Annotated in this window: 41 protein-coding genes, 8 tRNA genes and 1 other RNA gene (2 of these 50 only partly in view); 15 read left to right on the top strand and 35 right to left on the bottom strand. The window is 66.8% G+C overall.

Features of this window, described 5'->3' with window-relative positions; all coding sequences use genetic code 11:
* The 6 genes from VSR71_RS00515 to VSR71_RS00540 form a co-directional block, all read right to left on the bottom strand.
* A protein-coding gene (locus VSR71_RS00515; RefSeq protein WP_209771769.1) for a CaiB/BaiF CoA transferase family protein crosses the window boundary here: on the bottom strand, window positions 1-993 show its 5' portion. The gene continues 204 nt to the left of window position 1, outside the view; 993 of the gene's 1197 nt are visible here — the first part of the coding sequence; the start codon lies at window positions 991-993; its stop codon lies beyond the left edge, outside the window.
* A gap of 183 nt (window positions 994-1176) precedes the next feature.
* Window positions 1177-2082, bottom strand: a complete 906-nt coding sequence (locus tag VSR71_RS00520) for a LysR substrate-binding domain-containing protein (protein ID WP_209753781.1) — start codon at window positions 2080-2082, stop codon at window positions 1177-1179.
* A 67-nt stretch (window positions 2083-2149) separates the two neighbouring features.
* On the bottom strand, window positions 2150-2764 hold the full coding sequence (gene recR / locus VSR71_RS00525) for a recombination mediator RecR (protein WP_342912658.1): 615 nt from the start codon (window positions 2762-2764) through the stop codon (window positions 2150-2152).
* A 20-nt stretch (window positions 2765-2784) separates the two neighbouring features.
* Window positions 2785-3117 (bottom strand): YbaB/EbfC family nucleoid-associated protein, encoded by a 333-nt coding sequence (locus VSR71_RS00530; RefSeq protein ID WP_062800650.1) that lies wholly within the window; start codon window positions 3115-3117, stop codon window positions 2785-2787.
* Between the two features lie 63 nt (window positions 3118-3180).
* The gene (locus VSR71_RS00535; RefSeq protein WP_342912045.1) at window positions 3181-5571 is read right to left on the bottom strand and encodes a DNA polymerase III subunit gamma/tau; all 2391 of its coding nucleotides are present in this window, start codon (window positions 5569-5571) and stop codon (window positions 3181-3183) included.
* Between the two features lie 120 nt (window positions 5572-5691).
* Complete coding sequence (locus tag VSR71_RS00540) at window positions 5692-8178, bottom strand: adenosylcobalamin-dependent ribonucleoside-diphosphate reductase (protein WP_342912046.1); 2487 nt, start codon at window positions 8176-8178, stop codon at window positions 5692-5694.
* A gap of 218 nt (window positions 8179-8396) precedes the next feature.
* Here VSR71_RS00540 and ffs point away from each other — a divergent pair.
* Window positions 8397-8495, top strand: an RNA gene (ffs, locus tag VSR71_RS00545) — signal recognition particle sRNA small type.
* A gap of 244 nt (window positions 8496-8739) precedes the next feature.
* On the opposite strand, the gene VSR71_RS00550 is transcribed toward ffs, so the two are convergent.
* From VSR71_RS00550 to VSR71_RS00560, 3 genes are all read right to left on the bottom strand, one after another.
* Window positions 8740-12384 carry a UvrD-helicase domain-containing protein gene (locus VSR71_RS00550; protein WP_342912047.1) on the bottom strand — a complete coding sequence of 1215 codons (3645 nt, stop codon included), beginning with the start codon at window positions 12382-12384 and terminating at the stop codon, window positions 8740-8742.
* Window positions 12381-15314, bottom strand: coding sequence for a PD-(D/E)XK nuclease family protein (locus VSR71_RS00555; RefSeq protein WP_342912048.1), 2934 nt, complete (start codon window positions 15312-15314; stop codon window positions 12381-12383). Before VSR71_RS00555 ends, VSR71_RS00550 begins: the two co-directional genes overlap by 4 nt.
* Before the next feature lie 169 nt (window positions 15315-15483).
* The gene (locus tag VSR71_RS00560; RefSeq protein WP_029046119.1) at window positions 15484-15756 is read right to left on the bottom strand and encodes a hypothetical protein; all 273 of its coding nucleotides are present in this window, start codon (window positions 15754-15756) and stop codon (window positions 15484-15486) included.
* Between the two features lie 451 nt (window positions 15757-16207).
* Between VSR71_RS00560 and trxA the strand changes: the two genes are divergently transcribed.
* The 6 genes from trxA (at window position 16208) to VSR71_RS00590 (ending at window position 22915) form a co-directional block, all read left to right on the top strand.
* Window positions 16208-16534, top strand: coding sequence for a thioredoxin TrxA (gene trxA / locus VSR71_RS00565; protein WP_342912049.1), 327 nt, complete (start codon window positions 16208-16210; stop codon window positions 16532-16534).
* 180 nt (window positions 16535-16714) lie between these two features.
* On the top strand, window positions 16715-17977 hold the full coding sequence (gene rho, locus VSR71_RS00570; RefSeq protein ID WP_042886485.1) for a transcription termination factor Rho: 1263 nt from the start codon (window positions 16715-16717) through the stop codon (window positions 17975-17977).
* 91 nt (window positions 17978-18068) lie between these two features.
* Window positions 18069-18920, top strand: a complete 852-nt coding sequence (locus tag VSR71_RS00575) for a M90 family metallopeptidase (RefSeq protein ID WP_342912050.1) — start codon at window positions 18069-18071, stop codon at window positions 18918-18920.
* 215 nt (window positions 18921-19135) lie between these two features.
* Complete coding sequence (locus VSR71_RS00580; protein ID WP_010814268.1) at window positions 19136-19396, top strand: type B 50S ribosomal protein L31; 261 nt, start codon at window positions 19136-19138, stop codon at window positions 19394-19396.
* Window positions 19397-19659: 263 nt separating this feature from the next.
* Entirely contained in the window at window positions 19660-21447 is a 1788-nt protein-coding gene (locus tag VSR71_RS00585) for a glycosyltransferase family 39 protein (protein ID WP_342912051.1), read from the top strand.
* 115 nt (window positions 21448-21562) lie between these two features.
* The gene (locus VSR71_RS00590; RefSeq protein WP_342912052.1) at window positions 21563-22915 is read left to right on the top strand and encodes an MATE family efflux transporter; all 1353 of its coding nucleotides are present in this window, start codon (window positions 21563-21565) and stop codon (window positions 22913-22915) included.
* A gap of 116 nt (window positions 22916-23031) precedes the next feature.
* Here the strand turns inward: VSR71_RS00590 and VSR71_RS00595 are convergent.
* The 7 genes from VSR71_RS00595 to gltX all read right to left on the bottom strand — a co-directional run bounded on the left by VSR71_RS00595 (window position 23032) and on the right by gltX (window position 25663).
* Window positions 23032-23108: transfer RNA gene (locus VSR71_RS00595), tRNA-Asp, on the bottom strand.
* Between the two features lie 68 nt (window positions 23109-23176).
* A tRNA-Glu gene (locus tag VSR71_RS00600) sits at window positions 23177-23252 on the bottom strand.
* 106 nt (window positions 23253-23358) lie between these two features.
* Window positions 23359-23434, bottom strand: a tRNA-Ala gene (locus VSR71_RS00605).
* A gap of 187 nt (window positions 23435-23621) precedes the next feature.
* A tRNA-Asp gene (locus VSR71_RS00610) sits at window positions 23622-23698 on the bottom strand.
* Between the two features lie 68 nt (window positions 23699-23766).
* Window positions 23767-23842 (bottom strand) — tRNA-Glu (locus VSR71_RS00615).
* Window positions 23843-23908: 66 nt separating this feature from the next.
* Window positions 23909-23984: transfer RNA gene (locus VSR71_RS00620), tRNA-Ala, on the bottom strand.
* A 272-nt stretch (window positions 23985-24256) separates the two neighbouring features.
* The gene (gltX, locus tag VSR71_RS00625; protein ID WP_342912053.1) at window positions 24257-25663 is read right to left on the bottom strand and encodes a glutamate--tRNA ligase; all 1407 of its coding nucleotides are present in this window, start codon (window positions 25661-25663) and stop codon (window positions 24257-24259) included.
* A 257-nt stretch (window positions 25664-25920) separates the two neighbouring features.
* Between gltX and VSR71_RS00630 the strand changes: the two genes are divergently transcribed.
* Window positions 25921-26850, top strand: coding sequence for a patatin-like phospholipase family protein (locus VSR71_RS00630; protein WP_342912054.1), 930 nt, complete (start codon window positions 25921-25923; stop codon window positions 26848-26850).
* A gap of 65 nt (window positions 26851-26915) precedes the next feature.
* Here the strand turns inward: VSR71_RS00630 and VSR71_RS00635 are convergent, their stop codons facing one another.
* The 5 genes from VSR71_RS00635 to VSR71_RS00655 form a co-directional block, all read right to left on the bottom strand.
* Entirely contained in the window at window positions 26916-27596 is a 681-nt protein-coding gene (locus tag VSR71_RS00635) for a C40 family peptidase (protein ID WP_342912055.1), read from the bottom strand.
* Between the two features lie 396 nt (window positions 27597-27992).
* Complete coding sequence (locus VSR71_RS00640) at window positions 27993-29582, bottom strand: ABC transporter ATP-binding protein (RefSeq protein WP_342912659.1); 1590 nt, start codon at window positions 29580-29582, stop codon at window positions 27993-27995.
* A gap of 83 nt (window positions 29583-29665) precedes the next feature.
* Window positions 29666-30802 carry an ABC transporter permease gene (locus VSR71_RS00645; protein ID WP_342912056.1) on the bottom strand — a complete coding sequence of 379 codons (1137 nt, stop codon included), beginning with the start codon at window positions 30800-30802 and terminating at the stop codon, window positions 29666-29668.
* Complete coding sequence (locus tag VSR71_RS00650) at window positions 30799-31848, bottom strand: microcin C ABC transporter permease YejB (protein WP_133096116.1); 1050 nt, start codon at window positions 31846-31848, stop codon at window positions 30799-30801. The genes VSR71_RS00645 and VSR71_RS00650 overlap by 4 nt, the downstream gene beginning before the upstream one ends.
* 41 nt (window positions 31849-31889) lie before the next feature.
* Complete coding sequence (locus tag VSR71_RS00655; RefSeq protein WP_342912057.1) at window positions 31890-33788, bottom strand: extracellular solute-binding protein; 1899 nt, start codon at window positions 33786-33788, stop codon at window positions 31890-31892.
* A 211-nt stretch (window positions 33789-33999) separates the two neighbouring features.
* Between VSR71_RS00655 and fabI the strand changes: the two genes are divergently transcribed.
* Window positions 34000-34785 (top strand): enoyl-ACP reductase FabI, encoded by a 786-nt coding sequence (gene fabI / locus VSR71_RS00660; protein WP_133096114.1) that lies wholly within the window; start codon window positions 34000-34002, stop codon window positions 34783-34785.
* Between the two features lie 133 nt (window positions 34786-34918).
* Here fabI and VSR71_RS00665 read toward each other — a convergent pair whose 3' ends face one another.
* Together VSR71_RS00665 and VSR71_RS00670 are read right to left on the bottom strand one after the other, a co-directional pair.
* Window positions 34919-36226 (bottom strand): MFS transporter, encoded by a 1308-nt coding sequence (locus VSR71_RS00665; protein ID WP_342912058.1) that lies wholly within the window; start codon window positions 36224-36226, stop codon window positions 34919-34921.
* A gap of 158 nt (window positions 36227-36384) precedes the next feature.
* On the bottom strand, window positions 36385-37485 hold the full coding sequence (locus VSR71_RS00670) for an NADH:flavin oxidoreductase/NADH oxidase (protein WP_342912059.1): 1101 nt from the start codon (window positions 37483-37485) through the stop codon (window positions 36385-36387).
* 99 nt (window positions 37486-37584) lie between these two features.
* On the opposite strand from VSR71_RS00670, the gene VSR71_RS00675 reads away from it, so the two are divergent.
* The gene (locus tag VSR71_RS00675; protein WP_342912060.1) at window positions 37585-38457 is read left to right on the top strand and encodes a LysR family transcriptional regulator; all 873 of its coding nucleotides are present in this window, start codon (window positions 37585-37587) and stop codon (window positions 38455-38457) included.
* Window positions 38458-38508: 51 nt separating this feature from the next.
* Here VSR71_RS00675 and VSR71_RS00680 read toward each other — a convergent pair whose 3' ends face one another.
* The 8 genes from VSR71_RS00680 to VSR71_RS00715 all read right to left on the bottom strand — a co-directional run bounded on the left by VSR71_RS00680 (window position 38509) and on the right by VSR71_RS00715 (window position 47678).
* Window positions 38509-38976 (bottom strand): nucleoside deaminase, encoded by a 468-nt coding sequence (locus VSR71_RS00680; RefSeq protein WP_342912061.1) that lies wholly within the window; start codon window positions 38974-38976, stop codon window positions 38509-38511.
* A gap of 179 nt (window positions 38977-39155) precedes the next feature.
* A complete protein-coding gene (locus tag VSR71_RS00685) occupies window positions 39156-39503 on the bottom strand; it encodes a copper-binding protein (protein ID WP_428979329.1) in 348 nt (115 codons plus the stop codon).
* Window positions 39500-42670 (bottom strand): efflux RND transporter permease subunit, encoded by a 3171-nt coding sequence (locus VSR71_RS00690; protein ID WP_342912661.1) that lies wholly within the window; start codon window positions 42668-42670, stop codon window positions 39500-39502. Before VSR71_RS00690 ends, VSR71_RS00685 begins: the two co-directional genes overlap by 4 nt.
* On the bottom strand, window positions 42667-44187 hold the full coding sequence (locus VSR71_RS00695; RefSeq protein ID WP_342912062.1) for an efflux RND transporter periplasmic adaptor subunit: 1521 nt from the start codon (window positions 44185-44187) through the stop codon (window positions 42667-42669). Before VSR71_RS00695 ends, VSR71_RS00690 begins: the two co-directional genes overlap by 4 nt.
* On the bottom strand, window positions 44184-45431 hold the full coding sequence (locus VSR71_RS00700) for a TolC family protein (RefSeq protein ID WP_342912063.1): 1248 nt from the start codon (window positions 45429-45431) through the stop codon (window positions 44184-44186). The genes VSR71_RS00695 and VSR71_RS00700 overlap by 4 nt, the downstream gene beginning before the upstream one ends.
* A 126-nt stretch (window positions 45432-45557) precedes the next feature.
* Window positions 45558-45986, bottom strand: coding sequence for a copper resistance protein (locus VSR71_RS00705; protein WP_428979330.1), 429 nt, complete (start codon window positions 45984-45986; stop codon window positions 45558-45560).
* Between the two features lie 314 nt (window positions 45987-46300).
* Window positions 46301-46377: transfer RNA gene (locus VSR71_RS00710), tRNA-Arg, on the bottom strand.
* A 53-nt stretch (window positions 46378-46430) separates the two neighbouring features.
* Window positions 46431-47678 carry a GGDEF domain-containing protein gene (locus tag VSR71_RS00715; protein WP_342912065.1) on the bottom strand — a complete coding sequence of 416 codons (1248 nt, stop codon included), beginning with the start codon at window positions 47676-47678 and terminating at the stop codon, window positions 46431-46433.
* 406 nt (window positions 47679-48084) lie between these two features.
* Here VSR71_RS00715 and VSR71_RS00720 point away from each other — a divergent pair.
* Window positions 48085-48161, top strand: a tRNA-Pro gene (locus VSR71_RS00720).
* A gap of 93 nt (window positions 48162-48254) precedes the next feature.
* On the opposite strand, the gene VSR71_RS00725 is transcribed toward VSR71_RS00720, so the two are convergent.
* Both VSR71_RS00725 and VSR71_RS00730 read right to left on the bottom strand, forming a co-directional pair.
* On the bottom strand, window positions 48255-49013 hold the full coding sequence (locus VSR71_RS00725) for an exonuclease domain-containing protein (RefSeq protein WP_342912066.1): 759 nt from the start codon (window positions 49011-49013) through the stop codon (window positions 48255-48257).
* Between the two features lie 163 nt (window positions 49014-49176).
* Window positions 49177-49698, bottom strand: coding sequence for a hypothetical protein (locus VSR71_RS00730; RefSeq protein ID WP_342912067.1), 522 nt, complete (start codon window positions 49696-49698; stop codon window positions 49177-49179).
* Window positions 49699-50347: 649 nt separating this feature from the next.
* Between VSR71_RS00730 and infA the strand changes: the two genes are divergently transcribed.
* The 3 genes from infA (at window position 50348) to VSR71_RS00745 (ending at window position 52546) form a co-directional block, all read left to right on the top strand.
* Window positions 50348-50569 (top strand): translation initiation factor IF-1, encoded by a 222-nt coding sequence (gene infA, locus VSR71_RS00735; protein ID WP_008641674.1) that lies wholly within the window; start codon window positions 50348-50350, stop codon window positions 50567-50569.
* Between the two features lie 219 nt (window positions 50570-50788).
* The gene (locus VSR71_RS00740) at window positions 50789-51265 is read left to right on the top strand and encodes a SixA phosphatase family protein (RefSeq protein WP_342912068.1); all 477 of its coding nucleotides are present in this window, start codon (window positions 50789-50791) and stop codon (window positions 51263-51265) included.
* 441 nt (window positions 51266-51706) lie between these two features.
* Window positions 51707-52546 (top strand): GNAT family N-acetyltransferase, encoded by an 840-nt coding sequence (locus VSR71_RS00745; RefSeq protein ID WP_342912069.1) that lies wholly within the window; start codon window positions 51707-51709, stop codon window positions 52544-52546.
* A gap of 47 nt (window positions 52547-52593) precedes the next feature.
* Here the strand turns inward: VSR71_RS00745 and ppx are convergent, their stop codons facing one another.
* Window positions 52594-54126, bottom strand: a complete 1533-nt coding sequence (gene ppx / locus VSR71_RS00750) for an exopolyphosphatase (protein ID WP_342912070.1) — start codon at window positions 54124-54126, stop codon at window positions 52594-52596.
* A gap of 146 nt (window positions 54127-54272) precedes the next feature.
* On the opposite strand from ppx, the gene ppk1 reads away from it, so the two are divergent.
* Window positions 54273-56399 carry a polyphosphate kinase 1 gene (gene ppk1, locus VSR71_RS00755; protein ID WP_342912071.1) on the top strand — a complete coding sequence of 709 codons (2127 nt, stop codon included), beginning with the start codon at window positions 54273-54275 and terminating at the stop codon, window positions 56397-56399.
* Window positions 56400-56471: 72 nt separating this feature from the next.
* Here the strand turns inward: ppk1 and phoR are convergent, their stop codons facing one another.
* Window positions 56472-57671, bottom strand: partial view of a phosphate regulon sensor histidine kinase PhoR gene (gene phoR, locus VSR71_RS00760; protein WP_342912072.1) — the 3' portion only. Its footprint extends 165 nt past the window's final position; the window shows 1200 of its 1365 coding nt (coding positions 166-1365); its start codon lies beyond the right edge, outside the window — the gene reads right to left on this strand; the stop codon is at window positions 56472-56474.

A 57671-nucleotide genomic window follows, 5' to 3' on the forward strand; every position in this document is an offset into this window, starting at 1 on the left:
GCGGTAATGCGGGTCTTCGGCAATGTCCTTGACGGTATAGATGCGGCCCGACGGCACCTGCGCCTCGCGCAGCACGGCAAGCACCGATTCCACCGTCTGCGTGCGGGTCCAGTCGGCAATGGCGGCATCGATCTCGTCGACGCGTTTGACGCGGCCGTCGTTCTGGGCCAGCGCCGGGTCATCGGCCAGGTCGGGCCGGCCGATTGCCAGCATCATGCGCTTGAAAATGGCATCGCCGTTGGCCGCCACCAGCACGTATTCGCCACTGCTGCAGGGATAGGCGTTGGACGGGGCGATGCCGGGCAGCGCGCCGCCGGCGGGCTGGCGCACCGCGCCGAAGGCGGAGTATTCAGGCAGCAGGCTTTCGCTCAGGTTGAACAGCGATTCGTACAGCGCCACGTCGATCACCTGCCCTTCGCCGCCGCGCGCATCGCGCTGGTACAGCGCCAGCAGCACGCCCATGGCGCCGTGCAGCCCGGCGATGGTATCGCCCAGCGACAACCCGGCGCGCACCGGCGCGCGGCCCGGCTCGCCGGTCAGGTGACGCAGTCCCGCCATGGCCTCGGCCACCGCGGCAAAGCCCGGCTCGTCCTTCTTCGGGCCGGTCTGGCCGTAGCCCGACACGCGCAGCATGATCAGGCGCGGGTTGTCGGCATGCAGCACGTCCCAGCCCAGGCCCCACTTTTCCATGGTGCCGGGGCGGAAGTTCTCGATCAGCACATCGGCCTCGGCGGCCAGCTTGCGCACCAGCGCCTGCCCTTCCGGCTGGCGCAGGTCGATGCAGATCGACTCCTTGTTGCGCGACTGTGCCTCCCACCACACCGACGTGCCCTCATGCAGCATGCGCCATTTGCGCAGCGGATCGCCCTGCCCGGGCGGCTCTACCTTGATGATGTGGGCGCCGAAATCGGCCAGGGTCTTCGCGGCAAAAGGGCCGGCGATAAGTTGTCCGAGTTCGAGGACGCGGATGCCCTCGAGGATCTGTTGCGCCATGGCGTGTCTCCGTGCAATGCGGGGGATTTGTTGCGCTGCGAAAATTCGATCCGTGGGACCGATACCGCCGCGTCTGTCATTGGCACGGAGTGTGCCCCAGCCAGGGGCAAGCCAGGAATCGGCAATCGGAGAAGCGGGTTTTCTCGGAACGCGAAAGGCCCCGGGGGCCTGGCGCCCAGGGCGTCAGAACGGCGCCCTGTCCCCGCACAGATGGGTGATCAGCAGCCGCGCCGACACCGTCAGGCCCGCCGGGTCACGCAGGCCGATCAGCAGCGAGCGGCGCGCCCAGGCATCCTGCAGCGACACCAGCGACAAACCCATCGACTTGACGTGCGGCTCGGCGGCGATGCGCGGCAGCACGCCCACGCCGAGTCCGGCCATCACCATGCGGCACATGGCGTCGAAACTGCGCACCTGGATGCGCAGCCGGAACGGCCGGTCGAGCCGGCTGCTTTCTTCCAGCAGACGCGCCGCCAGCGAGGTTTCCTGCGGCAGGCTGACGAAGTCGAATTCGAGCGTATCGGCGTAGCGCACCGGGCCGCGCGCAGCCAGCGGGTGGTTGGGCGGCGTGATGATGACCAGCTCGTCCTGGCGGTACTCGACCGTCATCAGCCCCGCCGCCGGCGTGCGGTCGGCAAAGATGCCGACGTCGGCGCGGTTCTCCACCAGCGCGGCGACGATGTCGCGGCTGTTCTGCTCCTCCAGCTCGATGCGGATGGTGGGATGGCGCTGCATGAACGACGCCAGGTCGTCCGGCAGGAACTGCGTGATCGCCGAGGTGTTGGCACAGACGCGCACCTGCCCACGCACGCCGGACGCATAGTCGGACATCACGCCGGCCATGCGCTCCACATCCTGCAGGATGGTCAGCGCATGGTGGAAGCAGGCCTGCCCGGCTTCGGTCAGCTGCACGCCGGCGGCATGGCGGAAAAACAGCGGCGCGCCGACCGCGGTCTCAAGGTCCGAAATGCGCTTGCTGGCCGCGGCCACGGCGAGGTGCGACTGGCGCGCGCCGGCGGAGATGCTGCCCTGCCGTGCCACGGCGACGAACAAGCCAAGCGTGACGAGATCGAAGCGGGCCAGGTTCATGGGGCAGGCAGGGACGCGGAAGGATCCGGGACGCGGGGCGCGGGCATGCCGCCCCGCTCGGCCGGGATCAGAGGTTGCGGCGGTCCATCACCGCACGCGCGATGGTGCCGGCGTCGACGTATTCGAGCTCGCCGCCGACCGGCACGCCGCGCGCGAGGCGCGACACCTTGAGGCCGCGCGCCTTCAGCATTTCGCCGATGTAGTGGGCGGTGGCCTCGCCTTCGCTGGTGAAGTTGGTGGCGACGATGACCTCGCCGACCGGGCCGCCCAGATCCGGCTCGGTGGCGCGCGCCAGCAGCCGGTCCAGGTGGATTTCGCGCGGGCCGATACCGTCCAGCGGCGACAGCCGGCCCATCAGCACGAAGTACTTGCCGCGGTAAGTCAGCGTCTGCTCGATCATGACCTGGTCGGCCGGCGTTTCCACCACGCACAGCAGCGCGGCGTCGCGGCGGTCATCCAGGCAGGTCTCGCAGATCTCCTGCTCGGTGAAGGTGTTGCAGCGCTGGCAGTGGCGGATATGGTCCGCCGCGCCGCGCAGCGCGTCGCCCAGCTTGCGCGCGCCCTCGCGGTCATGCTGCAGCAGGTGGTACGCCATGCGCTGGGCCGACTTGGGCCCGACGCCGGGCAGCACCCGCAGCGCCTCGACCAGTGCCTGCAGCGATGTCGGCGCGGAACCCTTCACACCCGCTTTCACGCTTGCCTTCAGAACGGCAGCTTGAAGCCCGGGGGCAGCGGCAGGCCCGAGGTCATCGAGCCCATTTTTTCCTGCGTGGTGGCCTCGGCCTTGCGCACGGCGTCATTGAAGGCGGCGGCGACCAGGTCTTCCAGCAGGTCCTTGTCCTCGCCCTCGGCCAGCAGGCTGGGGTCGATGGTGACGCGCTTGACGTCGTTCTTGCAGGTCATGACCACCTTGACGAGACCGGCGCCGGACTGGCCCTCGACCTCGATCAGGGCCAGCTGCTCCTGCATCTTCTTCATGTTTTCCTGCATCTGCTGGGCTTGCTTCATCAGCCCGGCGAGTTGACCTTTCATCATGATGGAACGCTCCTGGATTCGGTAAGAAATTCGGTGGTGGAAATTCGTGGCTGGCCGTTGCCGTCAGGCCGCGCGCGGCTGGATCGAGCCCGGCACGATCTGGCCGCCAAAGTCGCGCAGCAGCCCTTGCACAAAGGGGTCGGCCTCGATCGCGGCCTCGGCTTCGCGCTGGCGCTCGGCACGTGCCTGGGCGTCGGCCGCCGCGGCGGTGACCGCGACCGCGCCGACTTCGCACAGCACGCGCACGGGCTGGCCGAAGTGGTCGCACAGCACTTGCTGCAGGCGTTCGGCGACGCCGTTCTCGCCGAGGGCGGCCACCGGGATGCGCAGGTTGAAGGTCTTGCCGACCACCTGCGTCAGTTCGCTCTGGTAGGCCAGCTGTTGCGCCAGGCCCTTTAGCGGCAGGCCGGCAGCCAGTGCCGGCCAGTCGCCGGTGAAGACCGGCGGCGAGCCGTCTTCACCCGCTGCGGGAGGACGCGGGGCGACGTACCTCGCGCCCTCGGGCGGCGCAGCCGGCGCGGCGGCCTCGCGCGCGGGCTCCGCTTCGCGCACCGGCGCGCTGGCTGGCCTGGGCGCAGCGTTGCGCGTGCCGTTGCTTGCGCGGTTGCCGGAATTGGCACGCGGCGGCTCGCCGAAACCGTTGTCGCTGAAGCCGTTGTCACGCTCGTCCGCACCGAAACCCGGGTCGCTGTCATAGGGGCCGATGACCGGCAAGTCCGGCGGCAGGTCTTCCCATGGCGGCACATCGCTGCCGCCGGAGATCTCCCATGGCGGCACCGATTCCGGTTCAGGCTGGCGCGCGGCCGGGGCCGGCCTGGCGGACGCTGCCTGGGGCTGCGGCACAGCGCGCTGCGCCGGTGCCTGGGCTTGCGCGGGCGGCTGCGGGACCGGCCGGGCCGGCGCCGCGGCGGGACGGCTAGCGGCAGCCGCAGCGGGCGCGCGCAATGGCTGTGCCGGCGGGCGCTGCGCGGGAGCCGCGGCAGCGGCGGGCGCTGCAGGCGGCGGAGCATTGCGCGCGCCGCCGCGCGCGGAGGCGGCACGTGCGGCCGCCAGCGCGGCACGCGCCGGCGACATGGCAGCATCCGGCGCCGGCCGCGCGGGGGCGGCGGCCGCCGGCGCTGTCGGCGCAGCAGGCTCGGCCACGGATTCGGATACGGATACGGGTGCCGCCGCCGGCATCGGCGCCGCGACGGTGGCGGGTGCAGCCGGTGCTGCCGCCGGCGCGGGCACAGTCGCCACGGCGGCATGCCGGGGCGTGGCCGGATCGGCCGCCAGCGCCGCACTGCGCGGCCGCGATGGCGCGACGCCGCCGCCCTGCCCTTGCGCCACGGTCGGGGGCGCGGGCTCCGGCGACGCCGACGGGCGGAACGCCAGCATGCGCAGCAGCGTCATGGTGAAGCCGGCGTACTCGTCCGGCGCCAGCGCCAGCTCATTGCGGCCGAGATTGGCGATCTGGTAGAACAGCTGCACTTCCTGCGCGTCGAACACGCCGGCGAGACGGCGCACATCGTCCGCCTCCGGCCATTCGTCCTGCACCGCAGCCGGCACGGCCTGCGCCAGCGCCACCTTGTGCAGCAGCGAAGCCAGGTCCTGCAGCGCGCCGGCAAACGACAGGCTGCGGTCGGCCATGGCATCGGCGATGCCCAGCATGGCGGCGCCATCCTCGGCGGCGAGCGCATCGAGCAGCTGCACCAGGTAACCCTGGTCGATCGCGCCCAGCATGCCGCGCACCGCTTCCTCGGAGACCTGCCCCGCGCTGTAGGCGATAGCCTGGTCGGTCAGCGACAGCGCGTCGCGCATCGAGCCGTGCGCGGCCTGCGCCAGCAGCCGCAGCGCGTTGCCGTCGTGGGCAATGCCTTCCTGCGCCAGGATATGGTCCAGGTGCGAGACGATATGCCCCGGCGGCATCTGCTTGAGGTTGAACTGCAGGCAGCGTGACAGCACCGTGACCGGGATCTTCTGCGGATCGGTGGTGGCGAGGATGAACTTGACGTGCCCGGGCGGCTCTTCCAGCGTCTTCAGCATGGCGTTGAAGGCGTGGTTGGTGAGCATGTGCACTTCGTCGATCATGTAGACCTTGAAGCGCCCGGTGCCCGGCGCGTAGACCGCCTTGTCGAGCAGCTGCGCCATCTCGTCGACGCCGCGGTTGGAGGCGGCGTCCATCTCGATGTAGTCGACGAAGCGGCCGCTGTCGATCTCGGTGCAGGCCTTGCACACCCCGCATGGCTGGGCGGTGATGCCGCCGTTGCCGTCAGCACCGGTGCAGTTCAGGGCCTTGGCCAGGATCCGCGACAGCGTGGTCTTGCCGACCCCGCGCGTGCCGGTGAACAGGTAGGCGTGGTGCAGCCGCTGCTGTTCCAGCGCGTGCGTGAGCGCGCGGACCACGTGCTCCTGGCCGACCAGCGTGGTGAAATCCCTGGGGCGCCATTTGCGCGCTAGAACTTGATAACTCATGGCGGCGATTGTAGCAAATGGCGACCGCCCGCAACCCGCGGCGGGGCCGGAGTTTGCGGCCTGGAGCGCCGGCCTGCCAGCGGCGCCGCGCCGCTGGCGGGTTTCAGGCGCGGGACGGCTTCAGCCGCATTCGCCCACGTAGCCGCAATTGGCGCATTTCGCACAGCCATCGACCTTGTGCAGGGCGTGCGCGCCACACTCCGGGCAAGGCTTGCCGGTGCCCACGCCGGGGGTTGCCACGCCAGCTCCGGCCTGGACGGCGGACCCGGCATCCGCGGCCATCGCGGCCCCGCCGCTTTCGCGCTGAGCCAGCCGGGCCGCCAGCGCCGCCACCGGCACCTGTCCGCCTTCCGCATCGAGGAACCCGCGCTTGATCAGTATGCGCTGCAGCGCGTAGCCAAGCGCCGCGACCTCCGAGTCATGGAAACGCGGCACCTCGGTGCCATCCTGCCGCACCAGCGAGCCATAGCGCACGGTGCCCTTGTCCCACACCACGTTACGCATGTCGGCCAGCGCCTTGGCGACCGAACCACCCGAGCGCGCCACCATCGACAGCAGCCGCATGGTGGAGGTGATCCACTGCTGGCCCTCGCTGCGCTGCCCCGCCGGCATGAAGAACTCCACCGGCCGCTCGATCGCCACAGGCTTGCCGTCGGCGACGCCTGCCACGCGCATGAAGTTGACGGTCAGGTAGACCGTCTTGTGACCTTCGTAGGTCAGGTATTCGACCTTGGAAGTGACGCCCTCCAGGTCGCCGACCGGCCGGCTGTTGAACGGGCGCGCCAGCGGGTTGTCGTCGGCCACCGCCGCGGGCGCTGCCGCCGGGGCATCGACCGACAGCACCGCGCCAAGCACCGAATTGGGACGATAGGTCGCCAGGCCCTTCAGCCCCGCCTGCCAGGCCTCCAGGTACAGGTGGCGGAAGGCCTCGTACGGATAGTCCTCCGGCACGTTGACGGTCTTGCTGATGCTGGTGTCTATGTACGGCTGCACCGCTTCCAGCATGCGCATATGGTCCAGCGCCGACATCTGCAGCGCCGTGACAAAGCTGTCCGGCAGCTGTGTCATGTCGGCACCCATGTGACGGTAGAGGCGCCAAGCGTGGTCCGCCACCTCGAACGAGCGGTAGCTGTTGTCCGGCATCCGCTTGCGGCGGTTGTAGGTCCAGGAGAAGGCCGGCTCGATGCCGTTGGAGGCATTGTCGGAAAAGGCCAGCGTGATCGTGCCGGTCGGCGCGATCGACAGCAGGTGCGAATTGCGCAGGCCATTGCGCGCAATGGCATCGCGCACCACCTGCGGCAACCGGCTGGCAAAGCCGCTCCGCAGGTAGGCGTCGACATCCAGCAGCGGAAAGGCACCCTTCTGCGCCGCCAGTTCGGTCGAGGCCAGGTAGGCCTCGTCGCGCATGCGTTCGGCAATTCGCGCCGCCAGTTGCCGCGCCGGCTCGGTGTCGTAGCGCAGGCCCAGCATCACCAGCGCGCTGCCCAGTCCCAGGAAACCCAGGCCGACGCGGCGCTTGGCGTGGGCCTCGGCCTGCTGCTCGGGCAACGGCCAGAAAGTCACGTCGAGCACGTTGTCGAGCATGCGCGTGGCCACGCGCACCACTTCGGCAAAGGCATCGAAGTCGAACTCAGCCTGCGGCGAGAACGGCTGGCGCACGAAGCGCGTCAGGTTGATCGAACCCAGGCAGCAGCAGCCATACGGCGGCAGAGGCTGTTCGGCACAGGGATTGGTGGCCTCGATGCGCTCGCAGTAATAGAGATTGTTGTCGGCGTTGATGCGCGACAGGAACAGGATGCCGGGCTCGGCGTGGTCGTAGGTGGCCTGCATGACCTGGTCCCACAGCTGCCGCGCCGGCAGGCGGCGATACACCCATTGGTCGTCGTCGCGGCGGTAGGCGCCGGCGGCGATCATGTCGGCGCCGGGCTCGGCCTCATGGATCAGCTCGACCTCGCCATCGGCCTGCACCGCCCGCATGAATTCGTCGGTGACGCCGATCGAGATATTGAAGTTGGTGAGGTCGCCCTTGTCCTTGGCGTGGATAAAGCTTTCGATGTCCGGATGGTCGCAGCGCAACACGCCCATCTGCGCACCGCGGCGCGCGCCCGCAGATTCAACCGTCGCGCACGAGGCATCGAACACCTTCATGAAGGACACCGGCCCCGACGCGCGCGAATGCGTCGCGCGCACCAGCGCGCCCGCCGGCCGGATCGCCGAGAAGTCATAGCCGACGCCGCCGCCACGGCGCATGGTCTCGGCCGCCTGCGCCACCGCGGTATAGATGCTGGGCCGCTCGTCGCGCGCTTCCGACACCGAGTCGCCCACCGGCTGCACGAAGCAGTTGATCAGCGTGGCCTGGATACCGGTGCCGGCGGCGGAATTGATGCGCCCGGCCGGCACGAAGCCGTTTTCCTGCGCCCACAGGAAGCGCGCGCTCCAGGCTTCGCGCTCGTGCTCCGGCTCGGCCTGCGCCAGCGCCAGCGCCACGCGCTGCCTGACGTCGGCAATGCTGCCTTCTTCGCCCTTGGCGTATTTTTCGATCAGGACTTCGGTGGAGATTTCCTGCGGCGCCATGGCGCCGTGAATGATCTGGTCGTTTGCGTTCATGTCTGGGCTCACCACGCTCCGTGTTGGGTGAATCGGTGGATCCGGGACGCGCATCGCCGGCGCGCCGCGCCGCTGGTAGTGCGGCGGCCTGTCATGGTCGGGCCGGCGCGGCCCACACTGCCTGCGCCAGATCAAGCCGGCGCTTTGCCGCATGCAATGACCCGTGTCCGGCAAGGCAATTCGACGCGATGCCCCGGACTGGGTTACAATGCCGCTCGGACGGGCCTCCTCGCATGGTGGCGCGGTCAACCTGGTCAGGTCGGGAACGAAGCAGCCACAGCCGTTTTCCACCAGTGCCGAGGGTCAGGCTCGTCCACCTCTACGCCCGCTTTACCTACGTCCCGCCTTACCGCTCCCTTCTCCCTCCTGCTTCACCGTTCCACCGCTTCGCCCCACGCTCCCGCGATCAGCATCCGCATCGGCATGCGCGCGCCGCTTGCAGCGCCGTACCTGCCACTTTAGGCCACTTTAGTACAGCGGGTCGACTGGCGTGCGCCGGACACGGCGCACGCACGGACCATTCTGCGCCGATTTGCCGAAGCTGTCCGGCGCGCTCGCCACTCAGAACAGCGAACCCTGCTGCGTCAGCATCGGCGGCGCCAGCCGCTCGGCGGGAATCCACTCGCCGTCCGCGGTGGCCACGCCGGCCTCGATGCGCTTGCCCGGGAACAGCGGCGCAACCGCCGCCACATAGCGCCCCAGCTGCGCGCGATAGGCCGCGTGCTCCTGCGGCAGCAACCGCAGCTTGTAGTCGACGATGACGATGCGGTCGTCGAATTCCACCAGCCGGTCGATGCGCAGCAGCCGGCCGCGCGCGTCATACAGCTCGACTTCGTTGCGCGCGCTGCCGGCCTCGTTTGGCGACAGCAGCTGCGCCAGCGCCGGCGCAGCCAGCATCGCGCGCACCGCCGCAAGCGCTTCATCGACCTGGTCTCGCCAGGCTTGCCGCGCCTCGGGCGTATGCGCGCCGGTGAGCGGGAACCAGCGCAGCACCGTGTCGATGTCCGGAATGCCGGCGAAGGCTTCCGGATAGCGCGTCAGCCGCTCCAGCAGGGCGTGCACCAGTTCGCCGTGGCGGGCCGCCGCGGCGTTGAAGACGATGCCGTCGTCTTCCGACGCATCCTCGCCGGCCTGCGCGTCGTCCTCGAACGATGGCAGCGCCCCGGCGTCGCGGTAGCGCAGGCGGAAGTCGGTGAAGCGCACCGGCTCGCTCAGGCGCGCCAGCATGGGCGCATCGCTGTCGCCCGCCTGCGCCGGTTGCGCGGGGTACGCGGGCAGCATCTCGCCCACGCCTGCGCCCTGCAGCCGCACGTACCAGCTGCCGGCGATCTCCGCGTTGTTCTCGCCGGCGCCGGCGCGGCTGGTGCGGCCCTTCACGCCGCTGACCAGCAGGCCTTGCTGCGCCCGCGTCATGGCGACGTACAGCAGGTTCCAGTTCTCCCGCTCGCCCAGTGCCGACTCGGCCTCGAACATCGGCGCGCGCGCCAGGCCGCGCTCGCAGCGCTTGCCATACGCCGAGAAATGCCGCGGCACCGGCGACGACGGCGGCCAGTCGACCAGGATCCCGCCCTTGTCCGCGGCGGGATCGCTGTGGTTGGCATCGAGCAACACCACGAACGGTGCCTCCAGGCCCTTGGCTGCATGCACGGTCAGGATGTGAACCGCGTCGAGGCCGGCAAAGGCGGCATCGTCCTCGGCCGGCTCCGTGTCTTCAGCGTTGTCGCCCATGCCACCTTCGTCGGGGCTCTCGCCCTCGTCGCCCCGGCGGATTTCCTGCAGCTCGTCGATAAACTTGGGCAGGCTTGGGTAACGCCCGCCGTCCAGATCCAGCGACAGCTTCAGGAAGGCATCGAGGTTGGCCAGCACCTGCTCGCGGATATCCGGCGGCGCGGCTTCGGCATAACGGCGCCGGACTTCGCCGCCGTGGAAGATCTGGTCGATCAGGTCGTGCACCGGCTGGTGCGGCGCGACGCGCAGCCACTGGCGCAGCCGCGGCACGCCTTCGCGCAATGCGTCCGAGACGTGCCCGGGCAGGCCGTTGGCTTCGATGCGCGCCCACCAGCCGCCCTCGCCTTCCAGCTGCGCCAGCGCCAGCAGGTCATCGTCGGTCGCGCCGACCAGCGGACTCTTGAGCACATGGGCGAGATCGAGATCGGACTCCGGTGTCATCAGGAAGGCCAGCAAGGCCGACAGGTCCAGCGCTTCCAGCGTGGCCAGGAGGCCGCCGCGGCGCGGGCTCAGGCACGGGATGCCCGCCTCGCGCAGCGCGCGCTCGTAGTCCGCGAGATGGGTCTTGCGGCGCACCAGCAGGTGCATGTCGCTCCAGCGCGCGGGGCGCGTGCCGCCGTTCTCGTGGACCGGCACGGTGTCGCGCACATGGCGAAGCCACGCGGCCACGCGCCGGCCTTCCTCCAGGCGTAGCGAATCGCCAGCGTGCCGGCGCGGCTGCAGCAGCGTGTCGCGGTGCGTGGCGTCGTCGCCGGCCTGCGCTTGCGGCTCGCTCGCTTCGCTGTCGCCTGTCTTGTCATCGGCCTCGTCCTTGGCCTTGTCCTCGGCCTCTACCAGCGGCAGCAGCCACACCGGACCGCCGCCTTCGGCCAGCGCCGAGGTCTGCGTCTCGTACAGCGGGTAGCGCCCTTCGGCGCGCGCCGCGTCGAACACGGCATTGACCCAGTCCAGCACCTCGGCGCGATTGCGCCGCGTGCGATTGGTGCGCAGCACCGTTGCCCCGAACGCATCGCGCAGCATCTCGCCGGCAGCGCCGAACAGCCGCGCGTCGGCGCGGCGGAAGCGGTAGATCGACTGCTTGGGGTCGCCCACCAGGAACACGGTCGGGCGCTCGCCCAGGCCCGCGTAACCAGCCAGCCAGCCCTGCAGGATGCGCCACTGCAGCGGGTTGGTATCCTGAAACTCATCGAGCAGCAGGTGGCGGTAGCGCGCGTCCAGGCGCACCTGAAGGTAGGTCGCGGTCTCTTCGTCGGACATCAGCTGCGCGGCCTGCCACTCCAGGTCGGCGAAGTCCATCGCGCGCTGTTCCTGCTTGTGCTGCTGGTAGCGCGTCAGCAAGGCGTCGCCGATGCAGAACAGCGCCTGGTTGATGGCGAGCACCGCGGCCTCGCAGCAGCGGGCGCTGATTTCGTCGAGCATCGCGCAGATGGACGCATGCTGGTCGAGCAGCGTATCGACCATGCCCTCGCCTCCCGCGGCCTTGACGAGGGCGTTGGTCCGGCGCAGCGAGCGCGGCTCGCCCGTGGTGGTGAAGAACGCCGCGCGCAGTTGCGCGAACACGCGTTCGGCGGCCTTGCCCGGCGCCGCGCCGGCTTCGCGCCAGGCGGTGATGGCCATCAGCGCGTCGGTGATGCGCGTGGCATGGGTCTGTTCGGTCTTGCCGCCGGCGCCCAGGCGCAGCGCCAGCGTCTCGCAGGCATCGCGCCAGCCTTCGTCGGCCAGCGCCTGCAGCAGGACATCGCCCTGGGCGTCTTCGCCAAGGCAGTCGCACAATGCCTGCCGCGGGTCGCCGCCTTCCTGCATTGCCCACCATTCGCTGCGGGCATGGAACATGGCGTCGAGCAGCGCGCGCGCCTGGAAGTCGCCCATGGTATCGACCAGCGTTTCCCATGCGGCGCGCAGGTCTTCGTACTGCGGCGTGGCCAGCGCGCGCCAGACCGGCGCCCAAGCTTCACGCTTCATGCGCAAGGCATCTTCGCGCAGCGACGCGCCGGGCACGATGCCCGACGCCAGCGGCGCGCCGCGCAGCAGCGTGCCGAACCAGCCGTGGAAGGTGTCGATGGCCATGCGCCCGGGCGCGGCCAGCACCTGCGCATGCAGGCGCCGCGCGCGCGGCAGCGCGTCACGGGCGGCCTCCGTGCTCAGGCCGCGTTGCATCAGCGCGGCGATGACGTCGTCGTCGGGATCGCGCGACAGTTGTGCCAGCACTTCCAGCAGGCGATCGCGCATTTCTTCGGCGGCCTTGCGCGTGAACGTGATCGCGAGGATCTCGTGCGGCGCGGCGCCGGCCAGCAGCAGGCGCACCAGGCGCGCCACCAGCAGCCAGGTCTTGCCGCTGCCGGCGCAGGCCTCGACCACGACCGAGCGCGCGGGATCGCAGGCCGCGCGGGTGAACTCGGCCTCCGACACGGGCTGGCCATCGCGCTGGTAGGGCTGGCCCTGGGTATCCTGGGGATTGAGCAGATCGTGGACCATCATGTTTTCAGCACCGGCACGGCGGTGGATTCCCAGAAGCCCTTGCGGCACAGGCCGCGGGCGGTGCAATACATGCAGGCCGAGGCATCGCCGAACGCGGGCAGCCGCGCGCCCTGGCGCAGCCGCATTACGTCATGGCGCATCTGCCGTTCGAGCCAGGTGACCGCGGCCTGGAAGTCGGGCAGGCCGATCTCGCGTTGCGCCGACGGCGAGTTGTCGCGCGCGCTCTCCTTCGCGCCTTCGAGCGACACCCAGCTGCCGTCTACCGCATCGGCCCGCAACAGCCCGTAGAACGGCAGCTGGCAATCTTCCTCGACCTCGGCCAGCTTGCGCTTGAGCCGTGTGGCACTCTGCGTCTTGTAGTCGAGCACCGCATGCGCGCCGTGCGGCCCCTGGTCGAGCCGGTCGATGCGTCCGGTCAGCCGCAGCGGCTGGCCGTCGGGCATGGGCAGGTCGATGCCGGCATCGAGCTCGCCGCCACGCCAGAACCAGCCCTCCGCCTCCCGACCCGACTGCCACGCGACATACGAGGGCAGCACCTCGCGCCAGCGCCGGTAATAGGCGATGGCGTTGCCGTCCTCGGCCATCAGAGCGCCGAACACATCGTCCGAGATCTCGCGCAGCCGCGCCAGGCGCTGGTCTTGCGACAGCGTTTCGCCGCGCTCGCGGCGCGCGTGCAGGTCCTTGTGGTAGCGCAGCAGCACGCGATGCAGGTGCTCGCCGATCTCGCGCTTTTCCAGTTCGTCGCTGACGGTCTCAAGCCCGGCCAGGCCGAGCATGCGGCCGGCGAAGAACTGGTACGGGCAGCGGCGCAGCATGTTGTACGCCTGCGCGCTCCAGCGCTGCGGCACCAGCTCCGGCAACGCGGACGGCGCGGGCATGCCTTGCGGTTCGGCGAAGGTCTCGAAGGCCTGCGGCATGGCGTTGCCATCGATGATGACGCCGCTGCGCGCACAGCATGCCGCCAGCCGCTCGATCCAGCCCGATACATGATGCGGCTCGCCGCGGCCACCGAAGCGCTGCCAGGTCATCACCACGTCGGCGTTGTTCAGCAGCACCTCCGCCAGGTCACGCGCCTGCTGGGCGAAGCGCGCCTCGCGGTCTTCGAGGTCCAGCTCGCGGCGCATCTGGTTGGAGAAGAACATCAGCTCGGCCGCGCTCGAAGGCAATTGCGCATCGTCGCAACCCACGATCACCACGCCCTCGAATCGGCGCATGCGCGCGCCGTTCAGCGGCAGGATGGTAATGCGCGCCGGGCCGCTGGCGGATGGCTCCTTGTAGGCCACGGATTCGAGCAGCGCCGACAGCATGGCGCGGAACTCGCCCTGCGACAGCGTGGCGTGGCCGCCGGTCTCGTCCTGCGGCAGCTCATGCAGCCGCGCCAGCGCGTCGAGCAACTGGCTGCCGGCCTCGTCGGCTGCAAGCGCAGCGCGCATTCCAAAGCCGTCAAGCATGCCCTCGAGCCGCTCCAGCCACGTTGCCAGCGGATGCTGCGCAAGGCCGCGCGGCCAGCGTGCCGCTTCGTCGGCCAGCACGGCAATCAGCGCCCGCGCGGCGCGGCGTGGCGCTTCGGTGGCCTCGTCCTCGTCGCTGCCAGGCTCGGGCGCGCTTGTCGGGGCGCTGCCGAACAACTGCCGCAGGCGCGGCCAGCCGCCGGTAATGCCCTCGCGCCGCACCTGGCGCTCCAGCAGCGCGATGGCCGCGCCGCGCTCGGCGAAATCGGGCAGGCAGAACGGGCTTTTCAACAGGTCGAGCAGCGCCGCGGTATCGCCGTCGCGCACCAGCAGGTCGAACCAGCGCATCAGCGCCGCGGCCGCGCGCGTGGTCGACAGCTTCCAGCCGGTCTCGTCGCGCACGGGTGCGCCGGCACGCGCCAGCAGCGCGCGCGCGCGCCGCGCCACCACGCGGTCATGGGCCACCAGCGCGACCTGGCGGCGGCCTTCGTTGAGCCATTGCACCAGTTGCGCCGCGGCGGCCGCGGCTTCGTCCTCGAAGCGCGCGCTGCCGATCACGCGGATGGCCGGCCGTTGCTCGGGCAGTGCCGGCATGGCGGGTGTCGGCGCAATGGCGTCGCCCTCCCCGGCAATACGTGCTTCGGGCCACAGCGACAGCAGCGTCCGGTACCAGTCGGCATCGGCGTCGGCATTGGAGTCCTCATTGGAGTCCGCATCGGAGTCCGCATTGGTGTCCATGCCGCCCTGCCCCGCCCAGTCGTACCCGACCTGCAGCACCGGCGCCAGTTCCGCGGCATCGCGCAGGAACGCGGCTTCGAGCGGCGCAGGGGGTGTCGGCGCGATCCACACCACCGGGCCGCGCAGTTGCTGCGACAGTTCGCGCAACGCGCGGCGCCGCGCCGGCAGCGGATCGTCGGGCCCGGACAGCGCCTGCCAGAACGCCAGCACGATGCGGGCCTCTTCCCCCAGGAAGCGTTCGGACAGGTGCGAGTAGGTGCGTTCCAGCGCGCCCTGCAGCAGCGCGGCGCGGTCGTCGCCGTCGATGTCGTCGTCATCGCGGATGGCGGCGTCCTCGAGCCAGCGCGCATTCAGTTCGTCGCAAATCGCAAGCAGGGTCTGCGACAGGCCCCACGCCGCGGTCTCGTTCTGCGCGCCGAAGGCGCGGCGCAGCCACTCTTGCCCGCGCACGGCCTGCTGCACCGCCAGCAGCCGCGCCGCATGGCTGCGTACCGGCGTGCCGTCGGGCGGCAGGTCGAGCAGCCAGTGGCCCAGCGTCAGCACGCGCGGCAACAGGCGCGGCCGCCCGGCCGCGCGCGCGGCGGCGTCGAGCGCCTCGCGCACGCCGGGAATCTGCGCGGCGGTCGGCACCACCACGTGCGCGCCGGCTTCGGGCGCGCCACAGCGGTCCAGGAAAAACCAGGCTGCAGTGGCCGCCTGCTCGAGGAAATCAGGGCCAGGGCGAAAGCTCAGCGACGTCATGGGCTCGTGGGCCGCAGCGCGGCATGGCTGCGGAAACTGCGTCGGTCGGGGAAGACGTCAGGAAACAAGGCAAAGAGAATACCGGACGCCGCCGGCCAACACGGCGGGCGGCGATTCATGGAAGCGCCCCGGTGCGCGGAACCGGAGCGTGTGCGTTCGGGCAGGCCGCTCAGTGCGTGCCGCCCTCCAGCCGGGCGCGGATCTCGCGCGCGGTTTCGAGCAGGCCCTCGTAGCCGGAGCGCGCATGCTCGGGAAGGTCCGGGTCGCCCACCAGCGTACCCAGCGTCTCGATGATGCTGTAGACCAGGCCCTTGGCGGCGCCGCTGGCAATGCTGTTGGTCTCGACCGCGCTGCTGATGTGGTCCAGCGCATCGCTCAGGTGGTCCACGTCCGGCGTCTGGCCGGACTCGGGCTGGGTAGGCTTGCGGGGATCGGTGTTCATATCGATGACCTTGTCGATGGCCTTCTCGGGAGAGCAGGGTTCGTGAGGGTCGGCCGGCCGGTGCGCGGCCCGCGGACCGCTTTCTATTCTACGCGCACGCAACGCGGATCCGGCACTATGCCCAGCCCGCATGTGCACGCCATGGCACCCAGGCCGATTGGCTGAATCTCTTGGCGCCATTGAAAATAAGCATTTCTACTAATCACCCGATTGCAGCAGAATCATTACCGTTGCCGACGACGTTTTCGGCCCCACACCGGTGCCGGTCTTGAAAATCGGCAAACTGGTAACATATCGGCAGCAACGGGCGCGGCTGCGGCCGCCAGAGCCAGCCGGCAGGCGGCAAAGGCGTCTTCGGCGGGTCCGCGCATTCTCGTGTAAGGTTACGGTTCTGTCCTATCCAGTTTCCCGGCCTTCAACATAAACAGAGCGAAACCAGAGGTTTTCCGCCATGAGCGAACAAATCAAGTATGTGAGCGACGCCTCCTTCGACACCGACGTCCTCCAGTCCGACAAGCCCGTCCTGCTCGACTTCTGGGCGGAATGGTGCGGCCCCTGCAAGATGATCGCCCCGATTCTTGACGAAGTTGCCAAGGACTATGGCGACAAGCTGCAGGTCGCCAAGATCAACGTCGATGAAAACCAGCAGGTCCCGGCCAAGTTCGGCATCCGCGGCATCCCGACACTGATCCTGTTCAAGAACGGCGCGGTCGCGGCCCAGAAGGTCGGCGCGCTGTCCAAGTCGCAACTGACTGCCTTCCTCGACGGCAACCTGTAAGCTGCGCGCCGGAGCGAGACCAGCCGCTCCGGTTTTGTCACGATCCGACGTGCGTGCGCCACACCCTGGCGCACCGGTCGGATTGTGCTAAGATGCCACCAACAACTCCCCGAGCGTTCGCTCATTTTTCCCCCTTCTCTTTCAGTCTCGCCCGTCCGGGCAAATCTGTACCCCTCGTCTATGCACCTGACAGAACTCAAATCGCTTCACGTGTCTGCGCTTCTCGAAATGGCGGCAACGCTCGAGATCGACAACGCACAGCGGATGCGCAAACAGGAACTGATGTTTGCGATCCTGAAGAAGCGCGCCAAGATGGGCGAAACCATCTTCGGAGACGGCACGCTGGAAGTTCTGCCCGACGGCTTCGGCTTCCTGCGCTCGCCGGAGACTTCGTACCTGGCCAGCACGGACGATATCTACATCAGCCCGTCGCAGATCCGCCGCTTCAACCTGCATACCGGCGACTCGATCGAAGGTGAAGTGCGCACGCCCAAGGACGGCGAGCGCTACTTTGCGCTGGTGAAGGTGGACAAGGTCAACGGGCAGCCTCCCGAAGCGGTCAAGAACCGCATCATGTTCGAGAACCTGACGCCGCTGCACCCGAACCGGCCGCTCACGCTCGAACGCGACATCAAGGCGGAAGAGAACATCACCGGCCGCATCATCGACATGATCGCGCCGATCGGCCGCGGCCAGCGCGCGCTGCTGGTGGCCTCGCCCAAGTCCGGCAAGACCGTGATGCTGCAGCACATTGCACACGCGATCGCGAACAATCATCCGGAAGCCGATCTGTTCGTGCTGCTGATCGACGAGCGTCCGGAAGAAGTGACCGAGATGCAGCGTTCGGTGCGCGGCGAAGTGGTGGCGTCCACCTTCGACGAACCGGCCATCCGCCACGTGCAGGTCGCCGAAATGGTGATCGAGAAGGCCAAGCGCCTGGTCGAGCTGAAGCGCGACGTGGTGATCCTGCTGGACTCGATCACCCGCCTGGCGCGTGCCTACAACACGGTGGTGCCGGCCTCGGGCAAGGTGCTGACCGGCGGTGTCGACGCCAACGCGCTGCAGCGTCCGAAGCGCTTCTTCGGCGCCGCGCGCAACCTGGAAGAAGGCGGTTCGCTGACCATCATCGCCACCGCGCTGATCGAAACCGGCAGCCGCATGGACGACGTGATCTATGAAGAGTTCAAGGGCACCGGCAACATGGAAGTGCACCTGGAACGCCGCCTGGCCGAGAAGCGCGTCTACCCGTCGATCAACCTGAACAAGTCCGGCACGCGCCGCGAAGAACTGCTGATCAAGCCGGAAATCCTGCAGAAGATCTGGGTGCTGCGCAAGTTCATCTCCGACATGGATGAAGTGCAGGCCATGGAGTTCATCATGGACAAGATGAAGGCCACGAAGAACAACGCAGAGTTTTTCGATATGATGCGCAGAGGCGGCTAAGCCTCGCTGCGGCGCACCGCTCAGGGACGCGCCGCAAGACGAACAGAAAGGCGTGCCACGGCACGCTTTTTTGTTGTCCGATTGGTTTCCTATGCTCGGCAAACTGACTGCATTCCTGCGCACCCGCTCCAGGGCCCGCAAGCTGGAGCACTACGCGATCCCCGACGACCTGTGGGAGCGCACCATCGCCACGCTGCCGTTCGTGCAGCGCTATGGCAGCGAAGACCTGGCCGCGCTGCGCGAGCTGGCCACGCTGTTCATTGCGGAGAAGGAATACTCCACCGCGCACGAGTTGCCGCTGGCCGACGACATGGTCGTCAGCGTTGCCGTGCAAGCGTGCGTGCCGATTCTGAAGCTGGGGCTGGCGTGGTACCGCGGCTGGCACGGCATCGTGCTGTACCCCGGTGAATTCATCATCCGCCGGACCGTGCAGGACGAGATCGGCCTGGTGCACGGCGTGGTAGAGGAAGCCAGCGGCGAAGCCTGGGAACATGGCCCCGTGATCCTGTCCTGGGCGGACGTGTATGCACCGGGGGCCGGCATCGACAGCGACCATGAGCTGCCGGCTGACACTTACAACGTGGTCATCCATGAATTTGCCCACAAGCTGGACATGCTCGACGGCGAGCCGGACGGCGTGCCGCCCTTCTCGCGCGTGCTGCATCCGGATATCGATGCTGAAGCGTGGGCGGAAACCTTCCTCACCGAGTACGACCGCTTTGCCGAGGCATGGGAGGCACGCAAGGAATCGGACTGGGAGCATCCCGAACGGCTGCCGCCGGCCCTGCGCATCATCGACCCGTACGGTAGCGAGACCCCCGGCGAATTCTTTGCGGTGACGTCGGAAGCTTTTTTTGTCGAGCCAGGCGGCCTGGCCCGGTATTGGCCGGTTGTCTACCAGTCGCTAGCCTCTTTTTACCGCCAGGATCCCGCCGCAATGTGAGCAGAAAGGCATATCCAGGCTTCCAGCCCAGGCAGCGCGCGACATGCCTCTTCCTCTTCCCCAAGTCATTGTTTTTCTGCCATAATTCCGGTTTGCCCGTTACCGGCAAGTGGTTCGTTCGTCGACGCGTCGTGTTTTCAGCGAATACAGCAGTAAAGCGCAGCAGCAAAGCGCGGATCGCAACGGACTGGCTACCCAACCAGAAAGGACTCATCATGAAAGAAGGCATTCACCCGAATTACCGCGAAGTCGTGTTCCAGGACATGTCCAGCGACTTCAGCTTCATCACCCGCTCGACCATCCAGACCAAGGACAAGATCGTGAAGGACGGCAAGGAATACCCGCTGGCCAAGATCGAAGTCTCGTCGGAATCGCACCCGTTCTACACCGGCACCCAGAAGATCATGGACACGGCCGGCCGCGTCGAGAAGTTCCGCCAGAAGTTCGGCAACAAGCTGGGCAAGGCTGCGAAGTAATCGCTTTCGGCGAACCCCGCTTCGCGCGGCCCGCGGACAGATGCTCCGGGCCGGCGCGAACCAGCAAAGAGGCAGCATCGGCTGCCTCTTTTCTTTTGTGCCCGCCGTTTGTGCAGCCCCGCTTATCCGGCGCCGGCACTGTTGTATCCACCGGAATCCCTCACCTGCGTGAGGCTTCCACGGCATGTCACGGCCCTCGCGGCCGCCGCATGCGCGATACTGTGGCCTTCGCGCCATTGCGCCACGGCCCGACCTGAGCATCGATGCGTCAAGCCAATACCTCACCCGTCCAGTTGACCGCTGCCGCGACCGGCGCCCTGCCGCGCGCCCTGCTGCTGGCGATCTGCATCATCTATGGCCTGGTCGGCCTGTTCGGCCGCGATCCGTGGAAAAACGAGGACGCCGCCGGCTTCGGCGTGATGTGGCAACTGGCCACCGGCGGCCTGCATGACTGGCTGATGCCGAACATCGTCGGCCGGCCGTTCACGGAGGACGGTCCGCTGGTGTTCTGGATCGGCGCGCTGATGATCCGCGGCTTCGGCGGCTGGCTGGGACCCACCGACGCCGCGCGCCTTGCCACCGCCCTGTTCTTCTTCTCGACCTGCGCCTGCATCTGGTACAGCACCTACCTGCTGGGCCGGCGCGACGAGGTCCAGCCGTTCGCCTATGCGTTCGGCGGCCAGCCCAATGCGCGCGACTATGGCCGCACGCTGGCCGACGGCGCGCTGCTGATCTTCCTGGCCTGCGTCGGCCTGGCCATGCGCGGGCACGAGACCACGCCGCAGGTCGGCCAGGTGGCCTTTATCGCGCTGGCGCTGTACGCGCTGGTGCGCAGCCTCGACAAGCCGCTGATGGGCAGCTTGGTCTATGGTGCCGCGCTCGGCGGGCTGGCGCTGGCCAGCGGCCCCATCCTGCCGCTGGCGCTGCTGTTCGGCACCGTGGTCTGCGCGCTGGTGTGCAAACCGCTGCCTTGGCAGCGGCTCGCCGCCATCGGCATCCCGCTGGCGTTGCTGATCGTCGCGGCGTGGCTGGCCGCGGCGTATTTCGGCGCGACGGACCGAACCGAGGCGGTCACCTTTATCCGCGAATGGGCGCGCTACGACCGGCGCAACTATGGTTCGCCGAACATGCAGACGTTCGGCTTCAACATGCGCAACCTGTTCCTGTACACGTGGCCGGTCTGGCCGATCGCGGCATGGGCATGGGTTGCATGGGCCGGCATGCGCCGCGCCGCCCACGTTGCAATGCCGCTGGCGGTGCTGCTGCCCGTGGTGGTGCTGCTGTTCCTGCAACGCAGCGGCGGCGACGTGCAGTTCATCCTGCTGCTGCCGCCGATGGCGGTACTGGCGGCCTTCGCGCTACCCACGCTGGCGCGTGGCGTGATCAACGCGATCGACTGGTTCGCGCTGCTGTTCTTCACCATCTTTGGCGGCACGGTCTGGTTCATGTGGATCGCCAAGACCACCGGCTGGCCGCCGCGCATCGCGCGCAACGTGTTCCGCCAGCTCCCCGGCTACCAGCATGAGTTCACGATCACCGCGGTGCTGATCGCGCTGGCTGCGACCATTGCCTGGGTGCTGATCGTGCGCTGGCGCCTGTCGCGCGCGCCCAAGCAGATCTGGCGGCCGGTGGTGATCTCGGCTGCCGGCACCACGCTGATGTGGGTGATGGCGATGACGCTGTGGCTGCCGTCGATCAACTACGGCAAGACCTACCGTGACGTGGCCCAGGCCGCGGCGATGGCGCTGCCGCCCGCATACCGGTGCGTGCAGCCGATCCGCATGGGCGATGCACAGCTGGCATCGTTCGCCTACTTCGGCCATATCCGCTTTGGCGGCCCCGGCGACGGTTGCGACGTGCTGCTGCGCCACGATTCGGTGGACTATGGCGAGCCCGGCAATATCTCGCATTTCGAATGGCGGCTGATCTGGGAAGGCCGCCGCCCCGCGGACCGCGACGAGCGCTTCCGCATGTACCGGCTGGTCGATACCGCGCGCGCCGTGCATCCGCGCCCCGACCTGCCGCGCCGCCGCCTGCCGCGGCAGCCCTGATCCCACCGGCGCGAGCCCTTCGCAGCGCACCGCAGCGCCATCGATCCATTCCGGCCGCAGGCGGCTGCGGGCATCGTGCCCGGCCAACGCCCCTGACATCGCCCCTGAGGCCTGAATGACCCTGTTCCAAGACCTTCGCCGCATCTTCAGCCTGGCCGCGCCGGTACTCGCCGGCCAGCTGGCCGTGATCGCCTTCGGCGTCATCGACACCGTGATGGCCGGCCGCGCCTCCGCCACCGACCTCGCCGCTGTCGGCCTGGGCGGTTCGATCTACGTCACCGTCTATATCAGCCTGATGGGTGTGCTGCAGGCGCTGGCGCCTGTCGCCGGCCAGCTCTATGGCGCCGGCCGCGTCGAGGCGATCGGTGCGGAAGTGCGGCAGGCCGCGTGGCTGGGTGCCGCGCTCGCGATCCCCGGCGTGCTGCTGCTGGCCTTCCCGGCGCCGCTGCTGGCTTTTGCCAAGGCGCCGCCCGAGCTGGTCGACAAGGCTACCGCCTACCTGCATTTCGGCGCGTTCGGGCTGCCCGCGGCGCTCGCCTTCCGCATCTATTCGGCGCTCAACAATGCGATGTCGCGGCCGATCATGGTCACGGTGCTGCAGGTTGGCGGCCTGGCGCTGAAGATTCCGCTCAATGCCTGGTTTATCCACGGCGGCCTGGGTGTGCCAGCCATGGGCGGGCCCGGCTGCGGGCTGGCCTCGACGCTGATCAGCTGGGCATGGTGCAGCGCCGGGCTGCTGATCCTGCGCTATGGCGCTGCCTACCAGCCGCTGCGGATCTTTGCCACATGGAGCTGGCCGGCAGCCGCGCCGTTGCGCGCGCTGCTGCGCCTGGGCGTGCCGATGGGGCTGACCTACCTGATCGAGATCACCTCGTTCACGCTGATGTCGATCTTTATCACGCGGCTGGGCACGGTCACGCTGGCGGGGCACCAGATCATCGCCAACCTGGGCGCCGTGGCCTACATGCTGCCGCTGTCGCTGGGCATCGCTACCTCGACACTGGTTGCACAGCATATCGGCGCACGCGATCTCGCCGGAGCAAGCCGCATTGCCTGGCGCGGCATCCGCGCGGCCGTGGCACTGGCCATGCTGACCGGCGCGCTGCTGTGGCTGCTGCGCGAGCCCATCCTGCACGCCTATGCGAGCGACCCCACCGTGGTGGCGGCCGCACTGCCGCTGGTGCTGTTCGTGGCCTTCTACCAGGCATTCGATGCCGTGCAGGTGATGACGGCGTTTATCCTGCGTGCCTACAAGATCGCGATGATTCCGACGCTGATCTATGCGGGGTCGCTGTGGGGCATCGGGCTGGGCGGCGGCTATGTGCTGGGGTTCGGACTGATCGAAGGCCTGCCGGCGTTCACGCATGGAGCGAGCGGGTTCTGGCTGGCCAACAGCATCAGCCTCGCCATTGCCGGTGGTTTGCTGGTGCGGTATTTCGCGAAGGTGAGCGCCGACATGAAGCTTTGATCCGATCGCATGCTCCGATGGCGCGCCTGCGCTTGCCGCAGGCGCACCTGCAGATCGAGGCGTGGGAAAAACCTGGAGCAGAAAAGAAAAACGCCCGCTTGCGCGGGCGTTTAATTTGGCGGAGTGGACGGGACTCGAACCCGCGACCCCCGGCGTGACAGGCCGGTATTCTAACCGACTGAACTACCACTCCTTAGTCGGCGCCGCTTCAAGCATATGGCTTGAGACGACTGCTGGACGTCTGATTACGCCCGGCTGTTTTGGCGTCCCCTAGGGGATTCGAACCCCTGTACTCACCGTGAAAGGGTGATGTCCTAGGCCTCTAGACGAAGGGGACAGAAACTTGTTATTCAACGCGTTTTCTGTCTTGCGCTGGAAAGTCCGACATTCTAACAAACTTTTTCGCGCCTGGGAAGCATCTTTTTCGATACCTCCCGAATCCTTGGTGGAGCTAAGCGGGATCGAACCGCTGACCTCTTGCATGCCATGCAAGCGCTCTCCCAGCTGAGCTATAGCCCCATACGGGTAACTGCCTGATACTGCTTTCGCGGCTTTCACAAACTGCTGTGTTTGCAGCGAAGTTAGGATTATATATCGATTTCCGCAACGATTGCAACATTTTTTACTGTTGCCGTGGTGATTATCAACATAATCCCTCACCCTAAAAGAAAAACCCGCATGGCGATTAACCATGCGGGTTTAGTTTTGGCGGAGTGGACGGGACTCGAACCCGCGACCCCCGGCGTGACAGGCCGGTATTCTAACCGACTGAACTACCACTCCTTAGTCGGCTGCCACCTCGAGCAAAGCTCTTGGTGACGCGCTGGACGTTTGATTACGCCCGGCTGTTTTGGCGTCCCCTAGGGGATTCGAACCCCTGTACTCACCGTGAAAGGGTGATGTCCTAGGCCTCTAGACGAAGGGGACAGAAACTTGTTTTTCAACACGTTCCGTCTGGCGCCATCCGATACTGACTGGATGCCACCTGAATCTTGGTGGAGCTAAGCGGGATCGAACCGCTGACCTCTTGCATGCCATGCAAGCGCTCTCCCAGCTGAGCTATAGCCCCATGGTACTGCCATTTACTGCCACTTGCGTTATTTTCGCTTGATTTAACTACCGTTTCAAGCGAAGCCAAGATTATATATCAACTACTAATCTTTGCAAGCTTCCCTTTAACTTTTTTCGCTTTTCTCTTTGCTTTCTAAAAGCCTGGAGATTGCGTAGATCCTTGCGGATCCGTCAGCCCGCTTGGTCAGGGACCGCGCTGCAGGGAGAACGAGATTATGCGCAACTCCGGTCCGGAGCGCAAGCCCCCGGCCCGGATTTTTGCGAGATTTTTTACGCGGCGATACCGGCGCCCAGGCGGCGCAGCACCGTGTCGCGGCCGAACAGTTCGAGCACCGCGTCAATGCTCGGCGTTTGCAGCTGGCCCGCCACCAGCAGGCGCACCGGCATGGCCAGCTTGGGCATCTTCAGGCCGAACTCGGCCAGCACCGCCTTGAAGGTCGCACTGATGGCCTCGCGCTTCCACTCAGGCAACGCGGCCAGCTGGCTGGACAGCGCGGCCAGCGCGGGCTGGATCTCCGGCGTCAGGTGCTCGGCCCTGAGCGCGGCATCCGCCTGCGGCTCGCCGCGATAGAACAGCAGCGCGGCCTGTGCGACTTCCTTCAGCGTGTTGGCGCGATCCTTCACCAGAGCCACCACGCCGACCTGATCGGCGCCTTCCACCTTGCCGCCCAGCGCTTCGATGAACGGCCGCGTCAATTCGGCCAGGCGCTGGTTGTCGCCGACCTTGATGTAGTGGTTGTTCAGCCAGGCCAGCTTTTCCGGGTTGTATTGCGCCGGCGACTTGCCCAGGTGATCCAGGTCGAACCACTCGATGAACTGCTCGCGCGAGAAAATCTCGGCGTCGCCATGGGCCCAGCCCAGGCGGGCCAGGTAGTTCAGCACGGCTTCGGGCAGGTAGCCTTCGTCGCGGTAGCCGGTCACGGCCATGGCGCCGTGGCGCTTGCTCATCTTCTCGCCCTGCTCGTTCAGCACGGTCGGCAGGTGCGCGTAGACCGGCGCGGTGCCGCCGAGCGCGCGGATGATGTTGATCTGGCGCGGGGTGTTGTTGACGTGGTCGTCGCCGCGGATCACGTGCGTGATCTTCATGTCGAGGTCGTCCACCACCACGCAGAAGTTGTACGTGGGCGTGCCGTCCGGGCGCGCGATCACCAGGTCATCGAGCTCGTCGTTGGAAATCTCGATGCGGCCCTTGACCGCGTCGTCCCAGACCACGCTGCCGCCGATCGGATTCCTGAAACGGATCACCGGATCCACGCCGGTGGGCGGCTCGGGCAGGACCTTGCCCTCTTCCGGGCGCCAGAATCCGTTGTAGCGCGGCTTCTCGCCCCGCTCGCGCTGGGCTTCGCGCAGCGCGTCGAGTTCCGCGGTGCTCATGTAGCAGCGATAGGCCAGGCCGGCATCGACCATCTGCGCCACCACTTCCCGATAGCGGTCCATGCGCTGCATCTGGTAGAACGGGCCTTCGTCGATGTCCATGTCCAGCCAGGCCATGCTCTCCAGGATCACGTCGACCGCTTCCTGCGACGAGCGCTCGACGTCGGTGTCTTCGATGCGCAGGATGAAGTCGCCCTTCATGCGGCGGGCGAAGGCCCAGGGATAGAGCGCGGAGCGGATATTGCCGAGGTGGATGAAGCCGGTCGGGCTCGGCGCAAAGCGGGTGCGGACGCGTTGGGTCATGGTCAGGGGCAGAAACAAGAAAGCCCGCGCGCAGCGGCGCGCGCGGGCTGGTATGTGCAGGCTTTGCATTATACAAGCACGCTCCGCCGCCTTCTGCATGGCGCCCGGGCGTGCGCGGAATCATTTATGCTTGCGCCGGTCTGAGATCGTGCCGGCCGACGCGCATGCCGACGCAAACCGCACTATGCGGCGTAAAGCAGCGCCAACATCACATGCCACGGCGTTACCGGCCACCCCTGATTCACTGATCCCGCTTCATGCAACGACGTCATTTCCTCGGCCTCTCCGCGGCCGCCCTGCTGGCGGGCTGTGCCTTCGGCCCGCGCACCGCGCCGCCGGTAGCAACCACGCCCGCCGTCCCGCCCACCCCACGCCCGATCAAGATCGGCCTGGCACTTGGCGGCGGCGCCGCGCGCGGCTTTGCCCATATTGGAGTGATCAAGGCGCTAGAGGCGCAGGGCATCCATGCCGACCTGGTGACCGGCACCAGCGCCGGCGCGGTGGTGGCCGCGCTGTACGCGAGCGGCCTGGACGGCTTCCGGCTGAACAAGCTCGCGCTGACCATGGACGAGGCGTCGATCGCCGACTGGGCCCTGCCTTTCGGCACCCGCTTCGGCGGCTGGCTCAAGGGCGAGGCGCTGCAGAACTACGTCAACCGCCAGGTGCAGAACCGGCCGATCGAGGCGATGAAGCTGCCGCTCGGCATCGTCGCCACCGACCTGAAGACCGGCGAGAAGATCCTGTTCCGCCGCGGCAATACCGGGCAGGCGGTGCGTGCGTCGAGCAGCGTGCCGGGCGTGTTCCAGCCGGTTTCGATCCAGGGACATGACTACGTCGACGGCGGACTGGTCGAACCGGTGCCGGTCGACTCGGCGCGCGCCATGGGCGCCGACTTCGTCATCGCGGTAAATATCTCCGCCGACCCGTCGGCGCAGAAGAACGCCGGGCAGAGCGGCGTGCTGCTGCAGACCACCGCTATCATGGGCCAGTCGATCAACAAGATGGCACTGTCGCGCGCGGACGTGGTGATCCGCCCCGAGCTGCCCGACATGAGCGGCAGCGACTTCAACGCCCGCAACCGCGCGGTGCTGGCGGGCGAGCAGGCAACCGCCGCGGTGATGGCCGCGCTGCGGCAGAAGCTGGAACAGGCGCGGCTGCAGCCGGCCAGCACGGTAGCGACGCAATAGCTGCGCCCGGCGCGGACAACAAAAAGGACTGCCGCGGCAGTCCTTTTTGTTTGTTGCCGTGACGCTCAGCCGCCGTACATGGCGGCGCGTACGGCCTTGGGGTCGTAGCGCTTGAGTGTCTCGACCATGTCGCCGAGGCTTTCGCTGCGGCTGTTGCCATCGTCTTCGATACGGCGCGCGCCGTTGTAGCGCGTCACCCAGTACGCGGCGCGCATGTCGTCGACACGGATCTTGCTGCCCGTCGAGGGGGCGTGCACGAACTTGTTGTCGCCGATATAGATGCCGACGTGCGAGAACGTCTGGCGCATGGTGTTGAAGAACACCAGGTCGCCCGGACGCAGGTCGCTGGTCGCCACATTGGTGCCGACACGGCTGATTTCGACAGAGCGGCGCGGCAGCATGAAGCCGAAGGTGTCCTGGAACACGTAGCGGACAAAGCCGCTGCAGTCCAGGCCGGATTCGGGGCTGTTGCCGCCGAAGCGGTAACGCACGCCGATCAGGCCCAGCGCGTTCATGACGAGGTCGCCAGCCTTGCTGGCAACGTTGCTGGTGGAATTCACCATGGACGACAGCAAGCCACGCTTGCCTTCCGCATGCGAGTCCGCGGCCGAGGCCGTGGCATCGATACGGGCGTCGGCGTCCTTGAACACCGTGTCCGCCAGCACTCCATTCGACACAGTCGCACCGCAGGCAATGGCAATTCCGACGGCGGCGCGCGCCAGGGAATGAAGTACCGATCGCTGCATTGGTTCTCCCGTTGATCGTTTCCAAAGCAAGCCCCGGCACAAGGTCCGGGGCTGCTGGGGTATCCGTACGGCGTGTGCACCACGCCGGCACTACTGGGGGGATGCTACGCAACATCCGCGCCCGGCTGGAAGGACGCTATTGCGCCCCGCTCGCCCCGGGCGATGCACCGTCAACGTGCATGCACGAGCCAATGCGCCGGAGACACCACCCCCAAAAGTAGTACTCGCGGGATGGTAAAGGGTTGTCATTCACATGTCAAAGTTCGTTACAAATTCGCCGGATTTGACTTGCGAATCAACGATATAGGCCGAATTTCGCATCCTGTTTATCGGATTGCGCATATCAAAACGCCGCCAGGCCGGCGGCGTGAAAAGCGATGCTGCAGAGCACCGAGGTCAGGCAGCACCAACCTGCGCAGCAGCCATCAGCTTGCGGGTATAGGGATGCTGCGGCGCACCGAGCACTGCCTCGGTTTCCCCAGTCTCGACCACCTCCCCTGCCTTCATCACGATCACCCGGTGCGCCATGGCCCGGATCACCGCGAGGTCGTGGCTGATAAAGAGGTAGCTGAGGTTGTACTTGTGCTGCAACTGGGACAGCAGCGCCAGCACCTGCTGCTGAATCGAAACGTCCAGCGCGGAGGTTGGCTCGTCAAGCACCAGCACCTGGGGCTTGAGGATCAGCACGCGCGCGATCGCGATGCGCTGGCGCTGTCCGCCGGAGAATTCGTGCGGGTAGCGCCCCAGCGCGGTGCGGTCGAGCCCGACTTCGCGCAGGGCGTCGATGACGCGCTCGCGCGTGGCTTCGCGCGACAAGCCCGGCTGGTGCAGCGCCAGGCCCTCTCCGACGATCTGCTCGATCGTCATGCGCGGCGACAGCGAGCCGAACGGGTCCTGGAACACCACCTGCATGCGCGAGCGCAGCTGGCAGCGGTCCTTGCGCGTGGCGTCGTCGAAGCTGCGGCCCAGGAAATGGATAGTGCCAGCGCCCTTGCGCTGCAGCGCCAGCACGGTATGCGCCAGCGTGGTCTTGCCCGAGCCGGATTCGCCGACGATGCCGATGGTCTCGCCCTCGCGCAGCTGGAAATCGACATCCTTGACCGCCGCGAACTGATCCTTGCCGAACCAGCCAGCGAGGCCGCGGCGCTTGCGCGCGTAGTTGACGCTGAGGTTGCGCGCCTCCAGCAGCACCGGCGCCAGCGGCACCAGCGGCAGCACCTCGCGCTTCGGCCGGCTGTCGATCAGCTTGCGCGTGTACGGGTGCTGGGGCGCGGCAAACACCTGCGCGGTCTCGCCGGTCTCGACCAGCACGCCCTTCTCCATCACGCCCACGCGCTGGGCAAAGGAACGCACCAGGTTCAGGTCATGGGTGATCAGCATCACCGCCATGCCGAATTCGGCCTGCAGGTCGCGCAGCAGGTCCATGATCTGGGCGCGGATGGTCACGTCCAGCGCCGTGGTGGGCTCGTCGGCCAGCAGCAGCTTGGGCCGGCACGCCAGCGCCATGGCAATCATGGCGCGCTGGCGCTGGCCGCCGGAAAGCTGGTGCGGGAAGCTGTCGAAACGGTGGGCGGCATCGGTGATGCCGGTGCGCTCCAGCAGCGCGATGGCACGCTCGCGCGCCGCGCGGCGGTCCAAGCCTTCGTGCAGCGCCAGCGTTTCGACGATCTGGTTGCCGATGGTGTACAGCGGGTTCAGCGCCGTCATCGGCTCCTGGAAGATCATCGCGATCTCGGCACCGCGGATTGCCCGCATCTCGCGGTCGGAAACGTCGAGCAGGTTCTTGCCTTCGAAGCGGATCGCACCGTCGTAGTAGGCATCTTCCACCAGGCGCAGCATGGCCAGCGCGGTCACGGTCTTGCCCGAGCCGGATTCACCGACCAGCGCGTAGCGCTCGCCCGCGCGCAGGTCGAAGCTGACCTCTCGCACCGCGCGGGTGGCATGTTCGCCGTGGCCGAAGGTGACGGACAGCTTTTCCACGCACATCAGCTTGGAGCCAGGCGCCGGCGCCGCTGCCTGCGCAGCGGCAGCCCCGGCCTGGAGGACTGGCGCGGCTGACGAAAACGCGCTCATGGCGTGACCCCCGGTGCAGTCCCCGTCGGCGCGCCGGCCGGGACCTTGGGTTCGACCCGGCCACGCAGCTGGGCGAGGCCCAGGCGGGTGTCGAAGGCATCGCGCAGCGCGTCGCCCATGAAGGTCAGCAGCATCAGCGTCACCACCAGCACGGTGAAGGTCGACAGCGAAATCCACCACGCATCGAGGTTGCCCTTGCCCTGCGCCAGCAGCTCGCCCAGGCTGGGCGTGGTCGGCGGCACGCCCAGGCCAAGGAAGTCCAGGCTGGTCAGCGCCAGGATCGCTGCGCTCATGCGGAACGGGAGGAACGTGATCACCGGGGTCAGGCTGTTGGGCAGGATATGGCGCCACATGATCTGCACATTGGACAAGCCCAGCGCCCGCGCCGCCTTGACGTAGTCCAGCGAGCGGTTGCGGTAGAACTCGGCGCGCACGTAGTCGGACAGCCCCATCCAGCCGAACAGCGAGAGCAGGATGATCAGCAGTGCCAGGCTGGGCTCGAAGATCGATGCGAAGATGATCAGCAGGTACAGCTCGGGCATCGAGCTCCAGATCTCGATCGCACGCTGCGAAAACAGGTCGAAGCGGCCGCCGAAGAATCCCATCAGCGCCCCGGTCAGCGTGCCGATCACCACGCCGATCACGGTCAGCGCCAGGCTGAACAGCACCGACACGCGGAAGCCGTACAGCAGCCGCGCCAGGATGTCGCGGCCGCGGTCGTCGGTGCCGAGCCAGTTCTCGGCCGAAGGCGGCGCCGGGTTGGGCTCCTTGGCGAAGTAATTCAGCGAGTCGTACGAATACCGGTTCAGCGGGAAGAGCGCAAAGTTGTCGTCTGAGGTGATGCGGTCGCGGATAAACGGATCGAGATAATCGGCCGGCGTCGGGAAGTCGCCGCCGAAGGTCGTTTCCGGGTAGGTCTTGACGATCGGGAAGTAATAGCTGCCCTGGTAGCGCACCACCAGCGGGCGGTTGCTGGACAACACCTCGGCGCCCAGGCTCAGCACGAAGATGGCGACGAAGATCACCAGGCTCCAGTAGCCGCGGCGATTGCGCCGGAAGCGCTGCCAGGCGCGCTGGCGCGGCGAGGGCGAGTGCGGCAGGCCGTTGGGTACGGCGTGCGAGAACGGTTTCATCGGTGCAGGCCCTCGAAATGGATGCGGGGATCGACCAGCACGTAGCAGACATCGGAAATCAGGCGCGTGACCAGCCCGATCAGCGTGAACAGGTAGAGCGTGCCGAGCACCACCGGGTAGTCGCGACGCAGCACGGCCTCATACGACAGCAAGCCCAGCCCGTCGAGCGAGAACAGCGTCTCGATCAGCAGCGAGCCGGTGAAGAAGGCGCCGATAAAGGCCGCCGGGAAGCCGGTCACCAGCGGGATCAGGGCGTTGCGGAACACATGCTTCCATAGCACGCGGCGCTCGCCCAGGCCCTTGGCCCGGGCGGTCAGCACATACTGCTTGCGGATTTCCTCCAGAAAGGCGTTCTTGGTCAGCATGGTGACCACGGCGAAGCTGCCCACCACCGAGGCGGTGATGGGCAGGACCAGGTGCCACAGGTAGTCCATCACCTTGCCCATCAGCGACAGCTGTTCCCAGTTGTCGGAGGTCAGCCCGCGCAGCGGGAACCACTGCACGAAGGTCCCGCCGCCGAACAGCACCAGCAGCAGCACGCCCAGCACGAAGCCGGGAATCGCATAGCCGACCAGCACGACGATGCTGGTGACGACGTCGAAACGGCTGCCCGCCCGGATCGCCTTGGAGATGCCGAGCGGCACCGATATCAGGTAGGTCAGGAAAAACGTCCACAAACCCAGGCTAACCGACACCGGCAGCTTGGACTTGACCAGTTCCCACACGCTGCGGTGCTGGAAATAGCTCTGGCCCAGGTCGAATTGGGCGAAGCGCTTGAGCATCAGGAAGTAGCGCTCCAGCGGCGGCTTGTCGAAGCCGTACAGGGCTTGGATCTCCTTGATCTTCTCCGGGTCGACGCCGCGGCGGCCGCGGTATTCGGCGCCGCCGCCGCTGGCTTCGCCGGCCCCGCCCCGCCCTTTCAGTTCCATCATCATCTGCTCGACCGGGCCGCCCGGGACGAACTGGATGACGACAAAGGTCAGCGTGATGACGCCGATCAGCGTCGGGATCATCAGCAGGATGCGCTTGAGCAGGTAGGCAAGCATCGGCCGGTCCTTGTTTCTTTAGCTAATCTGCACTGAACGCGTCAGCGCGCTTGCGGCTGGACGTCCTTGCGCCACCACTGGCTCAGGATCCAGCCTTCGGCCGTATAGAAATAGGGAAGCCGCTCCGGATACGCCAGCTCCTTGCGATACGAGACCCGGTGCGACGCACTGTACCAGTTGGGCACGATGTAGTAGCCGTGCATCAGCACCCGGTCGAGCGCGCGCCCGGCGGTGATCAGCTCCTGGCGGGTATGGGCATGCAGCAGGTTGTCGACCAGCTTGTCGACGACCGGCGACTTCAGCCCGAACAGGTTGTCCGAGCCCGGCGTGGTCGCGGCCTCGCTGGCAAAGCGGTCGCGCAGCTCATTGCCGGGACTCTGCGAGTCGGGGAAGCGGATCGACACCATGTCGAAATCGAAGTCTTCCAGCCGCTTCTGGTACAGCGCAAAGTCGGTGGTGCGCTGGTGCACCTGGATGCCGAGCTTCTCCAGGTTGCGCACATAGGTGGTGATGACGCGGCTCATGGCGCCGCCATCGTCCAGGAACTCGAATACCAGCGGTTCGCCCTTGGCGTTGCGCAGCGCGCCGTCGGTGTAGGTCCAGCCGGCCTGCGCCAGCAGGCGCCGGGCCAGGCGCAGGTTGTCGCGCAGCGACCGGGGCGCTGCGGTGCTGGGCTGCACCACGTCGGGGCCGAAGACCTCGGGCGGCAGCTCGGCGCGCAGCGGTTCCAGCAGCGCCATCTCGGCGGGGCCGGGCCGGCCGTCGAAGGTGGCGCTGGCGGCCAGCTCGCTGTTTGAGAACCAGCTGTCCAGCCGCTTGTAGGCGCCGTAGAACAGCTGCCGGTTCAGCCATTCGAAGTCCAGCGCAAGGATCAGCGCCTGGCGCACCCGCACGTCCTGGAACACCGGCTTGCGCATGTTCATCACGAAGCCCTGCATGCCGGCGCCGTTGCGGTGCGGGAATTCGGTCTTGATCAGCTCGCCGTTGCGGAAGCGCGTGCCCTGGTAGCTCTTGGCCCAGTTCTTGGCGCGGTACTCGACGATGGCATCGAACTCGCCGGCCTTGTAGGCTTCCAGCTTGGCGGTCTCGTCCTTGTACAGGCGGTAGACCACGCGCGCGAAATTGAAGGTGCCGCGGCGCACCGCCAGGTCCTTGCCCCAGTATTTGGGGTCGCGCTTGAAGATAATGCCGCGGCCGGCGTCGTAGCGCTCGATCAGGTAGGGGCCGCTGGTGATGGGCGGCTCGAAGGTCAGCTTCTCGAATGGCACCTTGGCGGTCCACTTCTTCGAGAACACCGGCAGCGCGCCGACGATCAGCGGCAGTTCGCGGTTGCGCTGCTTGAAGTCGTAGCGCAGCGTGCGCTCGCCGGTCACCACCACCGCCTTCACATCGGTGCACATGCTGCGGTAGCCGGGGCTCGACGCCTTGCTCATCAGCATGTCATAAGAATGCTTGACGTCCGATGCCAGCACCGGGTCGCCATTGGAGAAGCGCGCCTGCGGGCGGATGCGGAAGGTGACCGACATCTCGTCCGGCGCGACCGTGACGTCCTCGGCCAGCAGGCCGTAGGCGCTGGCGGTCTCGTCGGCGCTGCTGACCAGCAGCGACTCGAACATCAGCGCATTGAGCCCGGGCGCCGAAGTACCCTTCAGCGTAAACGGGTTGAACTTGTCGAAGCTGGTGCGCCGGTCCGGATTGGCGAGCGTGAGCGTGCCGCCAGCCTGTGCGTTGGGGTTGACATAGTCGAAGTGCGGGAAGTTCTCGGCGTACTTCAGGTCTCCGTGCAGCGCGAACCCATGCGCCGCCATGGCCGGAGAAGAGACCAGAGAGACCAGGGAGACCCCCGCCGCCAGCATGGCCGCCAGCCCGAACCGCAGTACCGCATCCCGCCGGAAGCACTGCCATGCCGCCTGAAGCGGCCAACGTGCTTGAATAGGCATCCCGTTGGATTCCTCCACTATGACCTCTGGGGTCCCGGCGTTCTGCGGCCGGGCCAAGTATGAGACAATTTTACATGCGTCCGGGGTGGCGCCAGCCATCCGGACATTCCCTCTGCGCGGCGCAATAAAACGGCCGCAGAACATCCAGGGCACGCGCACGGCCGCACGGCGGACGCAGGAAGCGTGCCTGATACACCACCTTGGAGAACTTATGGGATTTCTGGCAGGTAAGCGGATCCTTATCACGGGCTTGCTCTCGAACCGCTCGATCGCCTATGGCATTGCGTCCGCGTGCAAGCGCGAAGGCGCCGAACTCGCCTTCACCTATGTCGGCGAACGGTTCAAGGACCGGATCAGCGAGTTTGCCAAGGAATTCGGTACCGACATGGTGTTCGAGTGCGACGTCGGCAGCGATGAGCAGATCGCCGCGACCTTCGCCGCGCTGGGCCAGCGCTGGGAGAAGTTCGACGGGCTGGTGCACTCCATCGGTTTCGCGCCGCGCGAAGCCATCGCCGGCGATTTCCTCGAGGGCCTGTCGCGCGAAGGCTTCCGCATCGCCCACGACATTTCCGCCTACAGCTTCCCGGCGCTGGCCAAGGCCGCGCTGCCGCTGCTGTCGGACAAGGCCTCGCTGCTGACGTTGACCTATCTGGGTGCCGAGCGCGTGGTTCCCAACTACAACACCATGGGCCTGGCCAAGGCGGCGCTGGAAGCCAGCGTGCGCTACCTGGCTTCGTCGGTCGGCCCGCGCGGCATCCGCGCCAACGGCATCTCGGCCGGCCCGATCAAGACGCTGGCCGCCTCGGGCATCAAGGACTTCGGCAAGCTGCTGGGCCACTTCGAGCAGGCCGCCCCGCTGCGCCGCAACGTGACCATCGACGAAGTCGGCAACGTGGCCGCCTTCCTGCTGTCCGACCTGGCCAGCGGCGTGACCGGTGAAATCACCTACGTCGACGGCGGCTTCAATATCGTCGGCGCGAGCGTCGCGGACGCCTGACGGCGGGACTGCCGGCCGTAGCGCCGGAATCGACAAGGGGCGCCGGCGATGGCGCCCTTCTTTCTTGGCGGGTTTTCCATTCTCGCGCGCCGGGGCCAGTCCAGCCGTTGACGGCGCCCATGGCCAAGGCACGTCAGGCCGTTGCGGTAGCGCCGCGGCGGTCCATGTCGAGCACCGACCAGGCATAGATCGCCAGGCCGCCCAGCGCCAGCAGCAGGCCGACCCAGCCGGTCGAGGTCCAGCCATAGCCGGCGGCGATGGTCACGCCACCCAGCCACGCGCCGAGCGCATTGGCCAGGTTGAACGCCGAGTGGTTGAGCGCGGCCGCCAGTGCCTGCGCATCGCCGGCCACGTCCATCAGCCGGATCTGCAGTGCCGGCCCCAGTGCCACCACGGTGCCGATCAGCAGCACGTTGGCCGCGGCGAGCCACGCATGCGGCGCGGTGAAGGTAAAGGCGCCCAGCACCAGTGCGGTCCATGCCAGCACGCCGCCGATGGTCGGCATCAGCGCCTTGTCGGCCAGCCGCGCGCCGGCGAGGTTGCCCACCACCATGCCGACGCCGAACAGCGCCAGCACCACTGGGATTCCGGCCACCGGCATGTGCGCCAGTTCAAGCATGGTCGGCTTGATGTAGCTGAACACCGAAAACATGCCGCCAAACCCGATTGCGCCGATGCCCAGCGTCAGCCACACCTGCTTGCGCCGGAGCGCCGACAGTTCGCGCAGCGGGCTGGCATGCCGGTCGGCCGGCGCGAACGGCACGCAGCGCCACACCAGCAGCGCCGTCAGCGCGCCGAGCGCGCCCACGATCACGAAGGCAGATCGCCAGCCGAGCCAAGTGCCGACCGTGGCGGCAATCGGTACGCCGACCAGCGTTGCGCTGGTCAGCCCCAGCATCACCAGCCCTACCGCCTGCGCACGCCGCTCGCGCGGGACCAGCCCCGCGGCGACCAGCGCCGCCACGCCGAAGTAGGTGCCGTGCGGAAAGCCGGTCAGCAGCCGCGCCACCAGCATCGACAGGTAGGACGGCGCCATCGCGCTGGCGAGATTGCCCGCTGCGAACACCGCCATCAGCGCCACCAGCAGGTTGCGCCGCGGCCAGCGCGCCCCCAGCACCGCCAGCAGCGGCGCGCCGATGACCACGCCCAGCGCATAGGCGCTGATCAGGTGGCCGGCTTCGGGAATGGAAATGGCGAGGTCGCGCGCGGCATCGGGCAGCAGGCCCATGATGACGAATTCGCCGGTGCCGATGGCGAAGCTGCCGACACCGAGCGCCAGCAGTGCGAGGCGGCCGGAACTTGCCGGCGCTCTGGCCGGTGCGGCCGGTGCGGCCGATGCGGGATGGTCGGAAAGGTCCGGCGTGCTCGCATCGCGCGAGGCGCCGGAAGGCGAAACGCCGCGAACGGCGTCCGCGGCGGCGTGTGCATGTGGGGCGGCCATGTACAGGATTGCAGAGAGTTCTACGGAATGCCGCCCGCTGCCGGGCGGGTCGATGACCCCGCCTCTGGTGATCCAGCGTGCTCCTGTGCGGCGCGCAAGGCGTTATTGTGCGGCAAAACGCGGAAACGTGCCGGCACGCCGCCGCGCTTCGCCCGGGCTCAGGCCTGGAGCTGGTAGCGCTCCAGCCAATGCGCGTAAGGCGCCGGCAGCACCCACGACGGCTTCCGCACCTGCAGGCGCTGGGCGGCGTGGTAAGGCCAGTGCGGGTTGGCCAGCAGCGCGCGGCCGACCATGACGAGGTCCATCTGTCCCTCGGCGACGGCGCGGTCGGCCAGCACGGGGTTGTCGATGCCCCATGACGAAGCCACCGGCAGCTTCGCCTCGCCGCGCACGCGCCCGGCGATCGGCGCGAGGAAGGCCGGGCCCCATGGAATCTTTGCGTCTGGCGTGGAAAAGCCGACGCTGACGTTGAGCAGGTCGAGGCCTCCTTCGCGCATCGCCCGCGCCAACTCGATCGAATCGGCCAGCGTTTGCTCGTCTTGCCCGTCGAATTCGATCACGCCGAAGCGCGCGGTCAGCGGCAGATTGGCGGGCCACACTTCGCGCACCGCCGCCAGCGTCTCCAGCAGGAAACGGCTGCGGCCGGCGAGGTCGCCACCATAAGCATCGTCGCGCTGGTTGGCGTGGCGCGAGAAGAAGCTCTGCGCCAGGTAGCCATGTGCGAAATGCAGCTCGAGCCATTCAAAACCGGCATCGCGCGCACGGCGGGCGGCGGCGGCGAAATCGCGCTGGACGCGCGCGATGTCGTCCTGCGTCATCGCCCGGGGCACCTTGGGCAAGTGCGCGCCGAACGGCACCGCCGACGGCGACAGCGTCTGCCAGCCGCGCGGATCGTTTTCGGCGATATGGTCGTCGCCTTCCCACGGCCGGTTGGCGCTGGCCTTGCGGCCGGCGTGGGCGATCTGGATGCCGGGCACCGCACCGCCGGCCTTGATCGCCGCGGCGATGCGCGCCATGCCGGCTTGCTGCGCGTCGTTCCATAGCCCGGTGCAGCCCGGGGTGATGCGGCCTTCGGGCGACACGGCAGTTGCTTCGACGATCACCAGGCCGGCGCCGCCACGGGCCAGGCCGGCGTAATGCGCCTGGTGCCAGTCATTGACCATGCCGTCGACGGCGCTGTACTGGCACATCGGTGGGATCGCGACGCGGTTGCGCAGCGTGACATCTTTCAGTTCAAACGGGGAAAACAGGGCAGACATGCTGGTTGGGTTCCTGCGTCATTGCATGAACCCGGATGGTAGGCGCGCGCCTCTATAATGAAAACAACGTACAGATTATTGAATTGATAAATATTCATTATGGTGAACCCGCAGTGGCTTCGCTCCTTCGTCACGCTGTCTGAGCTGGGCAGCTTTACCCGCACCGCCGACCGCCTCGACCTGACCCAGGCCGCCGTCAGCCAGCATGTGCGCCACCTGGAAAGCCAGTTCGGCCCGCTTCTGATCCGCCGGCCGCGCGCCATCGAACTGACCCCCGCCGGCCGTGCCCTGCTCGACTACTGTCGCGAGATGGACAAGGCCGGCGAGCGGCTGAACGCGCGGCTATCCGATGCCGACAGTACCCACGGCGAGGTCTCGCTGATCACGCCGGGCAGCATCGGCCTGTACCTGTACCCGATCCTGCTGGCCTTCCAGCAGGCCAATCGCGGGCTGATCGTGCGCCATCGCTTCGCCCCCGACCATGAGGTGGTGCAAGCGGTCTTGCAGAACCACTATGAGCTTGGGCTGGTCACGCTGAAGCCGGACGATGCACGGCTCGCGGCGAGCCCGTTTATCGAAGAGCGCCTGGAACTGGTCGTGCCCGCGCACGAGGACGTGCACACGTGGCAGGATCTGGAACGCATCGGCTTTATCGACCACCCCGATGGCAAGGCGATGGCAAGCCGCTTGTTCGGCAGGCGCTTTCCGGGCAATCCAGGCGTGCGCAGCCTGCCCTGCCGCGGCTTCAGCAACCAGGTTGGCCTGATCCTGGAACCGGTGGCACGCGGCCTGGGCTTCACGGTGATCCACCAGTACGCGCGCAAGGCCTTCGCGCATGCCGATGCGATCAAGGTGGTCGACTGTGGCCCGCCGGCAGTGGATACGCTATGGCTGGTCCATCGTGCCGAGTGGCCACTGTCGCCACGCGCTGCGCGGGTGCTGGAGCACCTGCGGCAGGAAGTCGCGCGCTGAAAAGGCCGCGCGGGCAAGGCATCGCGTGGCGTCCGGTGAAGGCCCTATCCCCTAGCGGTCCTGTCGTTCGCGCCACGCCTCATAGAGGTCGGGGCCTTCGTCGCGCGCCGGCTGGTAGACCAGCTTCATCTCGCGCTGTTCGACAGGCAGCGCCAGCTCGACATAGCCGCGTTCCGCGGACAGGTCGTAGGGCGCGCCGTCTTCGTTGGAATAGGCGTAGTAGACCGCCTCGACACCGGCCAGGTACATCGCGGTCAGGCACATCGGGCACGGGTAGCCGCTGGCGTAGACCGTGCAGCCGCTCAGGTCGGGCTTGCCCAGTGCCCGGCTCGCGGCGCGCACTGCCTGCATTTCGGCGTGCGCGCTGGGGTCGCAGGTGGCTTCCACCTCGTTGACCGCGCGCGCCAGCACCTTGCCGTCCTTGACCACCACGGCACCGAAGGGCCAGGTGTTGCGCTCCCGCACGTTATCCATGGCGAGGCGGATGGAATCGATCAGATAGGTTTCGGTGGTCGACACGCGTTATCTCCTGTGAGGGCTCGGCCCCGGGCGGGCCGATGAGGTGGCTGGCTCACAGACTATAGGCCAGCGTGCGCGCGCGGCATGCTGCAAGTTGTTATACGGCGTATTTGAATACAGCCCCCGCCGGTGTCGAGCGCAACGCAACGTGCATCGCGGCCACCTCGTCGCGCCCATTGTTACTTTCGCAAGTCCACCACAGTGGGCTTGCCGTCGATCGTGTCAAACGTCACCGATACCTGGTCCCCTTCCTTCAGTCCTTTGAGCATGGCCGCATCCTTGACCGGGAAAGCCATGGTCATGGCAGACATGCCCAGGTTGGCAATCGGTCCGTGCTTCAGCGTGATTTTCCTGGTTGCCGCGTCTATCTTGCGAATCTCCGCCGGTACCGGCTGAGGTGCCTTTGTCGCGCCGCTGGCAGGTTTCATGTCCATGCCGTCCATGTTCGCGGCCATGGTTGGGAGCGTCACGCCCATTGCCACGGCCAGCGCTGCGGCGCCCAGCGTGGTGTTAAGGAACTTCTTCATGCTTTCTCCTCGAAAATGGTGGAGTGGGATACAGCGGGAAATGTCGTTGTCTGCCGACGACGCATCAGCAGGTACGCAGCCGGTACGACAAACAGGGATAGCAGCGGCGCCGTGACCATGCCACCAACCATTGGCGCCGCAATGCGTTGCATGACTTCAGAGCCTGTGCCGTGTGACCACATGATCGGGATCAGCCCGGCCAGGATCACGGCCACGGTCATCGCCTTGGGGCGTACACGCTGCACGGCGCCTTCCTGGATGGCCGCCAGCAGTCCAGTGCTGTCCGTTTCGCCGTTTGCCTCGCGGTGTTGCCAAGCGTGCTTGAGGTAGAGCAGCATGATTACGCCAAACTCCGCGGACACGCCCGCCAGCGCGATAAAGCCGACCACGCCTGCCACGGACAGGTTGTACCCCAGCAGGTAAAGCAGCCAGAAGCCACCGATCAGCGCAAGCGGCAGCGTCCCCATGATCAGCAGCGCTTCATCGAACCGGCCAAAAATCAGGTAAAGCAGCACAAAGATGATCAGCAGGGTGAACGGCACCACCACCTTCAGCTTCGCACTGGCGCGCTCAAGGTATTCGAACTGCCCGGACCAGCTCAGCGAATATCCGGCGGGCATCGGCACTGCCTTTGCCACGGCCGCCTGCATGTCGCGCACGGCGGAGCGCAGGTCGCGTCCGCGGATGTCGACGTAGATCCATCCCGACAGCCGCGCGTTCTCACTGCGCAGCATGGGCGGTCCTTGCGCGACACGGATCCGCGCCACATCGGACAGCGCAATCTGCTGGCCGCGGTCGGTGACGATGGGCAGGTTGCGCAGTGCCTCGACCGAATCGCGATAGTCGCGCGGGTACCGCACATTGATCGGGAAGCGAGCCAGGCCATCGACGACCTCGCCAACGTTGTCGCCGCCGATGGCCGAAGAGACGATGCTCTGCACATCGTCAACATTGAGCCCGTAGCGGCCGGCGACCACGCGATCGATATCGACGTCGATATAGCGCCCGCCGGTCAGGCGTTCCGCCAGCGCCGACGTGACACCGGGCACGGCCTTTACTGCCTCCTCGATTGCCGTGGCGATCCGGTCGATCTCCTTCAGGTCCGCGCCGGACACCTTGATCCCCACCGGGCTCTTGATGCCGGTGGCCAGCATGTCGATGCGATTGCGGATCGGGGGCACCCAGATGTTCGACAGGCCCGGCACCTTCACGACGCGATCGAGTTCCTCGACCAGCTTGTCTGGCGTCATGCCGGCACGCCACTGCTCGCGCGGCTTGAACTGGATCGTGGTCTCGAACATCTCGAGCGGAGCCGGATCGGTGGCGGAGTCCGCACGGCCCGCCTTGCCGTGGACGGTGGCCACTTCTGGCACCGACTTGATCAGCCGGTCGGTTTGCTGCAGCAATTGCGCCGCCTTGCCTACCGACAAACCGGGCAAGGCGGAAGGCATATAGAGCAGGTCTCCCTCATCGAGCGGCGGCATGAACTCCCCACCGGTCCGCAGGATGGGCCATGCCGTAGCCGCGAGCAGGATCGCTGCTACCAGAATGGTTGCGCGCGGATACGCAAGCACTCTCGCCAGCATCGGTTGATAGAGGCGGACCAGCCAGCGATTGAGCGGGTTCGCCGCTTCCGCCGGAATGCGTCCGCGAATCATGAAGCCCATCAGCACGGGTACCAGCGTGATCGACAGCCCGGCCGCAGCGGCCATCGAGTAAGTCTTGGTGAAGGCCAACGGCGAGAACAGCCGGCCCTCCTGCGCTTCAAGGGTGAACACCGGCACGAAGGAGAGCGTGATGATCAGCAGGGAGAAGAACAATGCGGGCCCCACTTCGGTCGCGGAGTGTCCGATCACGCGCCAGCGTTCCGCCCCGTCCAATGACTCGCCGGGGTGCCGGGCTTGCCAGTGCTCCAGATGCTTGTGCGCGTTCTCGATCATCACGACCGCCGCATCCACCATCGCACCGATCGCGATGGCGATGCCGCCAAGCGACATGATGTTGGCATTGACGCCCTGGTAGCGCATGACCAGAAACGCCGCGAGCACGCCAAGCGGCAGCGACACGACAGCCACCAGAGCGGAACGCAGATGGAACAGGAAGGCCAAGCAAACCAGCGCCACGACGATGAATTCCTCGACAAGCTTGTGGCTGAGGTTTTCCACGGCGCGGTGAATCAGTGCCGAGCGGTCGTAGGTGGTCACGATCTCCACGCCAGCCGGCAGGCTCTTCCTGAGCGTCTCCAGCTTCGTCTTGACGGCATCGATGGTTTCCAGTGCGTTCTTGCCCGAGCGCATGACGATGACGCCGCCGGCCACCTCCCCCTCGCCGTCGAGATCGGACAGGCCGCGCCGCGTCTCAGGGCCAAGCTGGATCGTGGCGATATCGCCCAGCCGTACCGGGATGCCTGCGCCGCTGGTTTCAATCGGAACCTGCCGGAAGTCGTCAAGCGTCTTCAGATAGCCAGATGCCCTGACCATGTATTCCGCTTCCCCGAGTTCCAGCACCGATCCGCCCGCCTCCTGGTTGGCGCCGCGAATCGCCGCGAGCACTTTCGCTTGCGACAGGTTGTAGGCGCGCATTCGGTCCGGCATCAGCACGATCTGGTACTGCCGCACCATGCCGCCCAGCGATGCGACTTCCGCCACATTCGGCAGGGATTTCAGTTCGAAGCGAAGGAACCAGTCCTGCAACGCCCGCAACTGCCCGAGGTCGTGCTGGCCAGTGCGATCCACCAGGGCGTACTCATAGATCCAGCCCACGCCCGTGGCATCGGGGCCCAACGCGGGCCTGGCCGCCGCCGGCAGGCGCGATTGCACCTGGTTCAGGTACTCCAGCACGCGCGAGCGCGCCCAGTACGGGTCGGTCCCGTCATCGAACAGCACGTAGACAAAGGAGTCGCCGAAGAACGAGTAACCACGCACCGTCTTCGCTCCGGGAACCGACAGCATCGTGGTGGTCAGCGGATACGTGACCTGGTTTTCCACAAGCTGTGGCGCCTGGCCCGGAAATGGCGTGCGGATAATGACCTGCGTGTCGGACAGATCCGGCAATGCATCGAGCGGCGTGTTTCCCACCGCCCACAGCCCCCAGGCCGTCAGCATGACCGTTGCCAGCAGCACCAGGAAGCGATTGCGTATCGACGCGAGGATGATATGCGCGATCATCGCTTGCCTCCGTCTGTTGCCGCCGGCTCCACGCCGGATAGCGTCGCGACGCCATCCTGGTCCAGACGGAAGTGGAAGCGGATACGGTCGCCCGGCTTCAGCCCCTTGAGCAACGCCGCATCCTGCGTCGCGAAGTCCATCGTCATCGCGCCCCATTGCGCCGAGGAAATCGGCCCATGGGAGATGGTCAGTCCATCAGCGTTCACCGACTCGATGCGGCCCGTGCCCTCGTGCTCTTTTGCGGCGGCTACTGGCGCCGATGCATCGCTGGCTGGTGTCATACGCCCCAGCGTACCGCGCAGGCTGGCATCCGAGTCGATCAGGAACTGGCCGGAGGCCACGACCCGCTGTCCGGCGCGCAGACCCGAAATGACCTCGACCATGCCGCCGGATTCGCGACCGGTGCGGATCTCCGTTGGCACATAGCCCTGTTGTCCCGCATCGACCATGACGATAATGCGCTGGCCCGCATGGATCACCGCTTCGGACGGAATCTGCAGCACGTCCTGACGATCGGCGCTGTCGAAACGGACACTGGCGAACATGCCCGGCACCAGCCGGCGCTCCTTGTTGGGCAGGACGATGCGGACTTTGATGGTGCGCGTGGCAGCATTGACGTCGGGCAGGATGGCGTCGACCCTGCCGGTCACCGGCTCCGGCACGGCGGGTGCGGACACCGCGACGGCCAGGCCGGGCGCGACCTGCCGTGACTGCGCTTCGGGCACCTCCGCGATCACCCACACCTGGCTGAGATCGGCAAGACGGAACAGCGTCATGCCGGGCGACACCGTCATGCCCTCGCGCACGGCGATCTCGGTCACCACGCCATCGAGCGGACTGGGTATGCCCTGAGCTGGCTGCACTTTGCCCGAACGGGCCACGGCCTCGGCCTGTGCCGGTGTCATGCCCGCCTGCAGCATGCGCGCTTTTGCCGCACCTGCCAGTTCGGCCTGCACTCCCGATGGCAGGCGCGATACCGCCAGGTATTCCTCTTGCGCCGCCACCCAGTCCGGCGAATACAGGCTGACGAGGGTCTGGCCGCGCCGCACCGGATCCAGCGTCGCGCGTACGCCGACATGCTGCACGAAGCCCGTCGTGCGTGCCTGGATCACCTGGATGCTGCGCTCATCGATCGACACGCTGCCCGGTGCCTCCAGCACGGTGCCGATGCGCCCGGCCTTTACTTCTGCCGTGCGGATACCCAGGTTTTGGGCCACGCGGCTGTCAATCGTGACGCCGCTCTGGCTACCGCCGTCGCCGTCGGCATAAACGGGCACCAGCTGCATGTCCATGAAGGGCGATTTGCCTGGCTTGTCGAAGCGCTGGCCCGGCACCATCGGGTCATGCCAGTACAGGACCCTCCTGCCGGTTTGCGGATCGATTTTGCCGGCCTTGTCCGTCGTGCCGGCATCCGGCGATGCCACCACCTGCTGCGAAGCGCCAAGGCGATAGCCGGCATAGCCCGCTGCGCCGACCATGACCAGGCACGCCGCTGCGATCTTGAGTCGGGAGTTCATCTGGAGTCCTTGTTGGTCGATACGGTGTGCGCGGTCGGTAACGGCACCAGGAAAGTCAGGTCGGCCCAGACTTTTGCCGTACGCTGCTCGAGGGCCAGTCGCTCCAGCGCGGTGTCGATGGCCCGATGGTTCGCTTCCGCGACGGCGACCAACGACCCGGTATTGGCGCGATAGGCTGTCAGCGCGGCTTCTGCCTGGGCATTGGCCAATGGCAAGGTGGCTTCGTCATAGCGCTTGAGGCGCTCCAGGTTGCGCCGCAGTTCTGCGACGCGCGCGCCCACCAGCGCATCGGTATTGCGCTGGACGATTTCCGCCTTTGCGCGCGCCGCGTCGGCCTGCGCCAGTCGAGCAGCCACTTCGCGGTCCTGCCGGTTGGCGCGGTCCCACGGCAGCGGAAGGCTCACGTTGACCGAAGCCATGTTCGAATAGGCCGACCCGCGCTGGCTGTACATCAGCTCGACCGTGACATCTGGCCTGCGCGCCTCGTCGGCCACGCGCACCTCACTCTCCGCGAGCGTGACATCGCGCCGGGCGGCGGCGATTTCTGGCACGCCGTCGTAACGAGTGCCGACAAGTTGCTGAACGCGGTCCGGCACCGATAACGCCGGTGGTGCACCCAATGGCCGCGAGGCATCGGCGCCGATCCAGCGCGAGAGATTCACGTTGGCGGCGTCCAGCGCGGCCTGGTTCTCGCTCTCGCGGTCGCGCAGTTTCTGGATTTCGAGCCGGGCCGAAAGAACATCCGCGCGCGTGCCTCGCCCACCGCGATAGGCTGCGTTCGCCGCTTCGAGCGTCAGGGCCAAGGGATGACTGTGATGGCCGAGCAAGGTAGCCGCCTGCTCCGCGTACCAGCGGTCGATCCAGGCTGCAACCGCGTTGCGCTGGACATTGGTCACGCCGAGCACGCGCTGGGCATCGGCCGATGCGGCCTCGGCCTCGAAGCGGGCGGTGCGCGCGCGGCGCTTATCGGCGCGGGTGAACTCCTGCATGACGCTGATGGAGCGCATGGTCATCGAGTCACGGCTCAGCGAAAACTTGTCCGGGCCATCTGTCGGGACGTTGTTCAGGCCGAATTTCAGTACCGGATCGGGCAACTGCCCGGCCGCGACCGCCATCTGGACGGCAGATTCGATGGCACCGTGCGTGTTCTCGGCATCACGGGCGCGCGCCGTGGCGAGTGCGGCAGCCTCTTCAATCGACAAGGCAGGGGCGGCATGCAATGGCGCGACAAGCGACATCAACATGCCAAGGGCGGACACGCATTGCAGCGTCCACCTCAGGCAAGGCGGCAATGACATAAAGCCTCCGTAAGCAACGACCACCGCTCCCGCGATCGCGGGAGCGGCAAGAAAGTGGCGTGGCTTCGGAGGCTACGTGCGGAAACAGCAGTGAAGTATGGCGTGCGGCGGTGGCGGAGCGCGCGGCTGCGCGTTGGCGCGCATGGCGAAAAGCGGCGCGGGAAGCTCCACGGGCGGCTCGACGACGATGCCGACAAGGACCGGGATGAACGCAGGAACCTGCGGTGCAGGGTGATCGGCGTGCTTGGTATCGGCCTGGCAGTGGCCCATGCAAAGCGCCTTCTCGCCATTGAAATGCCTAGCGTCCTGGTCGGGCGTGCCGGCCATATCGGGGCAGCATCCCATCCCTTCCATCCCCGCCATCGCTTGCTGCTGCGATGTGTCCTCGAGCGCCCGCGTGCCTGCCATGCAGGCATAGGCGGCCGTTGCCAGTTGCACTGACAGGAACACTACCAGAAGCAGGCCGGCAAACCATGAATGCCGGCGGACCAGGTATCGCACGATGGATAAGGGTATCGGAACAGCGGTGAGGATAGCCGCTTTTCATTCCGATTTCAAAAGCGACCGGCAGGCAGGCCGAAAAGCAATGTCCGCCAGGATCTCGGCTTATGAGTGACCTGCATTGCAGAACGAGAGACGGGGGCATCCGACCGCCGAAGGGTGGCAGTCACAGAGAGAGTGACGCGGAGCAGCCCCGCATGCCGGCCTGGACCAGCCAAGGTGTCGCAGCCGTGACCCAAAAGTGGCCTACGGTGCTGCGGCGATGCAGGGCGAACCCCGCACCCTCCCCCACAGGCTATTCGCAAACCCTTGACTGGCGCGTCCTAGAGGACTCGAACCTCTGACCGCTCGCTTAGAAGGCGAGTGCTCTATCCAACTGAGCTAAGGACGCGCGAAGGCGTGCATTCTACCGCAGCGCCGGCTCGCAGGGCGTATCGGCGGCGTTCAGGATGCCAGACGCTCGTTCTCACGGGTGACGTAGCGGCCCGCCGCCGGCGCATGGTTGCCGGCAACCGGATGCATCGATACGCCGTTGCGGCCTTTGAGCTTGGCGTCATACAGGGCGCGGTCGGCGCGGCGCATCAGCGCGTCGGCGCCCTCGCCCGGGTTGCGCGTGGCCAGGCCGATGCTGACCGTGTAGGCGATCGCATCGGGCTCGGAAGGACAAGGGCTCGCGCGCACGGCGGTCGCCAGCCGCAAGCAGGCCAGCCGGCCATTTTCCATCCCGGTATCGGGCATGACGATGGCGAATTCTTCGCCGCCGAGTCGTCCGAGCACGTCGTGCGGGCCGCTGGTTCGCCGCAGCAGCCCGGCGAAATGGCGCAGCACGCTGTCGCCGGCCAGGTGGCCGTAGACATCGTTGATCGCCTTGAAGTGGTCCAGGTCCACAAAGGCCACGGTCAACGGCTTGCGCTGGCGCTCGGCCTGCAGGCAGGCTAGCTCGAGCGCTTCCCAGAAGGCGCCGCGCAGCAGCACGTCGGTCAGGTCGTCATGCCGCGCGCGCCGCTCCAGCATGCGCCGCAGTCGGTCGTGCGCCATCAGCGCAAAGCTGACCGAGAGACCAACCAGCGCGAAGACGTTGAGCATGGCCAGTTCGCCGTCCCACGGCAATGGCTGCGGCCAGGCGCCGTCCTGCACCAGCGCGGCAACCGGCAAGGCCATGGTCCATGCGTTGGTCGCGGCCACGGCCACGGCGATCAGCACCAGCGAAGCAGCGGCCAGGCGCCCGATGCCGCGGGAGGTGCGCACCGATGGGCCGATACTGCGGGTCACGTCGAGCAGCAAGCCGATATGGCATGCCGTCAGCAGCGGCGCCATCTGCAGCCCAGCCAGCGGCGCCTCGGGAATGCCGGGTGCCACCACCTGCCAGGCCACGCCGAGCGCGGCAGCCAGGCAGCTTCCCAGCAGCAATCCGGTCTTGCCTGAGCGGCCGGCAAAATGGCGGGCGCCGATCGCCATCAAGGCGAGCGCAGCCAGCAACGCCAGATCGGTTGCATCCGGCACCAGCCACGCGGGGCGCGCGTCCTGCACCGCAGCCAGCACCGAGGCGATTGCCGCGGCGACATTGCCCAGCGCCCATGACGTCAGGCCACTGCGGCCCATGCCCGCGGATCGACGCAATACGACGCAAACCACCGCCATCTGCAAGGCAAACAGCCCTGCGATGAGCACCACAATATGCGACTGAAACATCTTCATTCCCGTCCAAGGCGACAAACGGCGCCCCGCCAGGCGCCGCCTTTCCCCTTCTTATGCCGATCCTGTGCCGGACCGTTGTCATCGATTGCCGCATATCCTGTGTCGGGCCGCCGCGGCATTGCCAGCGGCAAGCCAACGCGCCGAGGCGCTCGCCAGGGCAGGGAGCGCCGTTCTTGTTATGGTGATAGGCCAGTCCGGAAGGAATCTGCAAACCAGCATTCCCAACATCACGCCGGTCGGACTAAAGCGGTGTGCGGATTATCGCAGCGCGCAAACCCAAGTCAAGCCAAAGTGCCCCCCGCCAAAAGGGGGAGCGTGCCCGTGGATGGCACGCGCGCTGTCATGTGCCGGGTACGCCAGATTGACCAGCCCCGCCGCCACGCGCTACAATCGCTGGCTTCGGGGCGTAGCGCAGCCTGGTAGCGCATCTGATTTGGGATCAGAGGGTCGCATGTTCGAATCATGTCGCCCCGACCAGTTTTAATTTGGCTTCAAGAAACACGGCCTGGACAGCGATGTCCGGGCCGTTTTTCTTTTCTGCCGCGCCCTGCTCGACTGCGTCGGCGCCGCTCACCACCGCGGCATCATGTCGGGCCAGATCAGCGCGGCCGCGGTCAGCAGCAGCACCACGGCCGCCAGCATCAGACCGCGGCTGGCACCGTCGTGTTGCTTGTCGACCTGCGGCAGCCAGCCGGGGCCGCCGTCCCGTTGTGGCGATACGGGCGCTGGCGGCGCCACATTGGCCAGGGAAGCCGCCGCGCCTTGCACGGCAGCCCGCGGCACAAAGTCGGGCTGTGCCAGCAGGAAGCCCATCGGGGTGGCCTGGCCCACGGCTCCCATTTGCTGGAACAGGAGCTTGGACAGCGCCAGGCAGTCGTCCAGCGCGATCTGCGGCCGCGGCCGGAAGATGCGCAGGTGCTCGCACAGCGTATCGAGCTTGTGGTTGGGCGCATGGAAATACTGGGACCAGCGCACCTGGCGCACCGAGCAGCGCCAGTGCTTGCGCTGTATCTCGGGCACCACTTTTTCTAGCATGCGGACATTGAATTCAGCCCCATGGGCGACCAGCACGTCAGCATCCTCGACGATGGCACGGATCGCGCCGACATCAAAGCGCTGCCCGCGCAGCATCTCGGCGGTCAGGCCGTGCATGCCGGTAGCCGCCTCGCTGATCGGAACGGTGGGCTCCTGCGAACCGTAGTAATCAGTGATTTCGCGCACGAGACTGCCCGCCCTCGGCGCTACTTCGACAAGCAGCAGGCCGATGCTGACAGGCTCGTCGACTGGCGTGAGCCCGGTTGTCTCGGTACTGATGATGGCGACCCGCATGGGCACTCCGGTGTAGCCGTCCGCAAGGCACGTTGGCGGCGGCCGCTATGGTCGTTTGCCTCTAGCGTAGTGCGGGGGTGCCAAACGTCATATCAACCAGATGGGCTAGCTGAAGTCGCCGGCGATTGGAGACGGCCGGCGCATCAGCACCCGGCAGACCCTCTCAGGCCTGCTGCGGGCCGGCGGTGTCGCCCCGGCGTCGCTCGAGATTGACGTACACATCCGCCGCGACCAGCCCGAACAGTGCGTGGGCGAACAAACTTTCCCATCCGCGCGCCTCGTCGAACCAGTTGAAATAGCGGCCGAACACATAGAAATTGATCAGGTAGACCACTACGCCGAACACGATGCCGACCAGCGACGCCAGACTCATGCTGGAATCAAGCCTGAATGAAGAAAGGATCATCGCCAGCACTGCCGAAAGTATGATCGACAGCGCGAAATGAACCGTGCCGGCTGACAGCACTACGGTCCAGTTGAAGGCATCGGCGGAAAGCGCTTCGCGGCCGAGGATGATGGCCGCCACCATTTTCACCGTGCCCCAGGCGCCCTGGTACATCAGAAAGCGCGCCGTCAGCAGCTCAAGCACCATGTAGACTGCGCCGGCGATCAGCCCGGCCACCACGGCAGCCCGCCAGTCCGGCGTGCAGCGGACGTAGCGGTGCGAATCCAGATGGAGTTCCATGGCAGGCTCCTTGCGAGATTCCGGCCCCGCTGACTGCAGGCGGCCGTACGAGTTAGTTCTAGCTCATACGGGGCAAATACCAAGGCATGCCGGATACCAAAGGTGTTTCATGAATCACCAAAAATCGCAGGGACCGTGCACTGCACAAGGCGCCACCGTCCGACGGCTGCCCGTGTTCGCCGGAGCAATGCTGCAACTGCGCACGTGATACAATACCGGAGCAAGTAGCCCCGGGGTGTCCGTGCATCCCTGTAACCGGGCGTTCTCACCAGCGCGCTCTCGCGAGCGCTCAGCAGCAGCCGGCGCGGCCATCCGCGGCGACACCAGAACTGGCGAACCACCGGGTACACCTGCCCGCCCTGCTCCGCGTAGCGAACGGCCACCCAGGCCGTCACCGGCAGTGTCCACGCCAGGCAATCCGCGCCCGCCTGGCCTAGGCGCGACCGGCATGGATCGAGTATCTGGCGCCACGCGTGGCGCCGCGCGGGACCGTCCGCGTGCGCCTGCCCCGAACGACTTCAATGGCGCGGTTCGCCAGCCTGGCGAATATGCGCTGGTTCGCGCCGTGCCCTCGGGCCGGACGAACCGGACCGGAATTTTTGATAACCCAACCATGCAGCCTTCGCGGGCTGCCGAAAAGGAAAGCAGATTGGCTAAGGAAGAACTCATTGAATTTGGCGGCGTGGTGTCGGAAGCCCTGCCTGACAACCGCTATCGTGTCACGCTGGAAAACGGCGTGGAAATCTGGGCATACGCTTCGGGCAAGATGCAGAAGCACCGCATCCGTATCCTGGCCGGCGACCGCGTGACCCTGGAAATGTCGCCCTACGACCTGACCAAGGGCCGCATCAACTTCCGCCACAAGTCCTGAGTCTTCGCACGGCCGGAGCCCGCCGCTCCCGCCGTCACAAGTGGATTCCGGGGCGTTGCAGACGCGCTGTCATGGAGCTGACACCGCGCCCGGACACACTTGCGGGCTGCCCGACGGGCGGCCCGATTTCGTTTACGGCCATTCGTGGCGCCAGGCCGTCCGCTTGCGCTGGCCGGGCGGCTTCACCATACTCGAAGCTTCACCATCGCCACGTCCGACATGAACCTGATCCTCTGGCGCCATGCCGAAGCCGAAGACCTCCCTGAAGCGCTCAGCCTGAGCCGCCATGCCGACATGCAGCGGCCCCTGACGCGCCGCGGCCGCAAGCAGGCGGAGGCGTCCGCCAAATGGCTGCGTGCGCATCTGCCGTCGGATACGCGCGTGCTGTGCAGCCCCTCTGTACGCACTCGCGAAACCGCGGCGGCGCTGACAGGCGACGCGCAGATCGTCGAGGCACTGGGCCCCGGCGCCGACGTCAGTTCGGTGCTGGCTGCGATCCAATGGCCCGAACGCACCGAGCATGTGGTGGTGGTCGGGCATCAGCCATGGATTGGCCGCGTCGCCAGCCTGCTTCTGGCCGGCAACGAGATGGACTGGAGCGTGCGCAAGGCAGGCATCTGGTGGGTGACCGGGCGGACCCGCGAAAGCGAGGCGCAGACCGTGCTGCGCGCGGTCATCAACCCCGAATTTCTCTGACCCAGCCCGGATTTTTCCGACTTCTCCACCGCAGCCGGCCCGCATGAGCCAGCTGTAGTAGCCTCTGGCATGCCCGGCATGGTCACGCCCGGCAAAAATCTGAAATAGCCGATGGCAGCCGGATTCTCCGCTCCCTAGAGTCGCTACGGCGCCGCCCCCTGGCCGCGCCGCCCTCGCCGTGCCAGGCATGGGCTTCGACCGCAGGTGTCACGGAGATTTCCCATGGATTGCCCGTCGGACCCCCATCGCCCCCGCCAACCCGCCAGCGCGCCGGCAGACCCCTGCCCCAGAGCCGCCCGGCCGCGTAACGGCACCACCGGCACCACCATCGCCGCCGGCGGCCCGCCCGACGTCACGGAAGCGTCATCGCCGGGTCACGGCACTGTCACCGCGGCTGACTACATTGCATCGCAACAGTTTCGTCACCAAAAGGACATACTGATGCGAGACCTCCCCACGCCGACCCAGCCGCTTTTTGACTCTTTGCCCAATGGCCTTGCCGGCCAGACGGCGCGGAGCCGTCTTCATCGCCAATCGGATAAGGCAAATGAGTCGCCTGCTCTCAGCGTGGCGTGGGCGCGCCACCAGGACGAAGTAGTCGAGGCACAGCGCCTGCGTTACAAGGTGTTCGCCGAAGAGATGGGCGCACGCCTGACGTCTTCGGTGCCGGAGCTGGACGTCGACATGTTCGATGGCTATTGCGACCACCTGATCGTCCGCGACATGGCCACGCTGCGCGTGGTCGGCACCTACCGCGTGCTGCCGCCGCACCAGGCCAAGCGACTGGGCTGTCTGTACGCGGAATCGGAATTCGACCTGGTTCGCCTTTCCCACCTGCGCCCCAAGATGCTCGAACTGGGCCGCTCCTGCGTGCACCGCGACTATCGCTCGGGCAGCGTCATCATGGCGCTGTGGGGCGGGCTGGGCGAGTACCTGCAGCGCTGGGGCATCGAGTCGATGCTGGGCTGCGCCAGCGTGCCGATGAGCGACGGCGGCCACTATGCGGCCAGCCTGGACCGGGTGTTCAGCGAGCGTTACCTGGCACCGATCGAATACCATGCCTTCCCGCGCCTGCCGCTGCCGGTCGAGGACCTGAACCAGCAGCTCGAGGTCGAGCCGCCCGCGCTGATCAAGGGCTACCTGCGCCTCGGGGCGAAGATCTGCGGCCAGCCGGCCTGGGATCCGGATTTCAACGTGGCCGACTTCCTGACACTGCTGCGCGTGAACGACATGAACCCGCGCTACGCCCGCCACTTCCTCGGCCTGAACCAGGCAGTATGATCCGGGCCGCCCGAGCGGCGGCCCCTTCCTCCACGCTCAGCCGTTCGTCAGTCGTAGACGACCTTGTAGCGCTTGCCGATTCGCTGCCATTCGTCGGCCTCCTGCGCGAGGCTGTATTCGATCAGTGGATTGGCCTCGATCCACATCTTGGGCAGGCGCACCTCGAAGCCCTCGTCGAGCGCCTCGGCCAGCTGGCTGACGCGGATATCGGGCGAGCCGACGTCCGAACGGCGCCGGCACAGCACGAAGGCCAGGCGCAGGCTGAACAGCATGCGCCAGTCGACGAACTTGCCGCTGCCCGACAGCTTGCCAAGCTTGCCCGCATGCCCCAGCAGCAGCGTGGCCAGCCGCGCCTGGTCGGTCTTGGAGAAGCCCGGCATGTCCGCATGCGTGGCGATATACGCCGAGTGCTTGTGGTAGCCGCTGTGCGAGATCGACATGCCGATCTCATGCAAGCTCGCGGCCCAGCCCAGCAGCGCCAGGTTGTCATCGCGCCGTTCGTTGGCGGGTTCCGGAAACTGCGCCAGCAGCGCCTGCGAGGTACCACGCACGCGCCCTGCCTGGGCGCGGTCGACGCCGTAGCGGCGCATGAACTGGTCGACCGTAACGGTGCGCATGTCCTCATGGTGGCTGCGCCCCAGCAGGTCATACAGCACACCCAGGCGCAACGCGCCGTCGGTGACGTCCATGCGGTCGATGTCGAGTTCGGCGAACACGCCCAGCATGATCGACAACCCGCCCGGCAGCACCGGAATGCGGTCCGCCTTCAGCCCGGTAAGCTTGACGCGGTTGGTGTTCTCGGCCTTGACCAGCGCACGCTTGAGGCGCTCCAGTCCTTCGCGCGTGATGCCGTGGTCGGCCGGGTTGTCGTTCATGCCGTTGAGCTCGATCAGCTCGGCCAGCGCGCGCGCCGTGCCGGACGAACCGACCGCCTGCTCCCAGCCGGCGGCGCGGTACTGGCGCACCAGCACCTGGATCTCGCGGCGCGCGGCCAGCTCGGCCTGCTTCATCGCGTATTCGTCGACATTGCCGCTGGGGAAGAACTGCCGGCTATGCGATACGCAGCCGATGTACAGGCTTTCCATCAGCTTGGACTGATAGCCGCTGCCGATGATGAATTCGGTCGAGCCGCCGCCAATGTCCACCACCAGCCGGTTGCCCTGACAGGCCGGCGCATCGTGCGAAGCGCCCAGGTAGATCAGCCGCGCTTCTTCGCGCCCGGCGATGACTTCGATCGGGAAGCCGAGCGCGTTCTCGGCCTCGATCAGGAACTCGGATGCATTCTTGGCGACGCGCAGCGTATTGGTGGCGACCGCACGCACCTGCTCGGGCGCAAAGTCGCGCAGGCGGTCGCCGAAGCGCCGCAGCGCATCGATGCCGCGCCTGCGCGCGGGCTGGTCCAGGTACTTGTCGGGCGTCAGGCCAGCCGCCAGCCGCACGGGCTCACGCAGGGCGTCAACCTGGAAGATCTGGCTCGCGGTGCCGTTGGCCGTGGTGGTCTCGTCCACCCGCCCGATCATCAGGCGGAAACTGTTCGAGCCCATGTCGACGGCGGCGAGCAGGCGTGGAGTGTTGTTCATCGTATGCTAGGAGGCTGGTTCGCGTTCGTGTTGCGTAGCTCGGCCCGGGCAAGTGCCCGCTGCCGGCGCTCGCGCCCCGGAAAAATATGTCCTTGTCATGTCCGCATCATGACAAAATCAAACTGTCACAAAAGTGACACGATTTTATGGAAAAGTCGCCACCTTACCAAAAGAAGGTCATGACCATGTCGACGACGCCGTCCAGTACGCTGCTCAATCGAGAGCTGGGCATCCTGGAATTCAATGCCCGTGTGCTAGCGCAAGCCGCCGACCCTAAGGTACCGCTGCTGGAAAGGCTGAAGTTTATCTGCATCGTGTCCAGCAATCTGGACGAGTTCTTTGAAATCCGCATGGCGGGCCTGAAGGAACAGATGCGCGACAACGCTTCGGGTCTGACACCGGACGGGCTGTCCTTCCAGCAGACTTACCAGCTTGTCACCGAGCGCACGCAGCGGCTTGTTGCTTCGCAGTATGACATGCTGCAGAACACCATTTTTCCACTTCTTGAAAAAGAAGGTGTCTTTTTCCACCTGACCACGACCTGGACCGACGCCCAGCGCGAATGGGCGCGGGAGTTCTTCCAGCGCGAGCTGGCGCCGGTGCTGACGCCGATCGCGCTGGACCCCGCCCACCCCTTCCCGCGCGTGCTCAACAAGAGCCTGAACTTCGTGGTCGAGCTGTCCGGCAAGGATGCCTTCGGCCGCGATGCCGACCTCGCCATCGTGCAGGCGCCGCGCGCGTTGCCGCGCGTGGTGAAGATGCCGGAGAAGCTGTCGGGCTACCCGTTCGGCTTCGTGATGCTGTCGTCGTTCATGCAGGGCTTCGTGCATGAGTTGTTCCCGGCGATTGCGGTGCACGGCTGCTACCAGTTCCGCGTCACGCGCAATTCCGACCTGTTCGTTTCCGAGGACGAAATCACCGACCTGCGCGAAGCGCTGCAGGGCGAACTGCCGACGCGCCATTTCGGCGACACGGTGCGGCTGGAGGTGTCCTCCGACACGCCGGCTCCGCTGTCGCGCCGGCTGCTGCTGGAATCGGGCCTGAGCGAGCAGGACCTGTACCGTGTCTCCGGCCCGGTGAACCTGGTGCGGCTGATGCAGATCCCCGACATGGTCGATCGCCCCGCCCTCAAGTACCCGCCCTATGTGCCGGCGCCGGTGAAGCCGTTTGCCGCGGGGGCCTCGATTTTCGACGTGATGCGCCAGCAGGACGTGCTGCTGCACCACCCGTACGAGAGCTTCAGCTCGGTGCTCGACCTGCTGCAACTGGCCGCCGCGGATCCCAACGTGGTCGCGATCAAGCAGACCGTGTACCGCACCGGCAACGAGTCGCTGGTGATGGAAGCGCTGATGACCGCCGCGCGCAACGGCAAGGAAGTCACCGTGGTGGTGGAACTGCTTGCGCGTTTCGACGAAGAGACCAATATCAACTGGGCCGAGCGGCTGGAATCGGCCGGCGCGCACGTAATCTATGGCGTGGTCGGCCACAAATGCCACGCCAAGATGCTGCTGATCGTGCGCCGCGAGCCTGCCGGCCCCAAGGCCAAGCAGGTCAAGCTGCGCCGCTACGCCCACCTGGGCACGGGCAACTACCATCCGCGCACCGCACGTCTCTATACCGACTTCGGGCTGCTGACCGCCGATGAGGCGATCTGCGAAGACGTGCACCACGTGTTCCAGTTGCTGACCGGCACCGCCGGCACGATCCGGCTGAACCACCTGTGGCAGTCGCCGTTCACCATGCAGACCAACCTGGTCGAGCATATCCGCGCCGAAGCCCGCAACGCGCGCGCCGGCAAGCCGGCCCGGATCATCGCCAAGATGAATGCGCTGCTGGAAGCGTCGATCATCGACGAGCTGTACAAGGCATCGCGCGCGGGGGTGAAGATCGACCTGATCGTGCGCGGCGTCTGCGCGCTGATGCCGGGCGTGCCGGGCATGTCCGAGAACATCTCGGTGCGGTCGATCGTCGGGCGGTTTCTGGAACACCATCGCGTCTATTATTTCCGCGCGGGCGGCGAAGAGGTGCTGTACCTGTCCAGCGCCGACTGGATGGATCGCAACCTGTTCCGCCGCGTCGAGGTGGCCTTCCCCGTGCTGGACAAGGCGCTGAAGGCGCGCGTGATCAAGGAAAGCCTGCAGGTGCACCTGCGCGACAATGCTTCGGCGTGGATCATGCAGCCGGACGGCAATTACATGCGCAAGCAGACGCGCTCCAGGCATCCGCGTGTCAGCCAGAACGACATGCTGGCGATGTTCGGCGGCAATCCGTGATTGCTGCACGGAAAGCAACAAGCCCCGCCGCGGCGGGGCTTGTTGCTTTGATGGACCGGCGACGCGGAGCGTTCAGGCGGCCCGGCGCGAAGAATCCGGTGCCTGCGGCGATGCCGGCACGGCGGCGGCCGCGTCGCTCAGGCTGCGCACGCTGCGCTCCAGCGGAAAGATGATGCGGAACACACTGCCGCGCCCTTCCTCGCTGGTCACGCGCAGGTCGGCATGGTGGCGCGACAGCACGTGCTTGACGATGGCCAGGCCCAGCCCGGTGCCGCCGGTATCGCGCGAACGGCTGCGGTCGACGCGGTAGAAGCGCTCGGTCAGCCGCGGAATATGCTCGGCGGCGATACCAAGCCCGGTGTCGGCCACCGAGAACACCGCATGGCCCTCTTCCCAGCCCAGCCGCAGCGAGATGCGCCCGCCTTCCGGCGTGTAGCGCACTGCGTTGGACACCAGGTTGCCCAGCGCCGACAACAGCTCCGTCTCGGCGCCGCGGAATCCCACCGTGGGGTCGATCTCGGCCGCGATCTTGTGCCGGCCTTGCGACAGCGCTTCGGCATCATGCATCAGATGCGCGACCATCGCCTGCACGGCCACCATGTCGTTGCCCGGCGGCTGCGCATCGCTTTCCAGCTTGGCCAGCGCCAGCAGGTCTTCGACGATGCTTTGCATGCGCATCGACTGCACCAGCATCATGTCGACATAGCGGCGGCGATCGTCTTCCGGCACTGGCAGGTCGCGCACGGTTTCCAGGAAACCAGTCAGCACCGTCAGCGGCGTCTTGAGTTCATGCGAAACGTTGGCGACGAAATCGCGGCGCATCGCCTCGGTATTTTCGAGCTTGGTGATGTCCTGCGTGATCACCAGCTTGCGGTTGTCGCCGTAGGGCAGGATCTGCACCGCGATCACGCTGTGCTTGTGTTCGCCCATGTCGCGCATCACCAGCGGATCGTCGAAACGCTGCCGCGTCAGGTAGTGGACAAACTCGGGCCGGCGGATCAGGTGCGTGATGCGCTGGCGCACGTCGCGGCGCGCGTTCAGGCCGAAGTGCTGCTCGGCCACGTCGTTGCACCATTCGATCTGGTCGGCATCGTCGAGCATCAGCACGCCGTTCGGCGAAGCCTGGATTGCCTGGATAAAGCGGGTGTGCTGCTGCTCGACCTGCAGCACCTGCGTGCGCCAGCGCTTGACCAGCCGGTGCAGCCGGTAATACACCTCGCCCCACAGGCCCACGGCGCTCGGGATCTCGCCGTAGACGGGCGCGTCGAGCAC

It is taken from the genome of Cupriavidus oxalaticus (assembly GCF_038900635.1).
GTDB lineage: Bacteria > Pseudomonadota > Gammaproteobacteria > Burkholderiales > Burkholderiaceae > Cupriavidus > Cupriavidus oxalaticus_B.

Excerpts from the sequence above, each read along its gene's own strand:
- VSR71_RS00685 (WP_428979329.1), bottom strand. The coding sequence starts at position 39,503 with ATGAAGAAGTTCCTTAACACCACGCTGGGCGCCGCAGCGCTGGCCGTG.
- VSR71_RS00665 (WP_342912058.1), bottom strand. The coding sequence starts at position 36,226 with ATGGCCGCCCCACATGCACACGCCGCCGCGGACGCCGTTCGCGGCGTT.
- VSR71_RS00745 (WP_342912069.1), top strand. The coding sequence starts at position 51,707 with ATGCGAGACCTCCCCACGCCGACCCAGCCGCTTTTTGACTCTTTGCCC.
- fabI (WP_133096114.1), top strand. The coding sequence starts at position 34,000 with ATGGGATTTCTGGCAGGTAAGCGGATCCTTATCACGGGCTTGCTCTCG.
- VSR71_RS00650 (WP_133096116.1), bottom strand. The coding sequence starts at position 31,848 with ATGCTTGCCTACCTGCTCAAGCGCATCCTGCTGATGATCCCGACGCTG.
- VSR71_RS00590 (WP_342912052.1), top strand. The coding sequence starts at position 21,563 with ATGACCCTGTTCCAAGACCTTCGCCGCATCTTCAGCCTGGCCGCGCCG.
- ppx (WP_342912070.1), bottom strand. The coding sequence starts at position 54,126 with ATGAACAACACTCCACGCCTGCTCGCCGCCGTCGACATGGGCTCGAAC.
- VSR71_RS00630 (WP_342912054.1), top strand. The coding sequence starts at position 25,921 with ATGCAACGACGTCATTTCCTCGGCCTCTCCGCGGCCGCCCTGCTGGCG.
- VSR71_RS00520 (WP_209753781.1), bottom strand. The coding sequence starts at position 2,082 with ATGAACCTGGCCCGCTTCGATCTCGTCACGCTTGGCTTGTTCGTCGCC.
- VSR71_RS00635 (WP_342912055.1), bottom strand. The coding sequence starts at position 27,596 with ATGCAGCGATCGGTACTTCATTCCCTGGCGCGCGCCGCCGTCGGAATT.
- VSR71_RS00715 (WP_342912065.1), bottom strand. The coding sequence starts at position 47,678 with ATGTTTCAGTCGCATATTGTGGTGCTCATCGCAGGGCTGTTTGCCTTG.
- VSR71_RS00675 (WP_342912060.1), top strand. The coding sequence starts at position 37,585 with ATGGTGAACCCGCAGTGGCTTCGCTCCTTCGTCACGCTGTCTGAGCTG.
- VSR71_RS00585 (WP_342912051.1), top strand. The coding sequence starts at position 19,660 with ATGCGTCAAGCCAATACCTCACCCGTCCAGTTGACCGCTGCCGCGACC.
- rho (WP_042886485.1), top strand. The coding sequence starts at position 16,715 with ATGCACCTGACAGAACTCAAATCGCTTCACGTGTCTGCGCTTCTCGAA.
- VSR71_RS00690 (WP_342912661.1), bottom strand. The coding sequence starts at position 42,670 with ATGATCGCGCATATCATCCTCGCGTCGATACGCAATCGCTTCCTGGTG.
- trxA (WP_342912049.1), top strand. The coding sequence starts at position 16,208 with ATGAGCGAACAAATCAAGTATGTGAGCGACGCCTCCTTCGACACCGAC.
- VSR71_RS00560 (WP_029046119.1), bottom strand. The coding sequence starts at position 15,756 with ATGAACACCGATCCCCGCAAGCCTACCCAGCCCGAGTCCGGCCAGACG.
- VSR71_RS00640 (WP_342912659.1), bottom strand. The coding sequence starts at position 29,582 with ATGTGCGTGGAAAAGCTGTCCGTCACCTTCGGCCACGGCGAACATGCC.
- VSR71_RS00530 (WP_062800650.1), bottom strand. The coding sequence starts at position 3,117 with ATGATGAAAGGTCAACTCGCCGGGCTGATGAAGCAAGCCCAGCAGATG.
- VSR71_RS00645 (WP_342912056.1), bottom strand. The coding sequence starts at position 30,802 with ATGAAACCGTTCTCGCACGCCGTACCCAACGGCCTGCCGCACTCGCCC.
- VSR71_RS00580 (WP_010814268.1), top strand. The coding sequence starts at position 19,136 with ATGAAAGAAGGCATTCACCCGAATTACCGCGAAGTCGTGTTCCAGGAC.
- VSR71_RS00670 (WP_342912059.1), bottom strand. The coding sequence starts at position 37,485 with ATGTCTGCCCTGTTTTCCCCGTTTGAACTGAAAGATGTCACGCTGCGC.
- VSR71_RS00725 (WP_342912066.1), bottom strand. The coding sequence starts at position 49,013 with ATGCGGGTCGCCATCATCAGTACCGAGACAACCGGGCTCACGCCAGTC.
- VSR71_RS00730 (WP_342912067.1), bottom strand. The coding sequence starts at position 49,698 with ATGGAACTCCATCTGGATTCGCACCGCTACGTCCGCTGCACGCCGGAC.
- VSR71_RS00550 (WP_342912047.1), bottom strand. The coding sequence starts at position 12,384 with ATGATGGTCCACGATCTGCTCAATCCCCAGGATACCCAGGGCCAGCCC.
- ppk1 (WP_342912071.1), top strand. The coding sequence starts at position 54,273 with ATGGAAAAGTCGCCACCTTACCAAAAGAAGGTCATGACCATGTCGACG.
- VSR71_RS00555 (WP_342912048.1), bottom strand. The coding sequence starts at position 15,314 with ATGACGTCGCTGAGCTTTCGCCCTGGCCCTGATTTCCTCGAGCAGGCG.
- gltX (WP_342912053.1), bottom strand. The coding sequence starts at position 25,663 with ATGACCCAACGCGTCCGCACCCGCTTTGCGCCGAGCCCGACCGGCTTC.
- VSR71_RS00700 (WP_342912063.1), bottom strand. The coding sequence starts at position 45,431 with ATGTTGATGTCGCTTGTCGCGCCATTGCATGCCGCCCCTGCCTTGTCG.
- VSR71_RS00740 (WP_342912068.1), top strand. The coding sequence starts at position 50,789 with ATGAACCTGATCCTCTGGCGCCATGCCGAAGCCGAAGACCTCCCTGAA.
- VSR71_RS00575 (WP_342912050.1), top strand. The coding sequence starts at position 18,069 with ATGCTCGGCAAACTGACTGCATTCCTGCGCACCCGCTCCAGGGCCCGC.
- VSR71_RS00535 (WP_342912045.1), bottom strand. The coding sequence starts at position 5,571 with ATGAGTTATCAAGTTCTAGCGCGCAAATGGCGCCCCAGGGATTTCACC.
- VSR71_RS00540 (WP_342912046.1), bottom strand. The coding sequence starts at position 8,178 with ATGAACGCAAACGACCAGATCATTCACGGCGCCATGGCGCCGCAGGAA.
- VSR71_RS00695 (WP_342912062.1), bottom strand. The coding sequence starts at position 44,187 with ATGAACTCCCGACTCAAGATCGCAGCGGCGTGCCTGGTCATGGTCGGC.
- VSR71_RS00655 (WP_342912057.1), bottom strand. The coding sequence starts at position 33,788 with ATGCCTATTCAAGCACGTTGGCCGCTTCAGGCGGCATGGCAGTGCTTC.